This window comes from Acidobacteriota bacterium, from assembly GCA_016195325.1.
Classification (GTDB): domain Bacteria; phylum Acidobacteriota; class Polarisedimenticolia; order JACPZX01; family JACPZX01; genus JACPZX01.
In genome coordinates this window covers 1-44,721 of record JACPZX010000122.1, presented here as the reverse complement: position 1 = coordinate 44,721, position 44,721 = coordinate 1, and the positions used below count along the sequence as shown (strand labels likewise).

The 44,721-nt window shown below is 68.8% G+C and carries 38 protein-coding genes; 22 read left to right on the top strand and 16 right to left on the bottom strand.

Going from position 1 to position 44,721, the window contains the following annotated elements:
- The 4 genes from HY049_20245 to HY049_20230 form a co-directional block, all read right to left on the bottom strand.
- The coding region (locus HY049_20245) for a bifunctional transaldolase/phosoglucose isomerase (protein MBI3451232.1) at positions 1–1,617 on the bottom strand (1,617 nt) is incomplete at its 3' end.
- Between the two features lies 1 nt (position 1,618).
- Complete coding sequence (gene rpiB / locus HY049_20240) at positions 1,619–2,089, bottom strand: ribose 5-phosphate isomerase B (GenBank protein ID MBI3451231.1); 471 nt, start codon at positions 2,087–2,089, stop codon at positions 1,619–1,621.
- Complete coding sequence (tkt, locus tag HY049_20235) at positions 2,086–4,143, bottom strand: transketolase (GenBank protein MBI3451230.1); 2,058 nt, start codon at positions 4,141–4,143, stop codon at positions 2,086–2,088. The genes rpiB and tkt overlap by 4 nt, the downstream gene beginning before the upstream one ends.
- Before the next feature lie 31 nt (positions 4,144–4,174).
- Entirely contained in the window at positions 4,175–4,879 is a 705-nt protein-coding gene (locus HY049_20230) for a TIGR04283 family arsenosugar biosynthesis glycosyltransferase (GenBank protein ID MBI3451229.1), read from the bottom strand.
- A 110-nt stretch (positions 4,880–4,989) separates the two neighbouring features.
- Here HY049_20230 and HY049_20225 point away from each other — a divergent pair, with 110 nt between their 5' ends.
- The 3 genes from HY049_20225 to HY049_20215 are packed head-to-tail and all read left to right on the top strand — an operon-like array spanning position 4,990 to position 7,490.
- Entirely contained in the window at positions 4,990–5,352 is a 363-nt protein-coding gene (locus HY049_20225; GenBank protein MBI3451228.1) for a hypothetical protein, read from the top strand.
- A gap of 19 nt (positions 5,353–5,371) precedes the next feature.
- A complete protein-coding gene (locus tag HY049_20220; protein ID MBI3451227.1) occupies positions 5,372–6,172 on the top strand; it encodes a c-type cytochrome in 801 nt (266 codons plus the stop codon).
- Between the two features lie 7 nt (positions 6,173–6,179).
- Entirely contained in the window at positions 6,180–7,490 is a 1,311-nt protein-coding gene (locus tag HY049_20215) for a hypothetical protein (protein ID MBI3451226.1), read from the top strand.
- Between the two features lie 12 nt (positions 7,491–7,502).
- On the opposite strand, the gene HY049_20210 is transcribed toward HY049_20215, so the two are convergent.
- Positions 7,503–9,128, bottom strand: a complete 1,626-nt coding sequence (locus tag HY049_20210) for a hypothetical protein (protein MBI3451225.1) — start codon at positions 9,126–9,128, stop codon at positions 7,503–7,505.
- Between the two features lie 154 nt (positions 9,129–9,282).
- On the opposite strand from HY049_20210, the gene HY049_20205 reads away from it, so the two are divergent.
- Positions 9,283–10,215, top strand: a complete 933-nt coding sequence (locus tag HY049_20205) for a patatin-like phospholipase family protein (protein ID MBI3451224.1) — start codon at positions 9,283–9,285, stop codon at positions 10,213–10,215.
- Here HY049_20205 and HY049_20200 read toward each other — a convergent pair.
- Entirely contained in the window at positions 10,212–13,061 is a 2,850-nt protein-coding gene (locus HY049_20200; GenBank protein ID MBI3451223.1) for an MASE1 domain-containing protein, read from the bottom strand. The two genes, HY049_20205 and HY049_20200, sit on opposite strands and share 4 nt — an antisense overlap.
- Before the next feature lie 80 nt (positions 13,062–13,141).
- Between HY049_20200 and HY049_20195 the strand changes: the two genes are divergently transcribed.
- The 10 genes from HY049_20195 to HY049_20150 all read left to right on the top strand — a co-directional run bounded on the left by HY049_20195 (position 13,142) and on the right by HY049_20150 (position 20,922).
- On the top strand, positions 13,142–14,953 hold the full coding sequence (locus HY049_20195) for an AsmA family protein (protein MBI3451222.1): 1,812 nt from the start codon (positions 13,142–13,144) through the stop codon (positions 14,951–14,953).
- A gap of 64 nt (positions 14,954–15,017) precedes the next feature.
- Positions 15,018–15,569: a hypothetical protein gene (locus HY049_20190; protein MBI3451221.1), complete on the top strand. Its 552-nt coding sequence runs from the start codon at positions 15,018–15,020 to the stop codon at positions 15,567–15,569.
- Positions 15,527–16,354 carry a prolyl oligopeptidase family serine peptidase gene (locus HY049_20185; protein MBI3451220.1) on the top strand — a complete coding sequence of 276 codons (828 nt, stop codon included), beginning with the start codon at positions 15,527–15,529 and terminating at the stop codon, positions 16,352–16,354. Before HY049_20190 ends, HY049_20185 begins: the two co-directional genes overlap by 43 nt.
- Positions 16,355–16,414: 60 nt before the next feature.
- A complete protein-coding gene (locus HY049_20180; protein ID MBI3451219.1) occupies positions 16,415–17,041 on the top strand; it encodes a DUF1579 domain-containing protein in 627 nt (208 codons plus the stop codon).
- A 103-nt stretch (positions 17,042–17,144) separates the two neighbouring features.
- Entirely contained in the window at positions 17,145–18,155 is a 1,011-nt protein-coding gene (locus tag HY049_20175; protein MBI3451218.1) for an isocitrate dehydrogenase (NAD(+)), read from the top strand.
- Positions 18,156–18,160: 5 nt separating this feature from the next.
- Positions 18,161–19,237, top strand: coding sequence for an NAD-dependent isocitrate dehydrogenase (locus HY049_20170; protein MBI3451217.1), 1,077 nt, complete (start codon positions 18,161–18,163; stop codon positions 19,235–19,237).
- Positions 19,234–19,602: a (2Fe-2S) ferredoxin domain-containing protein gene (locus HY049_20165; protein MBI3451216.1), complete on the top strand. Its 369-nt coding sequence runs from the start codon at positions 19,234–19,236 to the stop codon at positions 19,600–19,602. The genes HY049_20170 and HY049_20165 overlap by 4 nt, the downstream gene beginning before the upstream one ends.
- A 110-nt stretch (positions 19,603–19,712) precedes the next feature.
- Positions 19,713–20,333, top strand: a complete 621-nt coding sequence (locus HY049_20160) for a hypothetical protein (protein MBI3451215.1) — start codon at positions 19,713–19,715, stop codon at positions 20,331–20,333.
- Positions 20,300–20,668, top strand: coding sequence for a hypothetical protein (locus HY049_20155; GenBank protein ID MBI3451214.1), 369 nt, complete (start codon positions 20,300–20,302; stop codon positions 20,666–20,668). The genes HY049_20160 and HY049_20155 overlap by 34 nt, the downstream gene beginning before the upstream one ends.
- Positions 20,665–20,922: a hypothetical protein gene (locus tag HY049_20150; GenBank protein ID MBI3451213.1), complete on the top strand. Its 258-nt coding sequence runs from the start codon at positions 20,665–20,667 to the stop codon at positions 20,920–20,922. The genes HY049_20155 and HY049_20150 overlap by 4 nt, the downstream gene beginning before the upstream one ends.
- Here the strand turns inward: HY049_20150 and HY049_20145 are convergent.
- Complete coding sequence (locus tag HY049_20145) at positions 20,888–21,745, bottom strand: hypothetical protein (GenBank protein MBI3451212.1); 858 nt, start codon at positions 21,743–21,745, stop codon at positions 20,888–20,890. The two genes, HY049_20150 and HY049_20145, sit on opposite strands and share 35 nt — an antisense overlap.
- A 100-nt stretch (positions 21,746–21,845) precedes the next feature.
- On the opposite strand from HY049_20145, the gene HY049_20140 reads away from it, so the two are divergent.
- Positions 21,846–23,216 (top strand): MmgE/PrpD family protein, encoded by a 1,371-nt coding sequence (locus HY049_20140; protein MBI3451211.1) that lies wholly within the window; start codon positions 21,846–21,848, stop codon positions 23,214–23,216.
- 1 nt (position 23,217) lies between these two features.
- On the opposite strand, the gene HY049_20135 is transcribed toward HY049_20140, so the two are convergent.
- The 3 genes from HY049_20135 to HY049_20125 all read right to left on the bottom strand — a co-directional run bounded on the left by HY049_20135 (position 23,218) and on the right by HY049_20125 (position 26,320).
- On the bottom strand, positions 23,218–23,796 hold the full coding sequence (locus tag HY049_20135) for an outer membrane beta-barrel protein (protein MBI3451210.1): 579 nt from the start codon (positions 23,794–23,796) through the stop codon (positions 23,218–23,220).
- A gap of 106 nt (positions 23,797–23,902) precedes the next feature.
- Positions 23,903–25,048 (bottom strand): phenylacetate-CoA oxygenase subunit PaaI, encoded by a 1,146-nt coding sequence (locus HY049_20130; GenBank protein MBI3451209.1) that lies wholly within the window; start codon positions 25,046–25,048, stop codon positions 23,903–23,905.
- 66 nt (positions 25,049–25,114) lie between these two features.
- On the bottom strand, positions 25,115–26,320 hold the full coding sequence (locus HY049_20125; protein ID MBI3451208.1) for a 4-hydroxy-3-methylbut-2-enyl diphosphate reductase: 1,206 nt from the start codon (positions 26,318–26,320) through the stop codon (positions 25,115–25,117).
- Between the two features lie 122 nt (positions 26,321–26,442).
- Here HY049_20125 and HY049_20120 point away from each other — a divergent pair, with 122 nt between their 5' ends.
- The 3 genes from HY049_20120 to HY049_20110 all read left to right on the top strand — a co-directional run bounded on the left by HY049_20120 (position 26,443) and on the right by HY049_20110 (position 34,024).
- Positions 26,443–28,455 carry a 3-isopropylmalate dehydratase gene (locus tag HY049_20120; GenBank protein MBI3451207.1) on the top strand — a complete coding sequence of 671 codons (2,013 nt, stop codon included), beginning with the start codon at positions 26,443–26,445 and terminating at the stop codon, positions 28,453–28,455.
- Positions 28,456–28,582: 127 nt separating this feature from the next.
- Positions 28,583–31,873, top strand: coding sequence for a tetratricopeptide repeat protein (locus HY049_20115; protein ID MBI3451206.1), 3,291 nt, complete (start codon positions 28,583–28,585; stop codon positions 31,871–31,873).
- Between the two features lie 129 nt (positions 31,874–32,002).
- Positions 32,003–34,024, top strand: coding sequence for a S8 family serine peptidase (locus HY049_20110; protein ID MBI3451205.1), 2,022 nt, complete (start codon positions 32,003–32,005; stop codon positions 34,022–34,024).
- A 55-nt stretch (positions 34,025–34,079) separates the two neighbouring features.
- Here HY049_20110 and HY049_20105 read toward each other — a convergent pair whose 3' ends face one another.
- From HY049_20105 to HY049_20095, 3 genes are all read right to left on the bottom strand, one after another.
- A complete protein-coding gene (locus HY049_20105; GenBank protein MBI3451204.1) occupies positions 34,080–34,787 on the bottom strand; it encodes a zf-HC2 domain-containing protein in 708 nt (235 codons plus the stop codon).
- Positions 34,784–35,347: an RNA polymerase sigma factor gene (locus HY049_20100; protein MBI3451203.1), complete on the bottom strand. Its 564-nt coding sequence runs from the start codon at positions 35,345–35,347 to the stop codon at positions 34,784–34,786. Before HY049_20100 ends, HY049_20105 begins: the two co-directional genes overlap by 4 nt.
- An 85-nt stretch (positions 35,348–35,432) precedes the next feature.
- Positions 35,433–36,038 (bottom strand): hypothetical protein, encoded by a 606-nt coding sequence (locus HY049_20095; GenBank protein ID MBI3451202.1) that lies wholly within the window; start codon positions 36,036–36,038, stop codon positions 35,433–35,435.
- Between the two features lie 22 nt (positions 36,039–36,060).
- Here HY049_20095 and HY049_20090 point away from each other — a divergent pair, with 22 nt between their 5' ends.
- Both HY049_20090 and HY049_20085 read left to right on the top strand, forming a co-directional pair.
- The gene (locus tag HY049_20090) at positions 36,061–36,276 is read left to right on the top strand and encodes a hypothetical protein (protein ID MBI3451201.1); all 216 of its coding nucleotides are present in this window, start codon (positions 36,061–36,063) and stop codon (positions 36,274–36,276) included.
- A complete protein-coding gene (locus HY049_20085; GenBank protein MBI3451200.1) occupies positions 36,269–37,111 on the top strand; it encodes a hypothetical protein in 843 nt (280 codons plus the stop codon). The genes HY049_20090 and HY049_20085 overlap by 8 nt, the downstream gene beginning before the upstream one ends.
- A gap of 79 nt (positions 37,112–37,190) precedes the next feature.
- Here the strand turns inward: HY049_20085 and HY049_20080 are convergent, their stop codons facing one another.
- Positions 37,191–39,065, bottom strand: coding sequence for a winged helix-turn-helix domain-containing protein (locus HY049_20080; protein ID MBI3451199.1), 1,875 nt, complete (start codon positions 39,063–39,065; stop codon positions 37,191–37,193).
- A gap of 239 nt (positions 39,066–39,304) precedes the next feature.
- On the opposite strand from HY049_20080, the gene HY049_20075 reads away from it, so the two are divergent.
- Both HY049_20075 and HY049_20070 read left to right on the top strand, forming a co-directional pair.
- Complete coding sequence (locus HY049_20075; GenBank protein ID MBI3451198.1) at positions 39,305–40,765, top strand: FG-GAP repeat protein; 1,461 nt, start codon at positions 39,305–39,307, stop codon at positions 40,763–40,765.
- A gap of 275 nt (positions 40,766–41,040) precedes the next feature.
- Positions 41,041–41,748 (top strand): hypothetical protein, encoded by a 708-nt coding sequence (locus tag HY049_20070; protein ID MBI3451197.1) that lies wholly within the window; start codon positions 41,041–41,043, stop codon positions 41,746–41,748.
- A 34-nt stretch (positions 41,749–41,782) separates the two neighbouring features.
- Here HY049_20070 and HY049_20065 read toward each other — a convergent pair whose 3' ends face one another.
- A complete protein-coding gene (locus tag HY049_20065) occupies positions 41,783–44,383 on the bottom strand; it encodes a protein kinase (protein ID MBI3451196.1) in 2,601 nt (866 codons plus the stop codon).
- 11 nt (positions 44,384–44,394) lie between these two features.
- The gene (locus HY049_20060; protein ID MBI3451195.1) at positions 44,395–44,715 is read right to left on the bottom strand and encodes a VOC family protein; all 321 of its coding nucleotides are present in this window, start codon (positions 44,713–44,715) and stop codon (positions 44,395–44,397) included.
- Positions 44,716–44,721: the final 6 nt, after the last annotated feature.

The window sequence follows — 44,721 nt, the reverse complement described above, 5'->3', positions numbered from 1 at the left end:
CCGCTCGAAGAAGTACTGCTTGAAGATGTTCGGCTCGAGCGTGCCCCCCGACTTGGACGAAACGATGAAGATCGTCTTTGCGAGGTCAATCTTTTTCTCGAAGGTCATCACCTGCGCCGGGTCGGTGGAATCGAGCACGTGCAGCTCGGGAAACCCCTTCTGCTTTCCGAAGGTCAGCTTCATCACCTCGGGGCAGAGGCTCGATCCCCCCATCCCGAGGAGAAGGGCGGTCGTGAACCCCTCCTTCCTGACCTCTTCGGCAATCGCCTTGAGATGGCCGATGTGGGCGACCTGGTCGTCCGTGACTCCGAGCCAGCCGAGCCACTTCGACTCGTCCTCCCCGGACCAGAGGGAGGCGTCGAGCGCCCAGAGGCGCCTCACCTTGCTCTCGGCGCGCCACGCCTCGAGGGAGGCGGCGACGGCGCTCTCGAGATCGGCCGGGAGGCTCCGGGTCTGTCGGTTGAGCCACGTGCCGAGGTACTCCTTGCGCTTCTTCTCGACGGCCCCGAGGAGCTTGTCGAAGGCGTCGGCGAAGAGGGTGACCCCTTCCGTCAGGAGCCTGTCAGTGACGTCTTTCATGGAGACGCCGGCCGAGGGAAGCGCCTCCATCACCCGGCGCGCCTCGTCGAGCCCCTCCGCGAGGCTCGCTCGGGGCACGCCGTGATCGCGGAAGGCGTCGAAGGTCGCCGACGGGACCGTGTCGACGGTGTCCCGGCCGATGAGCTCCTCGACGTACACGACGTCGCGGTAGTTCGGGTTCTTGGTGCTCGTGCTCGCCCAGAGAAGGCGCTGCGTCTGCGCCCCCTTCGCCGCGAGCTTCGTCCAGCGATCGCCGGCGACGAGCTCCTGGTAGCGGCGGTACGTGAGCCTCGCGTTGGCGATCGCCGCCTTCCCGAGGAGGCCGGAGATGCGATCGCGCGCGTCCTTCGCGGTCGTCGCCTTCAGCTTCGCGGTGAGGAGGGCGTCGATGGCGGAGTCGATCCGGCTGATGAAGAAAGACGCCACGCTCGCGACGCCCCGGGGGTCTCCTCCCCGGGAGATGAGCGCCTCGATTCCGGAGATGTACGCCTCGGCGACCGTCTCGTACGCCGCCATGCTGAAGAGGAGGGTGACGTTCACGTTGATCCCCTCGCCGATCAGCGTCTTGATCGCGGGGACGCCGGCCGGCGTCGCCGGGACCTTGATCATGACGTTGGCCTTCGAGACCGCCTTCCAGAGACGCCGCGCCTCCTCGAGGGTCCCTGCCGTGTCGTTCGCCAGGTAGGGGGAGACCTCGAGGCTGATGTACCCGTCGCGCCGGTTCGTCCTCTCGTAGACGGGGAACATCACGCCGGCCGCGTCCTGGATGTCGCGGATCGCGAGCGTCTCGTAGATCGACTTCGCGTCGCGGTCCTTCTCCTTCTCCATCGCGAGGAGGAGGTCGTTGTAGTCGCTCGATCCGGCGATCGCCTTCTCGAAGATCGAGGGGTTCGACGTGACGCCCCGGAGGCCGTCGTTGTCGATGAGCCCCTGCAGCTCTCCGGACGTGATGAGCGTGCGCCGGATGTTGTCGTACCAGAGGCTCTGCCCCAGGGCGAGGACGCCGAGGAGAGGGTTGGTCGGCTTGGGCGAAGGCATGTCAGTCTCCCTTCATGTATCTCGCTTCGATGTCGAGGACCTTTCGGAGGCGGCGGGCGTGGCGCTCCTCGCCGGTGTAGCGCGCGCGGGAGAAGGCGCCAACGATTTCGCGGGCGACCTCCTGGCCGATGATGCGCGCGCCGAGGCACAGAACGTTCATGTCGTCGTGCTCCACCCCCTGGTGGGCCGAGTAGGTGTCGTGGCAGAGGCCGGCGCGCACCCCCGGGAACTTGTTCGCGGCGACCGTGACGCCGACGCCGCTCCCGCAGATGACGATGCCGCGGTCGGCCTCCTTCTTCCTGAGCGCGCCGCAGACGCTCTCCGCGAAGTCGGGGTAGTCGTCGGGCTTCGCCGGGTCGTGCGTTCCGAGATCGCGCACGTCGTGCCCGGCGGCCTCGAGATCCGCGATGACGATCGCCTTGAGTGGGTAGCCGGCGTGATCGGCCGCGACGGCGATGCGCATCGGCGTCATCTCCCCTTCGGGGCGACGGCCTTCGCCGCGGCGACGACCTTCTCCACCGTGAACCCGAACTCCTTGAGAAGATCCTTGAGGGGGGCCGACGCGCCGAAGCCGTCCCGCGCGACGATCCTGCCGTCGAGCCCGACGTAGCGGTGCCAGGAGAAGCTCGAGGCCATCTCGACGGCGACGCGGGCGCGGCACGACGGGGGGAGGACCGAATCGCGGTACTCCTGGGCCTGGTGCTCGAAGATCTCGAACGACGGCATCGACACGACGCGCGACCTCATCCCCTCGGCCGCGAGCTTCTGCTGCGCCGCGACGCACCACTGCACCTCGGAGCCCGTCGCCATCAGGATGACGTCGGGGGACCCTCCGGGGGAGTCCGCGAGGACGTACGCCCCCTTCCTCACCCCGTCGGCCGGCGCGAACTTCGCGCGATCCATGACGGGGAGAGCCTGGCGGCTGACGATCAGCGCGACCGGCCCGCGCTCCCCGGTGTACCTCTCGATCTCCATCATCACGCGCCAGCACTCCGCCACTTCGTTCGCGTCGGCGGGCCTCAGCACCGTCAGGTGCGGGATCGCGCGGAGCGACGCGAGGTGCTCGATCGGCTGGTGCGTCGGGCCGTCCTCCCCCACGCCGAGGGAGTCGTGCGTGAAGACGTACATCGCCGGCAGCTCCATGAGCGACGCGAGGCGCAGCGGCGGGCGGCCGTAGTCGGAGAAGATGAGAAACCCCGATCCGAAGGCGCGGAGCCCGCTGAGGGCCATGCCGTTCACGATCGACCCCATGGCGTGCTCTCTCACGCCGAAGTGGAAGTTCCGCCCCGAGGGGTTCCCCTTCTGGAAGTCGCCGGCCCCTTCGACGGTGAGGCGCGTCTTCGTCGAGGGGGCGAGATCGGCGGCTCCGCCAAGGAGCCACGGGACGCGCTTCGCGATGGCGTTCTCGACCTTCCCGCTCGCGTCGCGCCCGGCCATCCCCTTCTCGTCGGCCGGGAAGGTCGGGATGTCGGCGTCCCACCCTTCCGGCAGGGCGCCGCGGTGGATCATCTCGAGCTCCTTCGCCTGCGCCGGGAACTCCTTCCGGTACGCCTCGAACCGGGCCCGCCACGCGTTCTGCTGCTCCGCGCCGCGCTTCCTCATCGCCGTCGCGCGCGCGAGGACCTCGGGAGGGACGAAGAAGTGCTTGTCGGGATCCCAGCCGTACTTCGTCTTGGCGGCGCGGATCTCGTCCTCACCCAGGGGCTCGCCGTGCGCGGCGGCGGTGTCCTGCTTCGTCGGAGCCCCCCACGCGATGTGGCTCTCGACGACGATCAGCGACGGGCGCTCCTTCTCGGCGATCGCAGAGGTGAGGGCGCGCGCGACCTGGTCGATGGCGTTCGCGTCGGCGACGCGCTGCACGTTCCAGCCGTACGCGGCGAAGCGGGCGGCGACGTCCTCGGTGAAGGCGAGGTCGGTCTTCCCCTCGATCGTGATGCGGTTGCTGTCGTAGAAGCAGACGAGCTCTTTGAGGCCGAGGTGGGCCGCGAGGGAGGCCGCCTCGCTCGTCACCCCCTCCATCATGCACCCGTCGCCGGCGAGGGTGACGACGTGGTAGTCGATGATCTCGTGGCCGGGGCGGTTGTACGTCGCCGCGAGCCACCGTTTCCCGATCGCCATGCCGACCGCGTTCGCGAACCCCTGCCCCAGGGGGCCGGTCGTCGTCTCGATTCCGGGGGTGAGGCGATCATCCGGCGTGTACTCCGGGTGGCCGGGGCACTTGCTGTGGAGCTGGCGGAACTTCATCAGCTCTTCGAGGGGAAGGTCGAAGCCGTTGATGTGCAGCGCGCCGTACAGGAGCATCGACGCGTGGCCGCACGAGAGGACGAAGCGATCGCGGTTGAGCCACTTCGGATCCGCGGGGTTGAACTTGAGGAACCGGTCGTAGAGGAGGTGCGCCACGGGCGCCATCCCCATGGGCGTTCCCGGGTGCCCCGAGTTGGCCTTCTGAACGGCGTCCATCGCCAGCGTGCGGATGGTGTTGATGCACAGCTCGTCCAGCCTTTCGGTCGCCGCGACTGCGGTCATGCGCGCTCCCTCCATCGGGTCCACTCGTCGTTCATCTCGGGTTGCCGTACATCCGGGCCAGCCACCACGGCGAGACCCCCATCCGGAACAGGATCGGGAAGAGGCTCATCGTGACGGCGGAGCTGACCGGTCTCGCGACGAAACGCCGCGCCGAGACCGTCACCTCCGCGGGGACGGTCCGGATCTTTCCATGCCGGCGCAGACGCCGCGACAGATCGAGATCTTCCATCAGCGGGATCCCGGCGAACCCGCCGGCGCGGCGGAAGACCTCCGCGCGCACGAAGAGGGCCTGATCGCCGTACGGGAGCCCCGACCAGCGGCTGCGAACGTCCGCGAGCCTCAGGATCGGGCGCAGCGCGGCCGGGAGCGATTCCGCGACGGTGTGCGTGCGAAAGGCCCCCGCGACGACCCCCGGATCCCCGAGCGCTTCGTCGATCCACCGCCCGGCCGCCTCCGGTAGCGTCACGTCGGCGTGCAGGAAGAGCAGGATGCTTCCCGTCGCGGCGGCGGCCCCCGCGTTCATCTGCGGCCCGCGCCCGGGCGCCGCTCTCAGCAGCCTCACCCCTGACGCCTCGAATCGGCCGGCGATCTCCCGCGTGCGATCTCGGCTTCCGCCGTCGGCGACGAGGATCTCCGCCCCCGGCAGAGTGCGCGCGAGCGATTCGAGACATCGGCCTATGAGTCCCTGCTCGTTCAGGGTGGGGACGATGACCGAGATGGGCGGGCTCTGAGGCATCTCGACTCCGAAGAGGGGACAGCGTAGCACGCCCGGCGGCTGTGCTAGCCTCCCCACATTCGGTGTCGACCAGCTCGGCGAGGTCTCGACCCGGTCACGGAGGTTCAAAGATGAGAAGAAGCATGTGGATCCCGGCCCTCGTCGCGGCTCTTAGCCTCGGCGGCGGCCTGCTGAAGGCGGCCGACAAGGCGTCGGTCAGCGGCGAGGTCATCGACTCGGCCTGCTACGTCAAGTCCGGTTCGCACGGCAGCGAGCACTCCGGCTGCGCCGGCGGGTGCGCGAAGCGCGGCGTTCCGCTCGCCCTCCTCACCGACGACGGCAAGGTCGTCATGGTGGCGAGCGCGAAGGACGACGAGACGGCGAACGCCCTCCTGATAGAGCACGTCGCGAAGAAGGTCACCGTCGAGGGGTCGTGGTACGAGCGAGGCGGCGCGAAGGTCTTCTACATCGAGAAGGTCACGCCCTCGAAGTAGGGGCGGGAATCCGGTGACGATGAGATCCAGCCGGGCGGCCTCGGTGGCCGCCCTTTTCTTTCTGATCGCGGCCGTCGAGGGGGGATTCCTCGCCGTGGCGCGCCTGCGCGACACGTCGCGCGCCCGCGGAGCCTCCGCGGCGCTGAGGGGGCGCGACGTCGCGGACCGCCTCGGCTGCTTCGGCTGCCACGGCCCCGAGGGGGTGCGGGGGATCGCCAACCCCGGGTCGAGGGATGGCGACGTCCCGCCGTGGGTGGGCGGCACCTACGCGATGTACAACGAGAGCCCGTCCGAGATCCGCGAGTGGATCGTGAACGGCGCGCCCAAGCGCCTCGTCGACCACCCCGATCACGACCGGAGCACGACGCAGCTCCTGTCGATGCCGGCGTACGGGAAAGTCGCGGCTGCCCAGGACCTCGACGATCTCGTCGCCTACGTCCAAACCGTCTCCGGGGCCTTCCCTCCGCCCGACGGAGCGGCCGCCGCCGGCCGCACGGTCGCCGTCGAGAACGGCTGCTTCGGCTGCCACGGCCCCGAGGGGCGTGGCCTCGTGAGGAATCCCGGCTCCCTCAAGGGATACATCCCGGCGTGGGACTCGTCGGATTACGCTGAACTGGTGCGAAGCCCCGACGAGTTCCGCGAGTGGGTGAGGGAGGGGGAGATCAAGAGGTTCCGCAACAACCCCGCCGCCGCGCATTTTCTCGACGAACAGGTGCTGAAGATGCCCGCCTATCGCGGTATACTCTCGGACGACGAGTGCGAGAAGATCCGTGCGTACGTGGAGTGGGTGCGTGGCCGCAAACCCGAGGCGACTCAGTAGTCTCATTGTGGCGCTGGCCCTGATGGCGGCGGGGGCCTCGCGCGCGTCCGCGTCGAACTGCTCCGCGACTTCGGTCGGGTTCATTCCGCTGAACGACCTCGGCGCAGGCTCCTACCTCGGATTCCAGGGAGGCCTGTACCCGGGGGGCGCTTCCACCCGACCGGCCGCGCACGACGTGAGCGCCGATCTCTTCGCGCGGCTGGTCCTTCTCGATCCCAATGGGCTCACGTCCTCCGCCGGCCGCATCGTGCTCCTCTCGATCGGCATGTCGAACACGACGCAGGAATTCTCGAAGTTCGTCCAGCTCGAGGCCTCGGACCCGAACCGGAATCCGGCCGTGAAGATCGTCGACGGCGCGCAGGGGGGTTGGAGCGCCGATCGCGTCGTCGATCCGAACCAGAACGCGACATTCTGGACCACCGTCGATCAGCGCCTCGCCGCGGCCGGCGTCACGCCGCTCCAGGTGCAGGCGATCTGGCTGAAGGAAGCGGACGCGAGCCCCACTCTCCCGTTCCCCCAGGATGCCCAGAAGCTCCAGGGGGAGCTGCAGACCATCGTCCAGACCCTCAAGTCGCGGTACCCGAACACGCGGCAGGTCTACCTCTCGAGCCGCATCTACGCCGGCTACGCGACGTCCACCCTGAACCCCGAGCCCTTCGCCTACCAGTCGGGGTTCGCGTCGAAGTGGCTCATCGAATCCCAACTCGCGGGTTCGGGCGCTCTCAACTTCGATCCGGCGCGTGGTCCCGTCACGGCGCCATGGCTCTCCTGGGGCCCGTACCTGTGGGCCGACGGCCTCGCGCCGAGAAGCGACGGGCTGATCTGGCAGTGCGCAGACCTCCAATCCGACGGGACGCATCCGGCGACGACGGGTGTCGACAAGGTCGACGCGATGCTGAAGGGCTTCTTCTTCGGCGACGCCGTCGCGAGACGCTGGTTCGCCGACTGCGCGCCTACCGACGCCGGCGCTTTTTCCGTTCCGCCCGACGTGCTGAACGCCGCCTTCGAGGTCGCCGGTGCCGTCCGGACACTCCGCTGGACGAACGTCGCGCCGGCATCAGGGACCGCGACGGTCCACGACATCGTCTCGGGGAGCCTGAGCGATCTCCGGTCGGCGAGGTCCTTCAGCGCGGCCACGTGCGCGGCGTCGGGACTCGCGGCCGCGTCGCTGGTCGATCCCGTAGCCGACCCCGCCGTCGGCGACGGTGTCTACTACCTCATCCGGGGGAGGAATTCGTGTGGGGCGGGGACATTTGGCGACAACTTCGCAACCCCGACGCCGCGCACGAATCTCGATGCGACGGCTCCTTGCCCCTGAAGCACGACAGCCTCAGGGCGTCGCCCCGGCGAGCTTCACGTCCGCGGTCGCCCACGCCTTCTCGAAGCGCGCCTTCACCGGCGCGGCCTCCGCGGCCTTGCGGTGATCGAGGCACAGCGCGAGGGCGTGGAGCGACCAGCCGCTCTCGGGATTGATCTCGAGATCCTTCCGGTAGACCGCCTCCGCCTCGGGCCATTTCCCAGCCGCGATCAGCGCCGCCCCCAGAGTCTCGCGGACCGGGTAGAACCACGGCGGCGGCTCGTCGTAGGTCAGGGCGTCCTGGGCCGCGACCGCCTCCTCCAGCCTGGCGATCGCCGCGCCGGGATCGCCGGTTCGCGCCGCGATCTCCCCGGCGAGGAGCGGGCGCACCACCTTGATCAGATTCCCCGCGGAGTTGTTGACGAGCTGAGAATCGGGAGGAACGGCGGCGACGGACGCGTCGAAAGCTGCCTGCTCCTTCACCGCAGAGGCCCGGTCCCCCTTTGCCGCGAAGGCGACGCCGCGCGCGTAGTGCCAGATCGCCGTCGCGTACTTCAGCTCGGGCGCCGGGGCCGGGAGAGCGAGGACTTCGTCCCACCGTCCGAAGCGCATGCGCGTGAAGAGCGTCGTCCCCGTGAAGTACTCGAGCATCGGCATCGCCTTCATGGCTTCGAGGGGCACCGCCTCCTCGAGCTCCTTCGACGCCTTCAGCGCGTCGGCGCTGCGCCCGGCCATCATCGAGGCCGACCAGAGGAAGTGGATGTTGTGGGGGTAGTACATCATCGGGTACATCCCCGGCGGGTTCGCCGCCGCGATGTACTTGCGGTCGGCCTCGATGGCCGGGACGTTCGCCGCCGCGGCGTCGCCGTAGCGCCCCATCCGCATGTAGATGTGCCCCGGCATGTGGACGAGATGGCCTGCCCCGGGGACCAGCTTCGGGAGCCTCAGGGCCGCCTCCAGCCCCTTCTCGGGGTTCGGCGACATCTCGACGGCGTGCATGTAGTAGTGGTTCGCCCCGGGATTGTCCGGAGCCACCTTCAGCGCGGCCTCCAGGCTCGCGATGATCTCGCCGGTCCCCGGCTGCATCCTCCCGTCCTTCGTCCACAGATCCCACGGCCTCAGGTCCATCATCGATTCCGCGAAGAGCGTGAGGGCGTCGGAATCGTTCGGGAAGCTCTTCGCGACGCCTCGCATCGCGTCCGCGTACGCGGCGTCGAGGGCCTTGCGGTCGGCGTTCGGATCGTCGGCGTAGCGCTTCGAGAGGGCGCCGATGTACGCGCGCTCGGCGGGGGTCGCCTTCGGCGCGAGGTCGACGGCTTTCCTCATCGAGGCGTACGCGGACTTCACGGATTCGGCATCCATCGCCATGTTGTAGTTCGGGCCGAGCGTCAGCGCCGACCCCCAGAACGCCATCGCGCAGTCGGGATCGAGGCGCGCCGCCTCGTCGAAGGCCCGCCTCGCCTCGTCGTGATTGAACCCGTACATCAGGCGCAGCCCCTGATCGAAGTACTTCTGCGCGAGGGGTGCCTTCGTCGTGACGGCGTGGTGCCACGTGCCGAGGTTGTCGAAGAGCGGCACGGCGCCGGGCGCGGAGGCGTCGGCAGCGAGCAGGGGCGTCGAAGCGAGCAGGAACGCGGCGGCAATCGTTCGAGGCGTCATGCGTGACCCTCCCGAAATGTCACCGGGAAGTCTAGCAAGCCCGCCGGGGCTCGTGAAGGTGCGTCCTCCCGGGTGGACGGTCCGGTCGCCCCTACATATATATACCCGGCGCACCGCCGCGAGACGGGCTCGCGGGGTCGGGAGACGGCGCCTCATGGCGGAAGGGTTCAAGGTCGGGCTCGCTCTCGGCGGCGGCGCCGCGCGCGGCCTCGCCCACATCGGGGTCCTCAAGGAGCTGCAGAGGCGCCAGATCCCGATCGACCTCATCGTCGGCACGAGCATCGGCTCGCTCGTCGGCGGCGCCTTCGCCATCCTCGGCGACGCGACGAAGGTCGAGGAGAGGTTCGGCCGCTTCGTGAGGAGCCGCGACTTCCGCCGCACCGAGTTCGAGTTCATCAAGGACTCGCGCCGCGATGAGCCGAGCCTCCTCTACTCGGTCAGCGACATGATCAAGCGCGGGATCTTCTACTCGTTCTCGATGACGCGGAGCTCGTTCATCTCGCGCGAGAACTTCCTCCACAACATCTACTCGCTCATCGAAGACGTGAAGATCGAGAACTGCCGCATCCCCTTCGCCGCGGTCGCGGCCGACATCGAGACGGGCGAGGGGGTGCTGCTCTCCTCGGGATCGATGCGCCAGGCGATCTGCGCGTCGAGCGCGATCCCCGGGCTGATGACGCCGATCGAGGTCTCGGGCCGGACGCTCATCGACGGAGGATGGGTGAGCAAGCTCCCCGTCATCGAGGCCTTCCGGCTCGGCGCCGACATGGTGATCGCCGTGGACATCTCGCGCGAGATCGACGACACGAAGGAGCTGAAGAAAGGGCTCGACATCATGATCCGGGCCAACGCGATCCGGGCGGACGCCCTGAGGAATTTTCACGCGCGCCTCGCCGACGTCGTCATCCATCCGCGCGTCGATCACGTCCACTGGGCCGACTTCGTGGAGGCGATCTCGCTGGTGCCGGAGGGGGAGCGGGCCACGGCCGCCCGCGCGGACGACATCAAGGCGCTCCTGGATCGGAGCCGGTGGAAGACGCGGCTCGGCTTCTCGCGCGGGAAGAGGCTCGCGAAGGCCTTCTTCTAGGCCGCGGTCTCCCCGTCGAGGATCTTCCGCACGACGCGGCAGAGCGAGTCGGGGGCGAACGGCTTGTGGATGAAATGCGCGCCGGCGGGGGTGCGGCCGTCGCCGAGCAGCGAGTGCTCGGTGTACCCCGACATGTAGAGAACGTTCGCGCCGGGGCGGACCTCGAGGAGTTTCTCGACGAGCTGCCAGCCGCTCATCCCCGGCATGACGATGTCGGTGATGACGAGATCGATCGGCCCCGACTCGCGCCGGCAGATCGCGAGGGCCTCTTCGGCGCTCCCCGCCTCGAGGATCCTGTACTGCTGCCGCTCGAGGGTCGTCTTCAGCAGTGAGCGCACGAGCTCCTCGTCCTCGACGAGGAGCACCGTCTCGTCGCCGGCCCCGCGGATCTCGACGGCCGGCTCGGCGGCGCCGATCTCGAGCGGAGGGGGCGCGACGGGCGGGAGGAAGATGCTGAACGTCGCGCCCTTCGAGACCGCGCTCTCGGCGTAGATGTAGCCGCCGCTCTGCTTCACGACGCCGTACACCGTCGAGAGACCGAGCCCGGTGCCGCGCCCCGGCCCCTTCGTCGTGAAGAAGGGCTCGAAGATGTGGGCGCGCGTCTCGGCGTCCATGCCGCACCCCGTGTCGCTGAAGGTGAGCTTCACGTACTCGCCGGGGGGAAGGCCCTGCGACGCTTCGGGGGCTCGCTCGTCCACACGGACGTTTGCCGTGCGGATGAAGATCTCCCCCCCCTCCGGCATCGCGTCCCGGGAGTTGACCGCGAGGTTCATGATCACCTGCTCGAGCTGCCCCGGGTCGGCCTTCACCCATCGGAGCGAGGGATCGAGGCGCGTGACGCAGTGCACGTCCTCGCCGATGACGCGTCGCAGCATCTCGAGGATCCCGCTCACGACGTCGTTCAGCCTCAGAGCTTTCGGCTGGAGGATCTGCTTGCGGCTGAAGGCCAGAAGCTGGCGCGTGAGCCCCGCCGACCGCTCCGCCGCCAGCGTGATCTGCCTCAGGCTCCGGGAGGCCGCGGGGTCCTCCCGGGACTCCTCCATCAGGTGCTCGGCGTGGCCGATGATGACGGTGAGGAGGTTGTTGAAGTCGTGGGCGACGCCCCCCGCGAGGCGGCCCACCGCGTCCATCTTCTGCGACTGCGAGAGGGCCGCCTCGAGCGAGCTCTCGCGGCTCGCCCGGCGGTAGCTGTCGTAGAGCATCGCCGCCGCCTTCGCGAGGCTCTCGATCGTCGTCCGATCGGCGGGCCGGTAGTCGCCCGCGCGGTTGATGACGGCGATCATCCCCACGACGTCGCCCCCCTGCCTTATCGGCGCGCCGAGGAATCGCGCGATCGGGCCCTGTCCGAACGGCAGTCCGTCGGGAATGCGCCCCGGGATGGGCTCGTTGCAGACCACGACCTCGCCCCCCTGAATGACTCGACTGAGGAGGATGAGGAGGCCGCTTCCACCGCCGATCGACTCCCCCGTCGCTTCCGGCAGCGACGCAAGGTCGACCCGCGTGTCGAACGCCACCTCGGAACTCGCGTCCTTGTGGGCGAGGATGTGGAGGTGCGACTCCTCGACGACTCCCCAGAAGCCGCAGACGCTTGCGGTCAGCTCCTGGGCCCCGGACACGAGGCAGCTCGCGGCGTCGAGCCAGCGCCGCTTCTCGACGAACGACGAGATGGAGCTCGCGAGGACCTGCAGGAGATCGGTCTTGTGGCGCAGGGCCTCCTCGGCCTCCTTGCGCCGGCGCGCCGCCTGCACGACGTCGTCGATCGCCTCGACGAAGTGCGTCTCGGCGCTGCGCCCGGCGGGATCGCCCGCCCTCGCCTCCTCGGCAACGATGGAGTCGGCAAGATGCTCGAGCTGGTCGAGGCTCGCCCCCGAGAGGGCGAAGCGGCCGAGGCGCGAGAGTGCGGCCTGCTGCCGGGACCGCGCCGCACGGTCGCGGTGCTCGCGCTCCCTCTCGGCCGAGAGCGCCGCGATCAGCAGGAGTGTCAGCGTCACGAACGCGAGGTACGCCTGGAGCCCCAGGAGGGACGCGTTCAAGCCGTCCACGGCGAAGAGCCCCTGGCCGCGCGCCGTCTCCAAGACCGCCAGTCCCGCGATGGCGGCGACGACGGACGCGGCGCCGAGGATTCCGAATCGGATCGCCGCCCAGACCATGAACGGGATGACCAGGAACTCGAGGGCCGGTCCGGCGGGCGTGAGCTCGTTCGGCGCGTCGAGCGCGAACCGGCTCACCGCGACCGCGAGAACGACCAGAGCCGTCCCTTCCGCCACGCGCAGCCGGCTCCATGTCTGGCCGCGCGCGCTCCACCACGCGAGGACGAACGGGGTGACCACGAGCATCCCCACCGTGTCGCCCAGCCACCACGTGAGGCTCGCGGTCCCGAGAAGTTCTCGCGGGATGATCCCCGCGACGTAGTGGACGAGAGGTCCGATCGCGGCGGCGATCAGGCACGCGAGTGGCGCCACCGCGAAGAAGGAGAGGACGCTCCCGATCCTGTCGAGCTTCCGCCAATCGGGAAGCCACCGGGCGAGAAGAATTCCCCCCGCGACGGCCTCGAGCGTGTTCCCCGCGGCGACGCCGCCGGCGGCCAGCGCGATCGCGGGCGTTCCCATCCTCCCGGCGGCGATGATCGGCAGCGCGTTGGCGAGGAAGGCGCCGGCGAAAATGCCGGGGGCGGCGCGAAGGCCGAAGAGCGCGATCATCGCGAGAGCAATTCCCGACGGGGGCCAGACAGGGGAGGCGAGCGTCCCCTCGAGGGAGAGGAGGAGCGAAAACCGGGCGGCGACGTAGTAGGCACCCGCCACGAGCGCGGGGAGGAGAAGCGTTCGAGCGAGAGCGCGAGGTGCCATCGGCGCGCTCAGTATGCCGTCCATTCATGGAGCCGCGCAACACGGGCCGGGGAGGTGCGGATCTCTGATAGACTTGCCGAGTGAAACGCAAGCTGCTGATCGTTCTGGGCGCGATCGTCGCCCTCCTCGTCGTCGCCGCGGCGGCGCTTCCCTTCCTGCTCGACGTCGAGCGCTACCGCCCGTCCATCGAGGGGGCGATCGCGGGGGCCACGGGGCGCGCGGTCACGATCGGCCCCATGCGCCTCACGTTCTTCCCCGCCGCGGAGCTGACCGCGGTCGGCTTTTCCATCGGCGAGGACCCTCGATTCGGCTCGGAGCCCTTCCTCAAGGCGCAGCGGCTCCTCGTGCGCGTGCAGCTCTGGCCTCTCCTCACGCGGCGCCTCGTCGTCGAGGCGCTGATCATCGACGAGCCCGCCGTGCGGCTGGTGCGCGACGCGCGCGGCGAGTGGAACTACGCCTCGCTGACGAAGGGAGTGCAGAAGGCCCCCGGCGGATCGGGCGGCGGCGGGGCGACGGGCGGGGCCGGCGGCGCGCCGCCGGGAAAGCCGGCGGGCACGAGCGCCGCGGGAGGCGGATTCGACTTCGCGGTTCACAATCTGCGCCTCACGAAAGGGACTCTCTCGGTCTCACAGACCGGCGGCGGCGCCGCGGGCTCGAAGGTGAAGGCGATCGAGCTCGACGTGACCGACATCTCGAAAGGCGCGATCGGCGCCTTCGATCTCTCCTTCAAGCTCGAGGCGGGGCCCGACGCGCGCCTCACGGGGAAGGGGCTCGCCGTCGCCCCCGACCGGGCGGAGATCGGCGAGTTTTCCGCTTCGCTCGCCGGGAGCCGCGTCTCGGGATCGTGCAGCGTGAGCCGGTTCGAGCGCCCCATCCTGGACGTCAAGCTCAACTCCCCCTCGCTCGACCTCGACGAGATGATGTCCCTCTTCCCGGCAGCCGGGCCGGCCCCCGCCGCGACCTCCGCGATCCGCACCGCCGCCGACGTGGCGGTCGTCGTCCCGGCGAGGCGCCAGGCGGGCTCGGCGAGCTCGGCGCCGTCGCTCCTGAGGGACCTCACCGTGAGAGGAGATCTCTCGGTCGACAGGATCAAGGTGATGAATCCCGCCCTCTCCACGGCGCGCGCGCGGCTCACGATGGAAGGGGGGGAGGCGCGCCTGTCGGGGGTCTCGGTCAATCTCTACAAGGGCTCTCTCGCCGGCGACCTGTCGGCCCGCGTCACCGAGAGCGGCCCGCCCTTCACCCTCGCCGCCAGCGTGAAGGGGGTGGATTTCAACGCCTTCGCCTCGGATCTGTCGCCCGGCCTCAAGGGGCTCGTCTACGGGACCTTCGACGGCTCGCTCGATCTCGAGGGGCGCGACCTCGACACGCCGGGGCTGCGGCGCAACCTCGGCGGGAAGGGATCGCTCGCTCTCCGCGACGGCAAGCTGACGTCGATCGCCGCCCTCAAGATGCTGGCGAAGGCGCTCGAGGCGGCGGGGGGCGGCGGCATCGGCAAGGACGAGACCCCCTTCTCGTCGCTGGCGGGAACATTCACCGTGGCCAACGGGGTTCTCAGGACCGACGACCTCGCCCTCGACTCCCCCGACCTCGACATGAACGCGTCGGGGAAGATCGGCCTCGACCTCTCGCTCGATCTCGCCGTCTCGGCGAAGCTCAGCGAGAGCGTCAGCGCCGACATGGTCGCGAAGACCCCGAACCTCCGCTACCTCGAGAACAAGAAGGGGAAGCTGGAGGTCGACATGACGCTGGGCGGAACGGTCATGGCCCCCACCGCGGGAGTCGACCCCCGGATGCTGAGCCGCGCCGCGAAGGCCGCGGGGAAGGAGCAGATCCAGAAGCACGGGAAGGATCTCCTCGATCGCGTCCTCAAGAAGAAAAAGCCGAACTGATCGGCCCCGCCGCGTGTCCAACGGTCGCAAACCACGCGCATCTCGACCTGAGGGAGGGCCCGACATGAGATCCGGAGGCACCTCCATCGTTCTCGCGAGCCTGCTCGCCGGGGCCGCCTCGCTCGGCGCCGCGCCGGCGGCCGACGGCGCCTCCACGGCGAGCCCGCCGCGTCCGGCCCGGCCGGACTGCTCGGCCCGCGAGTTCCGCCAGTTCGACTTCTGGATCGGCGACTGGAACGTGACGAGCGGCGGCGCGCAGGCCGGAACGAACCTCGTCACCGCGGAGGAGGACGGCTGCGTCATCCACGAGCACTGGAAGGGATCGCGCGGCGGGACCGGCCAGAGCTTCACCTTCTACAACCGCGTCACCGGAAAGTGGACGCAGATCTGGGTCGACAGCGGAGGGAACCCGGCCGAGCTGCAGGGCGCATACAATGACGGCGTCCTCGCCCTCGCCTCCGAGGTGAAGGGGCCCGACGGGAAGGTCACCCTCTCGAAGCTCACCTTCTTCGACAACAAGGCCGACAGGACGGTGAGGCAGCTCTGGGAGAGTTCCGGCGACGGAGGGAAGACGTGGCAGGTGATCTTCGACGGCCTCTACGCGCGCAAGCCCTAGCCTGCGCGCTGGTCCTCTCGGCGCTGACGGCGGCCCTCGGCCCGACGCGCGAGGCGGCGATCCAGGAAACGCTCGTCAGAATCCGCGCGAACCGCGCCTTGTACGAGCCGCACACGTACGTCGACGGAAACGGTCCGGCGCTTCCCTACAGGCTCTTCAAGCCGGCGGAAGCGGCCGGCAGGAAGTACCCGCTGGTCGTCTTCCTCCACGGCGGGAACGGCGTCGGGACCGAGAACGTCGCGCAGATCAGCGGCGGCAACGCGCTCGGTGCGGGTCTCTGGCTCCTCCCGGAGATCCAGGCCGACCACCCGTGCTTCGTTCTCGCCCCCCAGGCGATTCACGAGTGGGAGGAGACCGGGCTCACCGGGTACATCCTCCTCGTCTCGAAACTGATCGAGTCGCTCGAGAAGGATCTCCCCATCGACGCGTCGCGCGTGTACGTGACGGGGCAGTCGTCGGGCGGGTACGGGACCTGGGTCCTCACCGAGCACCGCCCCGACCTCGTGGCGGCGGCCGCGCCGATCTGCGGCGGCGGCGTCCCCGCGAAGGCGGCGGAGATGAGCCGGGTGCCGGTGTGGGCCTTCCACGGCTCGGACGACCAGGTCGTCGATCCGGCCGAGTCACGACGGATGGTCGCCGCGCTCAGGAAGGCGGGAGGCGATCCGAAGTACACCGAGTACCCGGGCCGAGGCCACGACGTCTGGAACGTCGCGTACACCGAGCCCGACTTCGTCCCGTGGCTCTTCGCCCAGCACCGTGCCCCGGTTTCTTCCGCAGGTCATTGACATTCGATCTGCTTTCGCGCTAGGTTGCGCCCTTCACCAACCCCCTTGGGAGGACCTCGTATGAACCGATGCACGTGGACCGTTTGTCGAGTGATTCTGTGCGGCCTCATCGGCTGCTGCATGACGCTGTCCGGCGCCACCCTGGCCGCCGAGAAGAAGGTCGCGACCCCCCCGAGCGCCGCGGACAACGAGAAGGCGATGATGGACGCGATGATGAAGATGGGCACTCCGGGCGCCCAGCACGAAGCCCTCAAGAAGTTCGCGGGATCGTGGAAGGCGGCGTGCAAGATGTGGATGGGCCCCGGCGACCCCCAGACTTCCGAGGGAACCTCTGAGAACGACGTCGTTCTCGGCGGGCGCTTCCTTCGTGAGTCGTTCAAGGGGACCTTCATGGGTGGGCCCTTCGAGGGAATGGGCTTCCTCGGCTACGACAACCTGAAGAAGAAGTACGTCAGCACCTGGATCGACTCGCTCGGGACGATGATCCAGGACGCCACCGGGCAGATGGACAAGGACGGCAAGGTCCTCACGCTGCACGGCACGTTCACCGACCCGCTCACGAAGAAGCAGTCGCCGACCAGGGAAGTGACGAAGTTCGTCGACGACAAGTCGATCGTGTGGGAGATGTACGGCACCAACGAGAACAAGGAAGTGAAGGAGATGGAGATCACGTACACCCGGAAGTAGCGGGCCGCGCGGGTTGGACGGGTGGGGTCCCGGACCTATACTCCACCCGTCCTGATCGGCGTTTCACCCGCTCGAATCGACGCGTTCCCGCGAGGCGCAGCGCTTGGCCTACAAGATCACCCTCATCCCCGGAGACGGCATCGGCCCCGAGGTCACCGACGCGACGGTGAGCGTCGTCGAGGCGGCCGGCGTCCCGATCGTCTGGGAGCGCGCGGTGGCGGGAGCGGCGGCCCTCGAGCAGCACGGCAACCCTCTTCCCGAAACGGTCCTCGAGTCGATCCGAAAGAATCGCGTCGCGCTGAAAGGGCCGATCACCACCCCCATCGGCACCGGCTTCCCGAGCGTCAACGTCTCGCTCCGGAAGAGCCTCGACCTCTACGTCTCGCTGCGCCCGGTCGCGAGCCTCCCCGGCGTGAAGACCCGGTACGAGAGCGTCGACGTGGTGATCGTGCGGGAGAACACCGAGGGGCTCTACTCGGGGCGCGAGCACACCGTCGTCCCGGGAGTCGTCGAGGCGCTCAAGATCATCACCGACAAGGCGTCGCGGCGCATCGCGCGCTTCGCCTTCAACTACGCGCGGAACGAGGGGCGCCGGAAGATCACCATCGTCCACAAGGCGAGCATCATGAAGCTGTCGGACGGCCTCTTCCTGTCGTGCGCCAACCAGGTCGCGTCGGACTTCCCCTTCATCGAGACGGAAGATCTCCTCATCGACAACGCGTGCATGCAGCTCGTCCTCGATCCCCGCCGCTTCGATCTGCTGCTGATGGAAAACCTCTACGGCGATCTCGTCTCGGATCTGTGCGCGGGGCTCGTCGGGGGCCTCGGGGTCGTGCCGGGGGCGAACATCGGCGATCGGTACGCGGTCTTCGAGGCGGTCCACGGCTCGGCCCCCGATATCGCCGGGAAGGGGCTCGCGAACCCCACGGCGCTCATCCTCTCCGCCAGCCTCATGCTGCGGCACCTCGGCGAGCACAAGGCCGCCGCGCGCGTGAGGCGCGCCGTCGAGGCGGTCCTCACCGAGGGGACGTCGGTGACGGCCGATCTGGGCGGGAAGTCCTCGACCGGCGAGATGGCGGCGGCGATCGCGTCGCGCGTCAGGGAGGCGGCGTGAACCCGATCACGAAGCCTTCGGCCGTTGCGGCGGCCACGGGTCCCGGGGCGCCCCAGGCACTCGTCAAGAAGCACACCGTCACGCTCATCCCGGGGGACGGCATCGGCGACGAGGTCGCCGACCAGGTCATCAAGATCGTGCAGGCCACGGGCGTCTCGCTCGCATGGGACCGGCAGCTCTCCGGCCAGAGGGCCCAGGCCAAGACGGGAGCCGCCCTCCCGCCGGCGCTCCTCGACTCGATTCGCAAGAACAAGGTCGCGCTGAAGGGGAGGATCAACACCCCCATCGGCACCGGCTACGAGTCGCCGAACGTCCAGCTCCGTAAAATCCTGAACCTCTACGCGTCGGTGCGGCCGGTGAAGAACATCGCGGGCCTCCGGGCGCGCTTCGAGAAGATCGATCTCGTCGTCGTGCGCGAGAACACCGAGGACATGTACTCGGGGATCGAGCACGAGGTGGTGCCGGGGGTCGTCGAGAGCCTCAAGATCGTCACCGAGGCCGCCTCGACGCGCATCGCCCGCTTCGCCTTCGAGTACGCGGTGAAGCACGGACGCCGCCAGGTCACCTGCGTGCACAAGGCCAACATCATGAAGATGTCCGACGGCCTCTTCCTGAGCTGCTGCCGCAACGTGGCGCGCGAGTTCCCCCAGGTGGCGTACCGCGAGGTCATCGCCGACAGCGCCTGCATGCAGCTCGTCCTGAACCCGTACGCCTTCGACGTGTTGGTGATGGGGAACCTCTACGGCGACATCATCTCGGATCTGTGCGCCGGCCTCGTGGGTGGGCTCGGCGCCGTCCCCGGCGTGAACGTCGGCGACGGCCTCGTCGTCTTCGAGGCGATCCACGGGAACGCCCCCGACCTCGAGGGGCAGGATCTCGCGAACCCCCTGTCGCTCCTCATCCCCGCGGTCCACATGCTCGATCACCTCGGGGAAGGGGAGGCCGCGGCGCGCATCATGTCGTCCGTGAGCGCGGTGCTCGTGGAAGGGAAGGCCGTGACCGCCGACCTCGGCGGCACGGCGAAGACGAGCGAGATGGCCGCGGCAATCGTCGCAAAGCTTGCCGTTTCCGGGAGACCCTGATGCCGCGCTACCAGAGACACATCTTCGTCTGCACCAACGTGAGGCCGGCCGACGACCCCCAGGGGTGCTGCTCGGCGAAGGGGTCGGACGCCATCCGCTCGGCCTTCAAGGCCGAGCTCAAGAAGCGCAGGCTCCGCACCGTCGTGCGCGCCAACAAGTCGGGGTGCCTCGACGTCTGCGCCTTCGGCGTGACGGTGGTCGTCTACCCCGAGGCCGTCTGGTACGGCGGCGTGAAGCTCGAGGACGTGAACGAGATCATCGATCGCCACGTCGTCGGCGGCGAGGTCGTCGAGCGGCTGCTCCTCAGGCAGTTCCCGTCGGGGCCGTTGAAGCTTAAGCCCCTCGAGATCCCGAAAGAGGGGTGAGCGCCTCGAACGACGCCCGCTCCGCGGTTGTCGCAGTTCGGGGCCGGTGTTAGCATCGCCTCACTGCCATGTGGTGCCCAACCTGCCGTGAGGAGTTCCGGGACGAGGTCATGCGTTGCACCGAGTGCGACGTCCCCCTCGTCGCCTACCTGACCCCGGCGCAGACCGACGAGTTCGACATCCAGCGCGGCCCGCTGACCGGCCGCCCCATCGCGGACGAGCTCGAGACGACCGGCCCCATGGTCGCCGGCACGTACGTCACCCCCGAGGAGTCCCAGGCCGCGCTCCGCGCCCTGAGCGACGCGGGGATTGCCGCCGAGGCGACGAGCCGCGGCGAGGCCTTCCCCACGAACGTCTCGAAGTACGAGCCCGCCTACCTCGTCACGGTCGCCGCCGTCGACATGCCGAAGGCGCGCCAGGTCCTCTCGAGCGCCGGCCTCGTGCCGACCGCCGTGGCCCGCTACCGGAAGGAGCCCGACGCGCACGCCGCCGTCGCCGCGCTCGAGTCGAGCGCGATCCGCGCGCGCATCTCGACGCTCGTCCTCGACGAGTTCCCCGCCGAGTTCCGCGACGAGATGGAGCCCTACTCCGTCGAGGTCCCGGCGGAGGACGAGGGAAGGGCGATCGACATCCTCAAGGCCCACGGCCTTCTCAGCTGCGAGGCGTGCGGGGCGCAGATCCAGGAGGACGACGCCGCGTGCCGCACCTGCGGCGAGGTCGTCGCGATCTGATCCGCCGACTCCTCGCCTCGTTCGCCATCCTCTCCCTCCTCCTTGCCTGCGCCGCCCCTGCCGTCCGCGCCGAGGACGGCAAGGTCACCTCGGGGATCAAGTCGTTCGGGAAGAAGGTGGGGGAGAAGAGCGTCGAGGCAGGCCACGCGATCGCGGGGATCGCGAAGAAGATCTGGTACAAGGGAAAGCAGGTCTCGGCCCCGCTCCTGCACGACGTCCAGCGCAGCACGCGAAAGTTCTGGGACGAGACCATCAAGGGGAAGGACAAATCGATCGACGCCCTCAAGGACGAGAACGGGAAGCTGAAAGGTCAGCTCGACGGGAAGGGCGATTGAGCGCACTCAGGGTGATAGCCGGCGCCGCGCTCCTCGCGTCGCTCGCCGGCTGCTCCGGGGTCGGTTCGACCGCGGCCGACCCCTACATCGCGCAGGCGGCGGACGCGGAGGAGCGCGCGGGCCTCACGGCGGCGCGCGACGACATCGACGCCGAGATGAGCGCCGTCGCCGCGGAGAAAGACCGGGAGATCGAGCGCCTGAAGCAGGAGAACGCCGAGCTCAGGTCCCGGATCGCGGCCCGGAAGAAGAGCTGACCGGCCGCGCCGACGCGATCCGGTCGACGACGAAGTTCTTCACGCTGCCATCGATGTGGCACTCGGCGGCGAGGTTGAGCTCGCCTGCGATCTCGAGGAGGAAGAGCGGCGTCACGGGGCGGGGTGCGTCCCCCTTGCTCCCGGAGCGGTAGACGATGGCGAAGGGAGCGCCGCTGCCCAGGCTCGCGGCCAGAGCGGCGAGACGCTCGGGGAGCGCCAGGGTGCCGTCCGGGGCGGTGCCGAAGGCGAGGCGCGACTCGCTCGCCTTCTCGGCGTCGGCAAGCGTCGCATCGGAGCCAAGGGCGGCGAGGCAGGCCTTCAGCACCCCGGCGCATGCGACGACGTCGGCCATCGCCCGGTGGGCCACCGGCATCTCGATCCCGAGCGAGGCCGCGAGCGGCCCCAGCGCGTAACGCGGCGCCTTCAGGAGGCGTCGCGCGAGCCGGTGGGTGTCGAGGACCGGGTTGCCGCGCGGGGTGAGGCCGGCGGCGCGGGCGGGGAGGAGCATCATCGAGACGTCGTACGGGGCGTTGTGCGCCGCGAGGATGTCGTCTCCCGTGAACTCGAGGAAGCGCCGGGCGGCGTCGCCGAACGGCGGCCGGCCGCGGACCATCTCGTCGGTGATCCCGTGGATCGCCGAGATCTGAGGCGGGATGGGGACGCCGGGGTCGACGAGCGACTCGAACCGCCCCGTCTCCTCGCCCCTCTCGATCGAGACGGCGGCGATCTCGAGGACCCTGTCGTTCACGGCCGAGAGCCCCGTCGTCTCGGTGTCGAAGACGACGAGGCGCGAGGCTGCGATCGTTCGGGAGGGGGGCGTCATCCGCCGCATCGTACCTCCGGAGGGCCGAAGTCGGCTGCTATAATCGCGCCCGTCTTTTTCGACGCCTCCCGGGCTGAGGCCCGGTTCCTCGGAGCCATTCATGGACATGTTGAGCCGACAGCTCGCGCGATTCGCCGTCCGCCTCTCCTACGAAGACCTTCCGCCGCGGGCGATCGACGAGGCGAAGCGCTTCCTCCTCGACTCGATGGGGTGCGCCCTGGGGGGCGTGAGGACTCACGACGCGCGCATCATGCGCGAGTTCATCGAGGAGGAGGGGGGGCGCGCCGAGGCGACGCTGATCGGCACGCGCAGGAAGGTGCCCGCGACGTGGGCCACCCTCTACAACGCGCTCGTGGTCCGCGCGCTCGACTACAACGACATCTACTGGAAGGCCGACCCGTCGCACCCGAGCGACATCCTCCCCGCGGCGATTTCGATGGCGGAGAGGGTGGGGGCCGGGGGGCGCGACGTGATCCTCGGCATCGTCATCGGGCACGAGCTCGAGATGCGCTTCTGCGAGGCGGCCGAGCCGGGGATCCGAGAGCGCGGGTGGCACCACGCGAGCCTCACGGGGTTCGTCTCGCCCGTGGTCGCGGGGAAGATCCTGGGTCTCACCGAGGATCAGATGGTCCACGCGATCGGGATCTCGGGGTCTCACACGCTGACGCTCGGCGCTGTCACGGCCGGCAAGCTCACGATGATGAAGAACACCGTCGACCCCATCGCGACGTGGCAGGGGGTGATCGCCGCCCTGTGGGCGCAGAAGGGATTCCACGGCCCCGAGCACGTCATCGACGGGAAGGAGGGGCTCTTTCATTGTCTTGGCAAGGCGTGGCGGCCGGAGATGCTCACCGCGGGGCTCGGCGAGAGCTTCAAGATCCAGGACTGCTCGATGAAGTTCTTCCCGACCGAGGCGCTGACCCACACGCCGCTCTCCGCGGCCCTCGAGCTGCGGAGCAAGCACGGGATCGACCCCGGGTCGATCGAGTCCATCACCGTCAGGACGGTCCGCCGCGCCGTCGACATCCTCTGCGATCCGTCGAAGTACAGGCCGACGTCGCGCGAGACGGCCGATCACTCTCTGCCGTACTGCATCGGCGTCGCGCTGATGGACGGGAAGGTCACCCCCGACTCCTTCGACGAGAAGCGCTTCACCGACCCGAAGCTCCTCGACCTGATCCAGAAGGTGAAGGGGGTCGGCGACGAGGAGATCGAGAGGAACTTCCCGCGCCTGTACACCTGCGACATGACGATCGCCGTGAAGGGGGGAAAGACCTTCCAGTGCCGACTGGACTACCCGAAGGGGGACCCCAGGAATCCCCTGACCCCCGCCGAGCTCGAGGGGAAGTTCATGAGCCTGGCCGAGCCCGTGGTGCCGGCGGGGAAGGCGCAGGAGATCGCCTCGATCATCATGGGGCTGGAGAAGGAGAGGAGCCTCGGCCGCCTGATGGAGGCGATGGTCGCGGCCTGAGTTACTTCTTGCTGAAGCCGATGATCCAGGAGGCGCCGACGCTGAAGAACGCGTCCGTCCCGCTCGTGCCGAGCGTCCGCAGGTGGCGCACGAAGAACTCGCCATTGACGTGGAGGCCCTTCCACGCCTGGTAGCGCACGCCGAAGCCGAGGTCACCGTACAGCGTGTTGTCGTCCCTCACGGTCGAGCCGGGACGGCCGGGGTCGAACGTCGTCGTCGCCTTCCCGCCCCCGACGATCATGTAGGGGTTCGCCTTCACGTCGTCCGAGCCCTTGAGCACGCCCATCACGCGCAGCCCGGTGTACTGCTGCTTGTAGGTCGAGTGGGAGAGATCCGCCTCGCTCTTCCGCGTGGTGACGGTGTCGTACGTCCCCTCGATCTGAAGGGCCGGATGGACGACGAGGCCGAGCCGGAACCCTGTGGCGAAATCGTTGTCGATGCCGATCGTCTTGTCGAACTTGATCTCGGAGCCCTGAACGCCGACGTCGATCGACCACTTCTTCACCGCCTCGGCGGTTGAAAGAGACGAGCCCGCGAGCAAGAGGACGGACACGAGCAGCGCCAGCACGCGACGGTTCATGAGGAACTCCTCAGCTTCGATGGTCGGTCAGGGTTCAAAGGCGCGTAGGATATCCGGAGGCCCCGGCGCGGGCAAGCTCTCCGGGGACGGACGGTCGAAGCCCGTCTCAGTCCGCCGCCGGCTCCCCGTGGCCCGCCGGCGCGTGGTGCGCCATGGGCGGCGCGACCCAGTCGGGGCGCGCGAAGATCGACTGGAGCAGCCGCCGGTCCTGAGCCGTCGGCGTGACGGAGGCCAGGTACGCCGCGTACCGCGCCGGATCGATCGGATCTCCGGTCACGGAGTATCGCGCCCCCGCGTGCTCGCCGATGGCGCGGTTGAACCTCATGTCGGGCGCCGTCAGCTTCGGCCCGTCGGCGGGGAGCATCGTGTTGAGCGCGGCGATGTGCCGGTCGACGTCCTCCTTGTAGAGGTTCCGGGCGTAGTCGTTGAGGGTGTCGCGGTCGGCCTCGGCGCCGTTGGTGTCCTCGTCGAAGCGGCCCTTGAGGCCCCACACGTACGCCCAGTGCGCCGACGACGAGTTGTCGACGCCGAACAGGTCGTAGGCCGTCGGGACCCACTTGTTGAAGTAGCGCTGCAGAGTCTCGATGGGGACGACGCCCGCCTTCACGACCCGCTTCAGCCCGTTGTGCCCCGTGCCGAGGTGGAACGCCTCCTCGCGGAGCATCGGTCCCATCGAGCGGGCGAGGGGGGCGAAGCCGGAGAAGGTGAGCATCTTGAGCTGGAACTTGCCGTCGCGGTCCACGAACTCGGTGTAGGTGTAGAAGTCGAGCCAGTCGTCCACGTCCACGTTGAAGGAGCCGAGAAGGCGCGTGTTCTGCCAGGAACGGCGCTCGAGCTGCTTCTGCGCGTCGATGCGCCCGGATCGGCCGAACTGCGTCACGAGGACGTGGCACATCTGGAACCCGTGGCGCATCTCCTCGCGCATCACGCGCGTCAGGCAGCCGAGGTCGTACTCCGACGGCGCGGAGGTGACGAGCTTCCGCTGCTGCTCGACGGAGGCGAACTCGGTGTCCCCCTGGTACACGATGAGGTGCTGCAGGGCGTCACGGATGCGCTGGTCGGGGACCTCGGTGATCCGCTCCCAGCGCTTCTGGCCCTTGTAGTCGCCGAACAGGATGTCGGGGCTGCCGAGCTCTCCGTACTTCGCCTCGAACGCGTAACCTTCGCCGATGCGCGGGTCGAGCCCGATCGCCCTCTGCCACTCGTTGAAGTAGTCGACCCAATCGTCGAACGTGGAGATTCTCGGTTGCATCACCCCTCCTGTCGCGCGGAATGGAAAATTCTAACACGGGCCGGAGAGGCCTCGCCAGGCGCCCCTTCAGGCGAGGCCCGCCGCCTCGGGAGTGACGCCCCGGAGCGCCAGGACCCTCTCGACCACCTCGCCGATCTTGTTGTTCGGGGTGGAGGCGCCGGCGGTGATGCCGACGATGGATCGACCGGCGGGGAGCCAGCCGCGGGACTCGATCTCCTGGTCGGCGCCGAAGGGCTTGTGGCGGATGCGGTCGGCGTCGAGGAGGCACTCGGCGTTCTGGATGTGGTAGGCGCTCGTCGACTGCCCGGCGATCTCGACCAGGTGGTTCGTGTTGCTCGAGTTGTATCCGCCGATGACGAGCATGAGATCGAGCGGCTCCTTCGTCATCTTGAGGATCGCGTCCTGCCGGTCCTGCGTCGCCGAGCAGATCGTGTCGAAGGATCGGAACCGCTCCGGGAGAGACGCCGCGCCATGCCGGTCGGCGATCGCCTCGCGGAGGGCGTCGGCGATCGCGAGCGACTCGCTCGAGAGCATCGTCGTCTGGTTGGCGACGCCGATCCGGCCCAGATGCGTGTCGGGGTCGAACCCGGGAGAGGCCGCGGATTCGAACCGTCCGAGGAAATCCCCGCGATCTCCGCCGCCCCGGATGTACGCGCAGACCCACCGGGCCTCGTCCATGTCTTTCACCACGAGGTAGCGCCCCGCCTCGTAGCGCGTCGCGCGGGACGACGTCGCCCGCGTCTCCTCGTGCTGGTACTTCCCGTGGATGACCGAGGTGAACCCCTCCCGCGCGTACTTCTCGACGTTCTTCCACACGTTCAGGACGGAGCCGCACGTCGTGTCGACGAGGACGCACCCCGTCGCGCGGAGCTGCTCGAACATCCTGAACGGGACGCCGAAGGCCGGGATGATGACGACGTCGTCGCCATGGAACCGGCCGCCGTCCTTCGCGGCTTCCTCCGGGGAGAGGATCTCGATGCCCATCTCCCGGAGCCGGGTGTTCACGTGCGGGTTGTGGATGATCTCGCCGATGAGCGTCACGCGCCGATCGGGGAATTTCTCCATCGTCTCGTAGGCGTACTCGACGGCCCGGTCGACGCCGTAGCAGAAGCCGAACTCGACGGCGAGACGGATCTCTATCTGGGGCGTTGTGAGCCGGAATCCCGACTCGCGGATGCGCTCGACGACGCCGCTGTGGTAGTCGCGGCGGAGCGATCCCTCGATGACCGTCTTGAGGCCGAAGCCCTTCTGGAAGTACGCCTTTTCGGGCAGGTGGTCTCCTTCCTGGTTCAGCCAGTCATCCTATCACGCCCCTCGCGGGGCCGCCGGGCCGGGCGGAGCCGGCTCGTCTTCGGCGCGGGGCGATGATATTCTCGCCGCAGGGTGACGACACGATGATCGAAAGCCTGAAGACGCGAGCGGTGAGCCGCCGTCCCGACAAGATCCGGCTCCAGGGGCGCGTCCTGCTTCTCGTCGACGATGCGGCGATGATGCGCCGCCAGCTCCAGGGAGAGGAGATCCCCTGGCGCGACGGCCTCCCGCTCCGCGACGACATCTCGACCGACGAGATCACCCCCGCCTACATCTGCTACCACTTCGACGAGAAGCTCGGGGACTTCCCCTACCTGGGGCTCCGGGCCTCGGGGGAGTTCCCGGTCACCGAGGGGACCGTCCGCGCGGGGAAGTTCGTCGCCTCGGTGGCCGGCAAGCGCCGCGGCAAGGGATCGAGCCGCGAAGCGTCCCCTTATGCCGAGATGTGCGCCGGTATCAAGGTCGTCATCGCCGAGAACATCGAGCGGATCTACAAGCAGAACTCCCAGAACCTCGGCATCCTCACCTCCACCGATTTCGGCCTCGTCGAGAGGATCCGGCGCGGGGAGGAGATCTCCCTCGACGAGTTCACGCGCGGCGAGGACGAGATCACGCGGCAGATCATCGAGTACGGGGGCCTCTTCCCGTACAACGTCGCGCGGCTCCAGGGACTGTCTTCGGCTCCGTACCCGAAGAGCGCGCCGCGGCCGATGACCCTCGCCGAGAAGATCCTCGCGAAGCACATGGTCACGGATCTCAGCGCCGGCTCGACCGGCGTCGCGTCGGTCCGCCCGGGCGACGCGGGCTTCGTTCAGTGCGACATCCGCTTCTCGCACGAGTACGTCACGCCGATGGCGGCGATCTTCTTCGAGAGCCTCGTCGGGGCCGACGAGAAAGTGGCCGACCCCTCGTCGGTCCTCTTCTTCCGCGATCACCTGACCTTCCTCGAGAAGGTGATGCCCCTCGAGCGGAAGAAGCTCGGCCTCCTCGACCTCGCGAACCAGCTCTCGGTGAAGCAGGCCGACTTCGCGAGGAAGCAGGGGATTCGCCTCCACGGCGACTCGCCGGCCGGCGGATCCGAGGGGATCTGCCACAGCATCATCTACCAGAACTACGCCCTCCCGGGGCAGGTCATCATCGGCTCGGACTCGCACACTCCCCACTCGGGCGCCGTCGGGTGCGTCGCGTTCGGCGTGGGCACCACCGACATCTTCAACTCGTGGATCACGCGCGACGTCCGCGTGCGCGTCCCCGAGACGCTGCGCGTCGAGATCACGGGGCGGCGCGCTGCGGGGGTGACCGCGAAGGACTTCATGCTCGCCCTCCTCGCGCACCCGTACGTGCGGAGCGGCAAGGCGCTCGGCAAGGTGATCGAGTACGGCGGGGAGGCCGTCTCTGCCCTCGACATCGACGAGCGCGCGACGATGACGAACATGGCCGCCGAGGTCGGCGGCTTCACCGGCATCGTCGCCCCCGACGCCCGCACCGCCGGGTTCCTGGTCGCGATGCGGGGGATGGCGCGCGCCGAGGCCGAGAGGCTCTGCGCCGCGTGGCAGGCCGATCCCGGCGCCGAGTACGCCGAGACGATTCGCTTCGACGCGAGCTCGCTCGCGCCGATGGTCGCGACCCCCGGCGATCCCGGCAACGGCGTGTCGGTGACCGCGCTCACCGCTCCGGTGAAGGTGAACATCGCCTACGGCGGCTCGTGCACCGCCGGCAAGCGCGAGGACATGGACATGTACGCGGCGGTCCTCGCGGACGCGCTGAAGCGGGGAGAGAAGGTCCATCCGGAGGTCGAGTTCTTCATCCAGTTCGGCGCGCAGGAGGTGAAGACCTACTGCGAGGAGCGCGGCTACATCGACGTCTTCCGGAGGGCGGGGGTGACGCTCATCGATCCGTCGTGCGGCGCCTGCATCAACGCCGGGCCGGGAGCCTCCACCTCGAAGGAGCAGATCACCATTTCCGCGCAGAACCGGAACTTCCCGGGGCGATCCGGACCCGGCCAGGTCTACCTCGCGTCCCCCTACACGGTGGCGGCTTCCGCCGTCGCCGGACGGATCGTCGCGTGGGAGCCGGCAGCCGTTCCAGCGCGCTGACTATCTCCTGCCAATCGCCGCCCGCGGATTGACATGGCGCTTCCGCGTGGTTCACCGTATTCCCGTCATCGCAATGCTGGCTGCGGAACCGCCGGTAGACTCTCCTTGCCCCGCGGGGGGGGGACGCGTGCGCCGAGCTTTTGTCACGATCACGTCGATGATGGTCCTCCTGGCCCCGCTGTCGGGCGCCTCCCCGTGCGCGCCCGAAGATCGTGCGGCCACGGCCGCCGAGGGCTCGGACACATCCCCTGTCGCCGCCGAGCTCGAGGCGATCCGGCAGCTCATGTCCGCGGGGAAATTCGCGGACGCGGAATCGTCCGCGCGCGCCCTCCTCTCGGAGAGGGAAGCCGCGGAGGGACCCGACGCGAGCGCGACCGCCGACGCCATCGAACAGCTGATCCGCGCGCTGTGGCGCGAGGGGAAGCAGAAAGACCCGCAAGTCGCCGCGCTGGCCGAGCGCCTCGTGTCGATCCGGGAGACGAGCGACCCGCCGGAGGGTCTCAAGCTCGGCTCCAGCCTGGCGATCGTCGGCAGCGTGAGGGCCGTCGCGGGAGGATTCGCGGATGCGAGGCAGTTGTACGAGAGGGCGATCGACGTGGCGGAGCGGGCAACCTCCCACGACGACCCGGCGCTCGCTCCATTTCTTTACGATCTGGGCATGCTCCTCCAGCGCCACAGCGACTACGACGGTGCGCTGATCGCGTTCGAGCGGCGCCACGAAATCCTCGATGCCCAGGCACCGCCGGAGCAGCGGCCGATTCCCGATACCTACGTCGCCGCCTGCCACATCATGCTAGGAAGGTACGACGAGGCGCTGCGCGAGCTGGAGCGAGACCTGCAGGTGAACATCGCGGTGCACGGGCCGGACGACGCCTCCGTCGCGAGGAGCGAGAATGCGCTCGGCGCCCTGTTCGTCTCGCTCGACGACTGGCCGGCGGCGCGCGATCACCTCGAGCACAGCGTCGCGATCTTCGAGACGGTGTACGGCGCCGACTCCGTCAATGTGGCCACCGGCCTGAGAAACCTCTCTCTGACCCTGGTGAGGCTGGGAAACGACGACGAAGCGCGCACGCTCGCGGAGCGGGCGGTGGCGATCTACGAGAAGTCACCTGGACCGGAGAGTACCGAATACGCGGCCTCGCTCTCCACTCTCGCGGACGCGCTCCAGAGCCAGGGGGAGTACCGAGCGGCGCGCGAACGATACGAGAAGTCCATCGCGATCCGGGAGGAAGCCAACGGGCCCGACGATCCGCGTCTCGCGTCGCCCCTCGAGAACCTCGGCCGCCTCTACGAGACTCTCGGGGACGACGCCTCGGCCATGGCCGCGTTCCGCCGCGCCCTGAAGCTGAGGGAGAATGCGCTCGGCGAGGATCACCCTGACGTTGCGTACGTGCTCGTCGAGATGGCGGGCCTTCTGTACCACCAGGGAGCCTATGCGGAGGCGCGCCGGCTGGTCGATCGGGCCCTCGCCAACCGGGAGAAGACTTTCGGACCGCTGCACCCTGAGATGGCCGAATCGCTGAGCCTTCTCGGATGGATCCAGTGGGCCTCGGGCGATTCCACCGCGGCGCTCACGACCGCGCTGAACTCCGAGCAGATCGCTCGCGAGCACCTCCGGCGGGTCTCCCGCCGCCAATCGGAGCGCGAGGCGCTGCGGTACCAGACGGTTCGGAGCTCCGGCATCGATCTGGCTTTCTCCGTGCTCGCGAGCCAGCGCCGATCGGAGGCCGGCACGGAAGACGTCGAGAGGGCATGGGACGCCCTGATTTCGTCGCGGGCGCTCGTCCTCGACGAGATGGCGCGGAGGCACCGCGTCGCCCTCGCGTCCGAATCGAGCGAGATGCGCCCGCTGTTCGATGAGCTCGAAAGGACACAGGTCCAGCTCGAGCGACTCGTCATCAAGGGTGCTGCACCAAGCGAGGGCGAGTCGTACCGCGCCAGCCTGGCGGCCGCTCGGCTGGCCGTGGAGCGCGCCGAGCGTGCGCTCGCGAGCCGGAGCGATGGAGGGGGCACCGGGGAAGCGTCCGCCGCCGTTGACGTGCCTCAGCTCGTGTCGGCTCTGCCCTCGGACACCGTCCTGGTCGCGTACGTCTCATTCGGGCAAGTTGCCGGTCGCGACACGCCGGGCGTTCCGCCACCCCCGCGCGTGCGCTCGTACGCGGCGCTGGCCCTCGGGAAGAGCCGAGGCGGGACCGCGATGATCCCGCTGGGTCCGGCGGCTCGGATTGACGCGCTCGTCAAGGGATGGCGAAAGGAATTGGATGCGCCCCCCGAGACGCCCGAATCGCTGAAGAAGTACCGGACCGCCGGGACAGCTCTCCGGAAAGCCATATGGGATCCGATCGCCCGAGCCATCCGCGGCGCGGGAACGGTTCTGATCGTGCCCGATGGTTCCATCAACCTCGTTTCGTTCGCGGCGCTCCCCATCGGGAACAAGTCGTATCTGGTCGAATCGACTCCGCGCATTCACTACCTGTCGGCCGAGAGGGATCTTGTTCGCTACGCCTCGAGGGTCGATGCCGTGGCGACGACGACCGCGCGCGGAATGCTGATTCTCGGTGCGCCCGACTACGACGCGGGCACGGGAGGACCGGCGGCTGCGTCCGGGCCGGCGACCGTCGCTTCAGGCCCGAGCGGGATGGGTGCGGAGCGCGCGGAGCCGCCGAGCGCTCGTTCGGCGTGCGCGGATTTCCGGACCCTCAGGTTCGGCCCGCTTCCCGGCTCGCGGGCCGAGGCCGACGAGGTGGCGAGCCTCTTCAGGACGCGCGCCCGGCCGCCTGACGGGGCAAATGGCGAGCCTGTCATCGAGCTTCTCGGAGCCGATGCGAGCGTGGAGAAGTTCAAGAGCCACGCGGTCGGGCGGCGGGTCATCCACATCGCGACCCATGCCTACTCCGTTTCGAACTGCTCGGGCGAGCACGAGGACGACAGCGACAGACTGCCGATCACGTCGGGACTCAACGCGCGGTTCATCGACGAGGATCCCTTGATCCGCACAGGCCTCGCCCTCGCCGGGGCGAATCGGCGGGAGGAGCGGTCCGAGCGGCGAGGTCGGGGCGACGGGATCCTCACCGCGCAGGAGATTGCCGGGATGGATCTCCGAGGCGTGGAGTGGGCCGTTCTCTCCGCGTGCGGCACCGGGGTGGGTCCCGTGCAGTCCGGCGAAGGGGTGTTCGGGCTTCGCAGGACCGTCCAGGTCGCCGGTGTCCGAACGGTCATCATGAGCCTCTGGGCCGTGGAAGACCATGCCGCTCGCGATTGGGTCAGGAGCCTGTACGAGAACCGGCTGAAGGACGCTTCGACCGTCGACGCAGTCCGCAATGCGAGCCTTCGCGTGATCGACACGCGCCGCCGCGCCGGTGTGACGACGCACCCGTTCTACTGGGGGGCTTTCGTCGCGGCGGGGGATTGGAAGTAGGACGGCTCCTACTCCCTGTAACCTTTCGTCTCTTCCACCCGACCAATCCACCGGAATCGGTGTCGCTGAGTTCGGGCGTCCGCACACCGCGGTGTCGGCTCCGCTCGCCGTCGATCAGGAGGAGACGCCATGTCGCGAATCTCGATCGCTGCCGTCTGTTTCGTCGTCTGCGCGTTGCTCATCGGCGTCACCGTCCCGCGAGGGACCCCGGCCGCCGCGGCCGCGACGACCGCCGGTCCCGGCGAGGCAACCAACTTCGTTCCCGGCGAGGTGTTGATCCGATTCAAGCCCTCGGGAGTGGGATTGGCGCGAGCGAGCGCGCTCGCGGAGCTTAATGCCCTTCCGCTCAAGAAGTTCCCGAGCGGGGCGGAGCACTGGAAGCTCGGCCCGGGAGTGAGCGTCGAGGACGCCATCGGGCGGATGAGCCGGAGGCCAGGGGTGGAATACGCCGAGCCGAACTACTACGTCGTCCCGGCGACCATCCCGAATGATCCCAACTTCGGCAATCAGTGGGGGCTGAGGAATACCGGGCAGGCATACGAGCCCGGGGTCATCACCGGAACCCCCGACGCGGACATCGACGCCGATCTCGCCTGGAACGCCGGCACCGGGAGCTCCAGCGTCGTCGTCGCGGTCGTCGACTCGGGCATCGACTACAACCATCCGGATCTCGCCGCCAACATCTGGACAAATCAGGGTGAGAGCGGAGGTGGAAAAGAGACGAACGGAATCGATGACGACCAGAATGGGTACGTCGACGATGTCCACGGCTACGATTTCGGTGACGGTGACGGAAATCCCATCCCCTATCCCGCCATCGGAAGTTTCTTCCCCGGCGCGTGCCCTTTCATGCCGCGACATGGGACTCTCGTGGCCGGCTTGATAGGAGCCGTCGGGAACAATGGTATTGGGATCGCCGGGGTGAGCTGGAACGTGAAGCTCATGGCGCTCAAGAACGTCGCGCTCGGGGAATCCGCCGGGACCGTGGACAGGTACGTCAATTCCATCAACTACGCGAGGACGATGGGCGCGAACATCATCGACGCCTCCTGGGAGATCCCCCCCCCGTGCCCAGCCCATGGAACCGGGATCTGTTCTCAGACGCTCTACGATGCCATCAACGCCGCCGGCCTGCAGGGGATTGCGTTCGTCGCGTCCTCGGGAAACAACGGGAATGATGAGGACGCCCTCGCGGCGAAGAACCGGTACTATCCCGCGGCGTACGATCTTGCCAACGTCATTGCCGTAGCCGGGTCCGATCCCAACGACGCGCTCTACGGCAACTACGGCGCCACCGTCGTGGATCTGGCCGCCCCTGGCGTCAACATGATCACGACGACGTGGAACCCGGTGTTCACCACCGACGAGGACGGCTGCACGCTCGTTGATGTCGCCCACACGTACGAGTACGACACGGGGACGTCGATGGCCGCTCCCATAGTCGCCGGCACGGCGGCGCTCCTGCGGGCAATCAAACCCACGATCACCCTCACTGAGCTCAAGAGCGTCCTTCTCGCGTCGGCGGAGCGGCGTCCTTCGCTGCAGGGAAAGATGGTGAGCAACGGGCGTCTCAACGCCAACTGCGCCGTGGCGAAGGTGAGCACCAGCCCGGCCGACGCAGATCTCGACGGCGTCCCCGATGCCTGCGACTACTGCCCGTCGCTCTACAATCCCAGCCAGACGGTGGGGGCTCCGGTCGCGCAGGTCCTCTGGCCGAACGGCAGCACCACGGTCTCGATCAACGAGGTCCGGACAATCACGTGGACGGCGTCGGAGACTGGAGGGTGCGTCCCCAAAGTGGACCTCCTGCTCTCCCGCAGCGGGTCGGGCGGACCCTTCCAGACGATCGCGCTCGGCGTGCCCAACACGGGGTCGTACAACTGGACGGTGACCGGACCGACGACGACGCAGGCCTTCCTCAAAGTGGTCGCCCAGGACCCCGCGATGTTCACCGGATCCGACCTGAGCAATGCCGCGTGGACGATTCAGCCCGCGTGCGGCCCCTGCGTCGTGAGCTACTGCGCCGGGGAGGGGTCGCGGTGCACCTTCAACGATACGTGCGGCGCCGGTGGGTGTTGCAACTACACGTGCGCTCCCGACGCCACGTGCGGCGCTCCGGACCCGTGCCCGTCTGGCGCCTGCAGCTGCTGAAGCGCTCGGCCCCCGCGCCGCCGTCGGGCGGCGCGGGGAAACGCGCCGGTTGTCCTCACTCCTCCGACGCCTCGACGCGAAACCGATACTCGTACGGCCGCTCGGCTCCCGAAGCCGGCCGTTCCGTGACGACCAGGGAGTAGTCACCGGCGGTTCCGAGCAGCGCCGCGGGCAAGGTGTACGTGCTCCGTCCCATCGCGTCGAGGAGGAGCTTCCCGTCGCGTCGGGCGAGGAGCCGGCCGTCCGGGGCGTGCAGCTCGATCGTGAACTCCGCCTCCGCGTTCAGGGGGGGAGTGAACGTGATGGTCGCGAGCTCGGCCCCCTCGCGCACGACAAACGTCGGGATCGACCCCTCGGCGCGCGTGAGGGTGGGGAGGCTCAGGACCACGCTCGTTCTCATCTCCGCGTCGCGCCGGAGCCGGGGGAGCCGGATCTCCGCGCCGCCTTCCTCCCGGGTGATCCCGGGGAATCCCAGGGCGGCCCACCAGATCCCGAGCCCCGCCGGGACGAGCAGGAGCGCGGCGACGAGCCAGCCTACGCGCGGGGAGGCGCCGGCGGCGCGTCCGGGGGGAGGGGCGAACGGAGCATCGACCTGTTCGCCGATCTCGCGCGCGATGCGGGAGAGGACCTCCGTCTCCGCCTCGCAGATCTCGCAGCCATCGAGATGGAGCCGGACCGCGGCCTCCTCGTCCCCCTCGAGGCTGCCATTCACGTACCACGGGATCATTGCGTTCGCCTCGTGGTTGCAGCGCTTGCGGCTCACGGCACACGCCCCTTCCCGTCGAGGAGCCGGCGTCCCCCCGCCACCAGCCGATCCTTGCAGCGCGACATGCGGGTTTTCACGGCGCCTTCCGAGATTCCGAGCTTGCGGGCGACCTCCGAATACGAATAGTGTTCGTGAAAGACCATCGAGATGAGCTGCCGGTCCGAGTCCTGGAGGTCGTGCAGGATCTTGCGGACGAGATCGCGGGCGATCGACTGGTCGGACGCTTCCCGTGTGCTGGGGCCTCTACGCGCGTCGACGGCTCCCGGTTTCTCGTGATGGCGCCACGCGAGGCGGCTCGCGTCGATGCAGACGTTCTTCGCGATGCGGTGGACGTACGTCCTCAGCGAGGAGCGGCCGACGAACCTCGATCGGCTCAGGTTGGCGAACACCCTGACCCTGGTCTCCTGCCGCAGGTCGTCCCATTCCGCCCTCAGCGACAGGAACTCCGAGTGGAGGACGGCCGCGATCCAGGAATCGATCGTCCGGACGGCAGCCGGCTCACCCTGGACGAACGCGTCGATCAGCTCCCTGTCGTCCAGCGTTGGAGATTCCGGCAACGGCCTGACCTCCGAGCACTTCATGGGTCGGGCGGAACGTACCCTGATCGGGTGAAGAGCGCAATGCCTCGGGCCCCGGGCCGTCCTATACTGGCTCCCCTCGCGGAAGCCCGGAGCTCACGAGGATGGAGACGCCCCTCCTGAGATGACGCAACCGGCCGTCCAGCCCGCGCGCTGCCCCTCCTGCTCCGGGGAGATCCGCCCCCTCGCGGGGGCGATGCGCTGCGGCTCGTGCGACGAGACCCTTTACCAGCTCGGCCCGGTGGTCCTGAAGCACCGCGCGGCCGCCCCCGTCGTCACGATGGCGATGGCGGCCGACCGTCTCCGCAACCACCTGCGACGCCGCGCGATCCTTCGCCCGGGACGCATCGAGGGGGACTGCTACCTCCTCCCGTTCGTTCGCTTCGAGGGGACGACCCCCGAGGGGGACGAGACCTTCGCGCTCCTCGCGGCGTCCATCGGCGAGGAGAGGCTCGAGGCCCCCTTCCTCCCTCCTGCCGATCTCAAGCCGTTCGAGCCCCCTGCCGAGGGGGCCGCGGGGGCGTCGGGGAGCGGGCACGCCGTCCTGAGGGTGCTGCCGCCGTCGCTCGCCGAGGAGGCGCTGCGCGCGCGCCGCGTCGCGCGGCTGGCGCGCCGCGACGAGCGTCGAGCTGATCCACTTCCCGTTCTGGCTGATGCGCGTCGAGGACACCGGTCGTCTCGAGGGGGCGTGGATGGACGCCATCGAGGGGAAGATGATCCATCACCGCCTTCTCCTTCCCTCGCCCCTCCCGTCGGCGAAGCAGCTCGCCCTCCGGGCCGCGATCCCCGCCGCCGTGGTCGCCGTCGCCGTCTCGGCCCTCCCCGCGGCCGCGCTGCCGGCCGCCCTCGCCGTCTGGGCCGGCTCGGCCGCGATGTTCCGCGCCACGATGGGGAACTCCCGTGGCTGAGAGCGTCGTCGTCGGCCTTCGATCCACCGTGTCGTGCGGCTTCTGCGGAAAACCGATCCACGCCGATCTCGCCGTCCCCGCTCATTTCTGCCGCGACTGCGGATGCTGCCTCCTGGTCCGGACACCCGCCGGTTCGGCCGCGCCGCTCCTCACCCCGCTCGTTCCGCCGCGCGTGACCCGGGAGGCCGCGTGGTCGCGCCTCCAGGGAACCGGCGGGGATCTCGATCGCGCGCAGCTCACCGGCGCGCGGCTCCTCCTCGTGCCGTTCCACGAGTGGGCCCCCGATCTGGGGAGGACCCGCGTCGTGAAGGACGCGCGCGCTCTCCTCGCCCCCGCCTGCGATCTCCTTCCGGCGGGATTCCAGGCCCCGGTCGCCCCGCTCGGAGACGATCGGCGCGGGCTGTCGATCGCGGAGACGGCCCACAGGGGACGTCTCGCCGACCCTGCCGCGGCGCTTGCGCTGATCCGGGAGGGGGAGGCGGTCGACGTGATGGTGCCGGCCCCCGATCGGATCCCCGAAGGGGCCGCGACGGGCTCCTCGCCGCGACTGCTCCACTACCCGCTCTGGTTCCTCACGTACCGCATCGACTGGACAGAGCGGCGAGGCGTCGTCGATGCGGTGACCGGCGAGCCGGTCGGCCCCTCGTCGACGCCCAGGATGTGGAGCCCGGCCGCCCTGGCCGCCGCGGCAGGGGGCGCCGCGTTCGTCGCGGCCTTCGTCGCGCTCCGGCCGCTCGCGATGCCGTGGATCCAGGCGGCCGTCGCGGCCGCCTTCTCGTGCGGCGCCGCGACGTGGACCTGGGGTCTGACGCTCCGGCGCGAGCGCGGGCGCTGACGGGACCCCGCCGGGGTGAAGCGCCTGCGATTCTCCCTCCTTGCGCGGTGACCCTGAAGGACCCCTGAAGGGGATTCGCTCAGCGCGAGGCGGCGGGCCCGATCCCGATGCGGTCGAGGACGCGCTCGAAGCGCGGCTCCGATCGAAGCGGATCGAAGAACGGGTCGACGCCGAGGAACGGGAGGATCCACCCCGCCCTCATCCCGACGGCGGCTTCGAGCGCCGTGATCGCCCCCTCGCGATCTCCGAGCGCGAGCCGGGCCACCGCCTCGTCGGCCGGGGAGGCGCCGGGCTTCCCCCGGCGGGCGACGCGCCGATCGAGATCCCATGTCCAGTAGGCCCGCACGGCGGCCGTCGGATCGGCGCCGTCGAGGCCTGCCACGCTCCCGGGGGGCGCGCCTCGGCCGAGCATCTCGGCGCGCAGCGCGGGCACGGCGGCGGCGAGGTCCCCCTTGAGCATCGCCGAGAGGGCGAGGCACCGCTGCGCCCAGAAGAAGTCCGGCGTCCTCGCGAGCGTTTCCCTCGAGAGGCGCACCGCGTCGTCGTAACGGCGCGCGAAGTACGAGTACCAGCCGACGTCGGAGAGAACGTCGGGGGCCAGCGGGTCGAGCCTGAGGGCCTCGCCGACGAGCCGCAGCGCCTCGTCGTGGCGCCCTCGCGCCCCCCAGTAGGCGGCGAAGTCGTGACGCAGCTCGGCGGAACCCGGGTTCAGCTCGAGCGCCCGCTCCCACTCGGCCCGCGCCCCCTCGAAATCCCAATCGTGGTAGAAGCGGATCTCCGCGAGCGCCGCGTGCGCGTCGGAGAGGGAATCGTCGAGCGCGAGGGCCCTCCGCAACGCATCCCGCGCCGACGCCTCGGCCGCGCTCTCCGGGGCGCCCTGCATCCAGCGCGCCCTCGCGAGCGATGTCCACGCCGGCGCGAACCCGGGGTCTTCCGCCACCGCGCTCTCGAACGCCGAACGCGCCTCATCGATGCGCGGGGCCGGGACGTCCGCGAGCGCCGCGCGCCCTCTCAGGTAGTCGCGATAGGCCGCGGGGGTCGTCGCCGCGGAGGCCTGCGCCCCGTCGGGAAGAATCCGCAGCGCGAGCGCCCGCGCGATCTGCGCGCTCACCTCGCTCTCGAGAGCCAGGGTGTCGCCGAGCCTCCGGTCGTGGTTGCCGGCCCAGAGGTGGACCTCGTCTACGGCGCGGATGAGCTGCGACGTGATCCTCACGCGATCCCGTTCGGCCCGCACGCTCCCCTCGAGGACATAGCCGGCGCCCACCTCAGCGGCGATCTCCCGCGCGCTCTTCGTCGAGTCCCGGTACGTCATCGTCGTCGTGCGCGCGATCACCCCGAGCTCCCGCCCGTACCGGCGGCTGAGCTGCGTGATCAGCTCCTCGGTGAGCCCGTCGCAGACGAACCCCTGCGAGGGATCGCCGCTCAGGTTGCGGTAGGGGAGGACGATGACGACCGGAGCGCCGCCGGGAGACGCGGCCGCGACGCGCGACGCCCGGCTCCAGCCGATCGCCGCGACGGTCGCGACGAGGAGTAATCCCGCGGCGATGGAGCCGGCGAGGCGGGGACGTTGGGGCCGTGAGGCTGCGACGGGAGCCGCCACGGCCGCCGAAGGGGGTGGACCGACGCGCGCAACCGGCGCGATGAACCGGTAGCCCCGCCTCGGCAGCGTCTGGATGAACCGGGGCGCCTCGAACGGGTCGCCGATCGCGGCGCGGATCTGCCGCACGCAGGCGTTGATTCCCTGCTCGAAATCCACGAACGTGCCGTTCTTCCAGACCCGCCTCTGGATCTCCTCGCGGGTCACCACCTCCCCCGCCCGCTCGGCGAGGAGCGAGAGGAGCTCGATCGGCTGCCCCTGGAGCCTGACGACCGACCCCTCGCGCCGCAGCTCGCCGCTCCGGACGTCCAGCTCGAAGGAACCGAACCTCAGGATGTCGGGTCGACCCTCGCCCATGTGCGTGCGCCCGCCCGGGTAGGAGAACACTCATCGGGAACTTTCTATTCGACACGGCAGCACCCCCTTCGGTTCATCCCTCTTTCATCCCCGTCTCATCCCCCTCTCATGACGCCCCGGCGCTCCGGGCGTCTATCCCCCGCGTCAACGCGCGCCGGGGATTCCCGGGGCGCCACAACCGGACCCCTCGAGGCCGCCGCGGGCGGTGGGGAGGGGGTCCAGCGAAGGAGGGACGGTCCATGGTCGTCAAGAAGATGCGGGCGGGTGTGGGAAGGGCGGTCGCGGCGGGCCTGGTGGCCGGCACGGCTCTCGGTGCGGCATGGGTCGGCGCGACCCCCGCCGAGGCGCAGGCGTTCAAGGAGCCGGGAACTGTGGTGTTGAACACCCTCAGCGCGGAGGCTGCCGGCGACAACTTCGGCTGGGTCGCCGAGAGGATCGGCGACCTCGATCACGACGGCGCGGCGGAGTACGTCATCACCGCCATCCTCAACCGCGAGGGGGGGATCCGCGCCGGCAAGGCGTACGTCTACTCGGGGCGCACCGGGGCGGTGCTCCACACCGTCGTCGGCGCCCCCAACGAGCGGATGGGGTACGGAGCCTCCGGCGGCGGCGACGTCAACGCCGACGGCGTCCCCGACTACGTCCTGGGCGCCCCCGGCATCGGCCGGAATCCGGCGCGCGTCCTCGTCATCTCGGGGGCCGATCACTCGATCCTCCTCACGATCCCCGGCGCCCCGGGCACCTTCCTCGGCTTCGACGTCGGCTTCGTGAAGGACATCAACGGCGACGGCCACGATGACGTCATCGCGGGCGCTCCCATCTCGAGCCCGGGCGGCCTCGTCCAGGCGGGCGTCGTCAACGTCTACTCCGGCGCCACCGGCGCCCTCCTCTGGAGCGCGAGCGGCACACAGGCGGGTGGTCTCTTCGGCACGGCGGTCACGGGACTTCCGGATCTGAACGGCGACGGGATCCCCGAGGTCGGAGTCGGCGCGGCCGGCGAGCTGAAGGACTCCGGCCCGGCGAAGATCCCGGGCGGACTCGCCTACATCCTGAGCGGCGCGGACGGCTCGGTGGTGCGGCCGCTCCTTCCTATGGGCACCGCGCTCGCGTTCGGCTTCTTCTTCATCCACGACGCGGGCGACGTGAACGCCGATGGCGTCCACGATGTCTTCGTCGGCGACGTCGCCGACACCGTCCAGAAGAGCTGCTTCAAGGGGCGCGGCTACGTCTTCTCCGGCGCGACGGGGGAGAAGCTCCGCAACATCCCCGGCGAGAACTGCGGTGACGGGATGGGGATCGGCCGCGGCGCGGGGGACGTGGACGGCGATGGTTACGACGACATCCTTCTCGGCGCGTACCTGAACAACGAGGGGAACTTCCAGGCGGGGAAGTGCTACCTCGTCTCGGGGAAGAACGGGCAGTACCTGCGGACGTTCACCGCGACGGGGAACAACACCGAGATCGGCTTCGACACGGTGGCGCTCGGTGACGTGAGCGGGGACGGGGTTCCGGACTGGCTGCTGACGGGCCTCGACATCGCGTACGTGGTGGCGGGGAATCCGATGTCGGCGACGTCAGGAGCGCCGGTGGCGGATGCGACGGCGGACCTGAATCCACCGAAGGGGCACGTGTCGCTGAGGGATCGCGTGCTGCCTGACGGCTCGAACCTCACGGATCCGGCGATGAGGGGATGGAGGTAGGGCTCAAGGATGCGGGCGCCCGGGGCCGGCGACGGTCCCGGGCGTCTGCGCTCCGCATGTCGTTCAGTCGGACGCCTGGCGGCTGGCCGTGCGACCGATCCATCAAGCGCTTGACCGACGCGGCAGTGTTCGAGCGCCCAACAAACTCATTCGTCTCTCCGATCCCGGGATGTACTATTGCCATTTCGCGTCGATATTCTGTAACCTAGATGTCAGCGCAGACTGTCGGCGGTTTTCAGGGACGCTGAGCCATCTATCGAATGAGGGAGGGTTGGGTGACAATTGACACGGGAAGCGCACGCCGCAATCAAGTGCTCAGGAACTCGGGCTTTGGCAGTTCTGGCAAGTCGCGAAGCGGGTTCGGGTTGGTTCGACTGTCGGTGCCCGCGATAAGCGTCGGGATTTTTCTCATCGGACCGGTGCTTGCAGAGGGAGCCGGCTCGCCGAAACCGAAGGAGACGACAGGGCAGGCTAAGACGGAGTTTTCAGTTCAAGGACAGATCGGCGTCATGTCGAACAATTCGTCGTGCAAGAATCCCAAGGAGTACGACGATGCGGACGGCAATCAGTCGATCAAGATCATCGTCTCTCCCCCGACGTGGAAGAAGGGACCCAGGTTCGCCGTAAGGGCCGAACCCGAGTGTGCGAAAGTGCGCGGTGCCGGGAGACTGACATTCATTCTCGATACCTCGGGATTGTCGGTGGGAGACTGGGACGCGAATCACGACAAGGTTGAGATCGAATTTGCCTTCGCGAAGAATCAAGGTTCACCGATGAAGGGTCCCTACAACCAGATCAACAAAGTTCCCTTGAAGCGGGGTCGCTACGAGAATCTCACCCTACCGTTCTACATCGACAAGTCGGTAATGGACCCAAATGCCGCCGCCAAGTCATTGTTCGGTTTCTCGGTCCATCTCTGGCGCGACGAATCCGAATTCCTAGGGGGAGTCGACCCCGGAATCATGGTAGTCGTGAACCCGTAGTCCATCGGTGGTTCCAACCCAGCTCGCGACAGGACTACCGAAGCCGTGCGCCGATTGCGGCATCTTGCCGAGTCAGTGCCAAGTCAGGATTCGTTCTTACGTCGGCGATGGCGCCACCCTCGATCGCCAAGAGCGCATAGCGCACGGCCGCCGCGTCGTCACGACAGATTGCCGAAGCGACCGCCGCGTAGTACGCGATGGATGGATCGCTGGAACGCTCTGCGACGGCACGCGCGGCCTCTGTTGCGGATTGGCCGCAATTACCGGAGCCAGCAAGCGCATTCGCCAGCATGCCTCGCGTAGTAGCGTCCCGCGGATTGGCTGAAAGCTTGGTCTTGGCAAGATCGATCGCCCGTGCATACGACTCGCGTGCGCGTTCTTGAAGCTGGAGCTGGCGGTACGCGTCGCCCAGGTTGGACGCCGTCATCGCCTCGTGCGACATCGACCACGCGACCTCCCACTCGATTCTGGCGTTGTCAAACTTGAGGAGAGCATAGTAGGCGGCTCCCAGGTTGTTGTAAGACTGGACGCTTGGATTGATCTTGAGTGCCGCTTGCAAGAGCGGCACGGCTGCGGCGTAATCGCCTTGAAACATGTGCGCCGCGGCGAGATTCGTATACCCACTATCGCTTCCGGCGTGAAGCTCGATGACCTTCATGTAGAGCTCAATCGCTTTGGCATACCGCCCGCGCTGCAGGCAGTAGTACGCCCAAGTGTTGTAATTATCCCAAAACCCAGGGCGCAATCTTGTCGCGCGGTCGAACATCCGATCTGCGTCCGCATCCCGCCCAAGACTGCCGTACGCCGAGGCGATTCGGCGATGTATCGCGTCGTCCGCCGGAGCCTCGGAAAGCGCTTTCTCGAAGCTGGCGACCGCTTCGATGGAGTGTCCACGCTGAAGTTCGACGAGGCCCATGGCTACGTTTGACTCGGGGGCGGATCCATTGAGGGATATCGCGTGCTCAGCGCTCGAGGCTGCTAGGTCGATCAATGACACGTCTCGAGTTCGCGAGAATCGACTGAGAAGTGCCAATGCAACTCCCGCCTCTGCCTCAGCGAAAGCTGGTTCGGCTGCGATGGCTTCGCGGAAGGCCGCTTCGGCTTGCTCCGCGTTACGCTTCACATCCCACCCCTCGAGAAGCGTAAGGCCGCGGAGGTAGGCCTCCATGGCGGCTGGTCTTCGGCGGCCCGCGATGGATGACCTCTCGGCGCGCGCCCCGACGCGCGGCACGATTTCCGGAGCGATGGCTGCCGAGAGCGGAACGATTTCCACGATCCGCCCCCGAATCTCCCGTGACCACGGAGCCTCGCCCCCAAGTCCGGCCACCTCGATCGACTGCACGAAGCTGTCACCGGCGACCGAAAGCCTCCCCGAGACGATCCAGTTCACGCCGAGCTGCTGCTTGACGATGTTGGGATCCGCCCCACTGCTGAAGCTGCGGCTCGAACCGAACGGTACGAGCTGGATACCCGGAGACACCCTCAGCGCATCAGCAACCGCAAGCGGTACGATATCCTTGAGGTACGCCGATTCTGCAGGTCCTTCGTACGCAAAAGCGAGTATCGCAACCGGAATCGGCTCGACGGGCCCCCGCCCTCCCCGTGCAATCCACATGGTGACCGCCCCCGCCGCGAGCACCAGCACGATCGCGAAACGTGATCTCCGTCGCGTCGGCGCCGCCGGCGCCCCCGGCGTCGCCACCGTCGTGTCCGCCGACCCGGTCGTCCGCAGCCGCACGCGCTTCAAGTCGGCGACAACCGCCCCGCTGTCCGCGTACCGATCCTTCGGCTCCTTCTCGAGGCACTTCGTGACGATCCGCTCCAGCTCCGCCGGAACGTCCGGGTTCGACGACGACGCCCGCGCCGGCCGATCGCGCAGCACCGCGCCGAGGACATCCGTCCGCGTCGCGCCGGAGAAAGCCGGACGCCCGGTGAGCATCTCGTGGAGGACCGCGCCGAACGAAAATACGTCGGACCGCGGATCGACCTTGAGCCCACGGGCCTGCTCGGAGGACATGTACGCCGACGTGCCGAGGATCTCGCCGTGGGACGTCAGATCGGAGACGTTCGTCGGCAACCCGCTCACGTCGGAGGGGACCGCGGCCGACGAACCTTCGTCGTAGAATTTCGCGAGGCCGAAGTCGAGGATCTTCGCGCGGCCATCGTCCGTGATCATGACGTTGCTCGGCTTGAGATCCCGGTGGACGATCCCCGAGCGGTGGGCGTGGGAGAGCGCCTCGGCGATCTCGAGAGCCAGGCGCAGCGCCTCGGCCACCGGAAGAGGCCGCCCCGAAATGGTCTCGCGGAGTGTCTTCCCCTGGATGCGCTCCATCGAGATGTAGTGCGTCCCGGGAGGGAGCGACGTGCCGTCGGACGAGACGACGACCTCGTCCCCCTCGGCCACCTCGCCGACCTCGTAGATGGTGCAGATACCCGGGTGGTTGAGCGCCGCCGCGGCGCGCGCCTCGCGGCGGAAGCGCGCCAGGAGATCGCCGCGGCCGGCGAAGGACTCCGGGAGGAGCTTGAGCGCCACCTCGCGGCCGAGGGAGAGATCCTTAGCCCGGTAGACGACGCCCATCCCCCCGGCGCCGATGCGGTCGAGGATGCGGTAGCGGGAGAGCGCGGGGCGGCTCATGCGCCCCTATCCTATGGGATCTCCTGTCCGAATTGGAGGAGATATCCATTGTTGTCGTAGATCGCGAACTCGCGCATGCCGTACCCGAAGTCCTCGATCGGGTAACAGACGCGGGCCTTGTCCTTCAGGTCGCGCCACGCCCCCTCGACGTCGTCGGTGCGCAGGTACAGCGACCCGGTGAAGGCCGGGCGGTCGAACGGCTCGCGCGGTTTGGGGAGCGCGATCATGAGCGTCACCTGGTCGCGCTTCACGCACGCCCACCCCCACTCCTCGCTCGACGCCTCGCAGCGGAAGCCGAGGACGCGCGTGTAGAAGTCGAGCGCATCCTTCATGTCCTT

Bases quoted from the DNA above. Each gene is read 5' to 3' on its own strand.
- rpiB (MBI3451231.1), bottom strand. From the start codon at position 2,089: ATGACGCCGATGCGCATCGCCGTCGCGGCCGATCACGCCGGCTACCCA.
- tkt (MBI3451230.1), bottom strand. From the start codon at position 4,143: ATGACCGCAGTCGCGGCGACCGAAAGGCTGGACGAGCTGTGCATCAAC.
- HY049_20230 (MBI3451229.1), bottom strand. From the start codon at position 4,879: ATGCCTCAGAGCCCGCCCATCTCGGTCATCGTCCCCACCCTGAACGAG.
- HY049_20225 (MBI3451228.1), top strand. From the start codon at position 4,990: ATGAGAAGAAGCATGTGGATCCCGGCCCTCGTCGCGGCTCTTAGCCTC.
- HY049_20220 (MBI3451227.1), top strand. From the start codon at position 5,372: ATGAGATCCAGCCGGGCGGCCTCGGTGGCCGCCCTTTTCTTTCTGATC.
- HY049_20210 (MBI3451225.1), bottom strand. From the start codon at position 9,128: ATGACGCCTCGAACGATTGCCGCCGCGTTCCTGCTCGCTTCGACGCCC.
- HY049_20205 (MBI3451224.1), top strand. From the start codon at position 9,283: ATGGCGGAAGGGTTCAAGGTCGGGCTCGCTCTCGGCGGCGGCGCCGCG.
- HY049_20200 (MBI3451223.1), bottom strand. From the start codon at position 13,061: ATGGCACCTCGCGCTCTCGCTCGAACGCTTCTCCTCCCCGCGCTCGTG.
- HY049_20190 (MBI3451221.1), top strand. From the start codon at position 15,018: ATGAGATCCGGAGGCACCTCCATCGTTCTCGCGAGCCTGCTCGCCGGG.
- HY049_20180 (MBI3451219.1), top strand. From the start codon at position 16,415: ATGAACCGATGCACGTGGACCGTTTGTCGAGTGATTCTGTGCGGCCTC.
- HY049_20160 (MBI3451215.1), top strand. From the start codon at position 19,713: ATGCGTTGCACCGAGTGCGACGTCCCCCTCGTCGCCTACCTGACCCCG.
- HY049_20145 (MBI3451212.1), bottom strand. From the start codon at position 21,745: ATGACGCCCCCCTCCCGAACGATCGCAGCCTCGCGCCTCGTCGTCTTC.
- HY049_20140 (MBI3451211.1), top strand. From the start codon at position 21,846: ATGGACATGTTGAGCCGACAGCTCGCGCGATTCGCCGTCCGCCTCTCC.
- HY049_20135 (MBI3451210.1), bottom strand. From the start codon at position 23,796: ATGAACCGTCGCGTGCTGGCGCTGCTCGTGTCCGTCCTCTTGCTCGCG.
- HY049_20130 (MBI3451209.1), bottom strand. From the start codon at position 25,048: ATGCAACCGAGAATCTCCACGTTCGACGATTGGGTCGACTACTTCAAC.
- HY049_20120 (MBI3451207.1), top strand. From the start codon at position 26,443: ATGATCGAAAGCCTGAAGACGCGAGCGGTGAGCCGCCGTCCCGACAAG.
- HY049_20110 (MBI3451205.1), top strand. From the start codon at position 32,003: ATGTCGCGAATCTCGATCGCTGCCGTCTGTTTCGTCGTCTGCGCGTTG.
- HY049_20090 (MBI3451201.1), top strand. From the start codon at position 36,061: ATGGACGCCATCGAGGGGAAGATGATCCATCACCGCCTTCTCCTTCCC.
- HY049_20080 (MBI3451199.1), bottom strand. From the start codon at position 39,065: ATGGGCGAGGGTCGACCCGACATCCTGAGGTTCGGTTCCTTCGAGCTG.
- HY049_20075 (MBI3451198.1), top strand. From the start codon at position 39,305: ATGGTCGTCAAGAAGATGCGGGCGGGTGTGGGAAGGGCGGTCGCGGCG.
- HY049_20065 (MBI3451196.1), bottom strand. From the start codon at position 44,383: ATGAGCCGCCCCGCGCTCTCCCGCTACCGCATCCTCGACCGCATCGGC.
- HY049_20060 (MBI3451195.1), bottom strand. From the start codon at position 44,715: ATGAAGGATGCGCTCGACTTCTACACGCGCGTCCTCGGCTTCCGCTGC.